At 64.0% G+C, this 54876-nt stretch carries 59 protein-coding genes and 1 other annotated feature (1 of these 60 only partly in view); of the genes, 25 read left to right on the top strand and 34 right to left on the bottom strand.

Going from position 1 to position 54876, the window contains the following annotated elements; all coding sequences use genetic code 11:
• Window positions 1-771 carry the 3' portion of a murein biosynthesis integral membrane protein MurJ gene (murJ, locus tag ACLHHB_RS07135; protein ID WP_410217583.1) on the top strand. Its footprint begins 759 nt before the window's first position, so only the last 771 of its 1530 coding nucleotides appear in the window; its start codon lies off the left edge, out of view; it ends in the stop codon at window positions 769-771.
• Here murJ and ACLHHB_RS07130 read toward each other — a convergent pair.
• Window positions 768-1469: a rhomboid family intramembrane serine protease gene (locus ACLHHB_RS07130; RefSeq protein ID WP_410217582.1), complete on the bottom strand. Its 702-nt coding sequence runs from the start codon at window positions 1467-1469 to the stop codon at window positions 768-770. The genes murJ and ACLHHB_RS07130 overlap by 4 nt on opposite strands.
• Before the next feature lie 88 nt (window positions 1470-1557).
• On the opposite strand from ACLHHB_RS07130, the gene trpS reads away from it, so the two are divergent.
• From trpS to ACLHHB_RS07115, 3 genes are all read left to right on the top strand, one after another.
• Entirely contained in the window at window positions 1558-2592 is a 1035-nt protein-coding gene (gene trpS / locus ACLHHB_RS07125) for a tryptophan--tRNA ligase (RefSeq protein ID WP_410217581.1), read from the top strand.
• Between the two features lie 94 nt (window positions 2593-2686).
• Window positions 2687-2742: a sequence feature (sul1 is cis-regulatory element that is thought to sense ions involved in sulfur or methionine metabolism; They are found in Alphaproteobacteria), on the top strand.
• 66 nt (window positions 2743-2808) lie between these two features.
• The gene (locus ACLHHB_RS07120; RefSeq protein ID WP_410217580.1) at window positions 2809-4305 is read left to right on the top strand and encodes a SulP family inorganic anion transporter; all 1497 of its coding nucleotides are present in this window, start codon (window positions 2809-2811) and stop codon (window positions 4303-4305) included.
• Window positions 4306-4315: 10 nt separating this feature from the next.
• Entirely contained in the window at window positions 4316-5182 is an 867-nt protein-coding gene (locus ACLHHB_RS07115; protein ID WP_410217579.1) for a universal stress protein, read from the top strand.
• A gap of 99 nt (window positions 5183-5281) precedes the next feature.
• Here ACLHHB_RS07115 and ACLHHB_RS07110 read toward each other — a convergent pair whose 3' ends face one another.
• From ACLHHB_RS07110 to ACLHHB_RS07100, 3 genes are read right to left on the bottom strand one after another with little or no spacing between them, the layout of a single operon-like run.
• Window positions 5282-6262, bottom strand: coding sequence for a GGDEF domain-containing protein (locus tag ACLHHB_RS07110; protein ID WP_410217578.1), 981 nt, complete (start codon window positions 6260-6262; stop codon window positions 5282-5284).
• On the bottom strand, window positions 6259-6828 hold the full coding sequence (locus ACLHHB_RS07105) for a heme NO-binding domain-containing protein (RefSeq protein WP_410217577.1): 570 nt from the start codon (window positions 6826-6828) through the stop codon (window positions 6259-6261). The genes ACLHHB_RS07110 and ACLHHB_RS07105 overlap by 4 nt, the downstream gene beginning before the upstream one ends.
• A gap of 57 nt (window positions 6829-6885) precedes the next feature.
• Window positions 6886-7176, bottom strand: a complete 291-nt coding sequence (locus ACLHHB_RS07100) for a DUF3572 domain-containing protein (RefSeq protein WP_410217576.1) — start codon at window positions 7174-7176, stop codon at window positions 6886-6888.
• A 109-nt stretch (window positions 7177-7285) separates the two neighbouring features.
• On the opposite strand from ACLHHB_RS07100, the gene ACLHHB_RS07095 reads away from it, so the two are divergent.
• From ACLHHB_RS07095 to ACLHHB_RS07085, 3 genes are all read left to right on the top strand, one after another.
• Window positions 7286-8677 carry a diguanylate cyclase domain-containing protein gene (locus tag ACLHHB_RS07095; protein ID WP_410217575.1) on the top strand — a complete coding sequence of 464 codons (1392 nt, stop codon included), beginning with the start codon at window positions 7286-7288 and terminating at the stop codon, window positions 8675-8677.
• An 84-nt stretch (window positions 8678-8761) separates the two neighbouring features.
• Window positions 8762-9178, top strand: a complete 417-nt coding sequence (locus ACLHHB_RS07090; protein ID WP_410217574.1) for a DUF983 domain-containing protein — start codon at window positions 8762-8764, stop codon at window positions 9176-9178.
• Window positions 9175-9876: an NUDIX domain-containing protein gene (locus ACLHHB_RS07085; protein ID WP_410217573.1), complete on the top strand. Its 702-nt coding sequence runs from the start codon at window positions 9175-9177 to the stop codon at window positions 9874-9876. Before ACLHHB_RS07090 ends, ACLHHB_RS07085 begins: the two co-directional genes overlap by 4 nt.
• Here the strand turns inward: ACLHHB_RS07085 and ACLHHB_RS07080 are convergent, their stop codons facing one another.
• The 8 genes from ACLHHB_RS07080 to ACLHHB_RS07045 form a co-directional block, all read right to left on the bottom strand.
• A complete protein-coding gene (locus ACLHHB_RS07080) occupies window positions 9877-10647 on the bottom strand; it encodes an enoyl-CoA hydratase-related protein (protein ID WP_410217572.1) in 771 nt (256 codons plus the stop codon).
• A gap of 62 nt (window positions 10648-10709) precedes the next feature.
• Window positions 10710-11180, bottom strand: a complete 471-nt coding sequence (locus ACLHHB_RS07075) for a cytochrome c-type biogenesis protein (protein WP_410217571.1) — start codon at window positions 11178-11180, stop codon at window positions 10710-10712.
• Window positions 11177-13141 (bottom strand): heme lyase CcmF/NrfE family subunit, encoded by a 1965-nt coding sequence (locus ACLHHB_RS07070; protein ID WP_410217570.1) that lies wholly within the window; start codon window positions 13139-13141, stop codon window positions 11177-11179. The genes ACLHHB_RS07075 and ACLHHB_RS07070 overlap by 4 nt, the downstream gene beginning before the upstream one ends.
• Before the next feature lie 99 nt (window positions 13142-13240).
• Complete coding sequence (locus ACLHHB_RS07065) at window positions 13241-13774, bottom strand: holin family protein (RefSeq protein WP_410217569.1); 534 nt, start codon at window positions 13772-13774, stop codon at window positions 13241-13243.
• Entirely contained in the window at window positions 13765-14376 is a 612-nt protein-coding gene (locus ACLHHB_RS07060; protein WP_410217568.1) for a holin-associated N-acetylmuramidase, read from the bottom strand. The genes ACLHHB_RS07065 and ACLHHB_RS07060 overlap by 10 nt, the downstream gene beginning before the upstream one ends.
• Window positions 14377-14469: 93 nt before the next feature.
• Entirely contained in the window at window positions 14470-14919 is a 450-nt protein-coding gene (ccmE, locus tag ACLHHB_RS07055) for a cytochrome c maturation protein CcmE (protein ID WP_410217609.1), read from the bottom strand.
• 22 nt (window positions 14920-14941) lie between these two features.
• Window positions 14942-15754 (bottom strand): glutamate racemase, encoded by an 813-nt coding sequence (locus ACLHHB_RS07050; RefSeq protein ID WP_410217567.1) that lies wholly within the window; start codon window positions 15752-15754, stop codon window positions 14942-14944.
• Between the two features lie 66 nt (window positions 15755-15820).
• Window positions 15821-19213, bottom strand: a complete 3393-nt coding sequence (locus ACLHHB_RS07045) for an indolepyruvate ferredoxin oxidoreductase family protein (protein ID WP_410217566.1) — start codon at window positions 19211-19213, stop codon at window positions 15821-15823.
• A 160-nt stretch (window positions 19214-19373) separates the two neighbouring features.
• On the opposite strand from ACLHHB_RS07045, the gene ACLHHB_RS07040 reads away from it, so the two are divergent.
• The 5 genes from ACLHHB_RS07040 to ACLHHB_RS07020 all read left to right on the top strand — a co-directional run bounded on the left by ACLHHB_RS07040 (window position 19374) and on the right by ACLHHB_RS07020 (window position 24878).
• Window positions 19374-20279, top strand: coding sequence for a LysR family transcriptional regulator (locus ACLHHB_RS07040; protein ID WP_410217565.1), 906 nt, complete (start codon window positions 19374-19376; stop codon window positions 20277-20279).
• A gap of 311 nt (window positions 20280-20590) precedes the next feature.
• Window positions 20591-22771, top strand: coding sequence for a phosphoribosylformylglycinamidine synthase subunit PurL (gene purL, locus ACLHHB_RS07035; protein WP_410217564.1), 2181 nt, complete (start codon window positions 20591-20593; stop codon window positions 22769-22771).
• A complete protein-coding gene (locus ACLHHB_RS07030) occupies window positions 22768-23913 on the top strand; it encodes a bifunctional 2-C-methyl-D-erythritol 4-phosphate cytidylyltransferase/2-C-methyl-D-erythritol 2,4-cyclodiphosphate synthase (RefSeq protein ID WP_410217563.1) in 1146 nt (381 codons plus the stop codon). The genes purL and ACLHHB_RS07030 overlap by 4 nt, the downstream gene beginning before the upstream one ends.
• Window positions 23914-23916: 3 nt before the next feature.
• The gene (locus ACLHHB_RS07025) at window positions 23917-24411 is read left to right on the top strand and encodes a phosphatidylglycerophosphatase A (protein ID WP_410217562.1); all 495 of its coding nucleotides are present in this window, start codon (window positions 23917-23919) and stop codon (window positions 24409-24411) included.
• The gene (locus ACLHHB_RS07020; protein WP_410217561.1) at window positions 24408-24878 is read left to right on the top strand and encodes a CinA family protein; all 471 of its coding nucleotides are present in this window, start codon (window positions 24408-24410) and stop codon (window positions 24876-24878) included. The genes ACLHHB_RS07025 and ACLHHB_RS07020 overlap by 4 nt, the downstream gene beginning before the upstream one ends.
• On the opposite strand, the gene ACLHHB_RS07015 is transcribed toward ACLHHB_RS07020, so the two are convergent.
• From ACLHHB_RS07015 to ACLHHB_RS06965, 11 genes are all read right to left on the bottom strand, one after another.
• Complete coding sequence (locus ACLHHB_RS07015; protein WP_410217560.1) at window positions 24875-25915, bottom strand: threonine aldolase family protein; 1041 nt, start codon at window positions 25913-25915, stop codon at window positions 24875-24877. The two genes, ACLHHB_RS07020 and ACLHHB_RS07015, sit on opposite strands and share 4 nt — an antisense overlap.
• Complete coding sequence (locus ACLHHB_RS07010) at window positions 25912-26352, bottom strand: YcgN family cysteine cluster protein (protein ID WP_410217559.1); 441 nt, start codon at window positions 26350-26352, stop codon at window positions 25912-25914. Before ACLHHB_RS07010 ends, ACLHHB_RS07015 begins: the two co-directional genes overlap by 4 nt.
• Window positions 26352-27281, bottom strand: a complete 930-nt coding sequence (locus ACLHHB_RS07005; protein WP_410217608.1) for a bifunctional riboflavin kinase/FAD synthetase — start codon at window positions 27279-27281, stop codon at window positions 26352-26354. The genes ACLHHB_RS07010 and ACLHHB_RS07005 overlap by 1 nt, the downstream gene beginning before the upstream one ends.
• Before the next feature lie 32 nt (window positions 27282-27313).
• Entirely contained in the window at window positions 27314-27757 is a 444-nt protein-coding gene (locus ACLHHB_RS07000; RefSeq protein WP_410217607.1) for a MaoC family dehydratase, read from the bottom strand.
• Window positions 27758-27907: 150 nt separating this feature from the next.
• Complete coding sequence (locus ACLHHB_RS06995; RefSeq protein WP_410217558.1) at window positions 27908-28777, bottom strand: TIGR01459 family HAD-type hydrolase; 870 nt, start codon at window positions 28775-28777, stop codon at window positions 27908-27910.
• Complete coding sequence (locus ACLHHB_RS06990) at window positions 28777-29694, bottom strand: manganese-dependent inorganic pyrophosphatase (RefSeq protein ID WP_410217557.1); 918 nt, start codon at window positions 29692-29694, stop codon at window positions 28777-28779. The genes ACLHHB_RS06995 and ACLHHB_RS06990 overlap by 1 nt, the downstream gene beginning before the upstream one ends.
• Window positions 29695-29830: 136 nt before the next feature.
• Entirely contained in the window at window positions 29831-30340 is a 510-nt protein-coding gene (locus ACLHHB_RS06985; protein WP_410217556.1) for a CarD family transcriptional regulator, read from the bottom strand.
• Window positions 30341-30648: 308 nt separating this feature from the next.
• Window positions 30649-30987 carry a ferredoxin FdxA gene (fdxA, locus tag ACLHHB_RS06980; RefSeq protein WP_410217555.1) on the bottom strand — a complete coding sequence of 113 codons (339 nt, stop codon included), beginning with the start codon at window positions 30985-30987 and terminating at the stop codon, window positions 30649-30651.
• Between the two features lie 30 nt (window positions 30988-31017).
• On the bottom strand, window positions 31018-31320 hold the full coding sequence (locus tag ACLHHB_RS06975) for an RNA-binding S4 domain-containing protein (RefSeq protein WP_410217554.1): 303 nt from the start codon (window positions 31318-31320) through the stop codon (window positions 31018-31020).
• A 1-nt stretch (window position 31321) separates the two neighbouring features.
• On the bottom strand, window positions 31322-34255 hold the full coding sequence (locus ACLHHB_RS06970) for a helicase-related protein (protein ID WP_410217553.1): 2934 nt from the start codon (window positions 34253-34255) through the stop codon (window positions 31322-31324).
• 10 nt (window positions 34256-34265) lie between these two features.
• Window positions 34266-34760 carry a tetratricopeptide repeat protein gene (locus tag ACLHHB_RS06965; protein WP_410217552.1) on the bottom strand — a complete coding sequence of 165 codons (495 nt, stop codon included), beginning with the start codon at window positions 34758-34760 and terminating at the stop codon, window positions 34266-34268.
• A 148-nt stretch (window positions 34761-34908) separates the two neighbouring features.
• Between ACLHHB_RS06965 and ACLHHB_RS06960 the strand changes: the two genes are divergently transcribed.
• Together ACLHHB_RS06960 and ACLHHB_RS06955 are read left to right on the top strand one after the other, a co-directional pair.
• Entirely contained in the window at window positions 34909-35193 is a 285-nt protein-coding gene (locus ACLHHB_RS06960; RefSeq protein ID WP_410217551.1) for an SCP2 sterol-binding domain-containing protein, read from the top strand.
• 5 nt (window positions 35194-35198) lie between these two features.
• Window positions 35199-36143 carry an alpha/beta hydrolase gene (locus tag ACLHHB_RS06955; RefSeq protein ID WP_410217550.1) on the top strand — a complete coding sequence of 315 codons (945 nt, stop codon included), beginning with the start codon at window positions 35199-35201 and terminating at the stop codon, window positions 36141-36143.
• A 4-nt stretch (window positions 36144-36147) separates the two neighbouring features.
• On the opposite strand, the gene ACLHHB_RS06950 is transcribed toward ACLHHB_RS06955, so the two are convergent.
• The 7 genes from ACLHHB_RS06950 to alr are packed head-to-tail and all read right to left on the bottom strand — an operon-like array spanning window position 36148 to window position 41263.
• Complete coding sequence (locus tag ACLHHB_RS06950) at window positions 36148-37062, bottom strand: CBS domain-containing protein (protein WP_410217549.1); 915 nt, start codon at window positions 37060-37062, stop codon at window positions 36148-36150.
• A complete protein-coding gene (ybeY, locus tag ACLHHB_RS06945) occupies window positions 37059-37556 on the bottom strand; it encodes an rRNA maturation RNase YbeY (RefSeq protein ID WP_410217548.1) in 498 nt (165 codons plus the stop codon). The genes ACLHHB_RS06950 and ybeY overlap by 4 nt, the downstream gene beginning before the upstream one ends.
• On the bottom strand, window positions 37549-38625 hold the full coding sequence (locus ACLHHB_RS06940; RefSeq protein ID WP_410217547.1) for a PhoH family protein: 1077 nt from the start codon (window positions 38623-38625) through the stop codon (window positions 37549-37551). Before ACLHHB_RS06940 ends, ybeY begins: the two co-directional genes overlap by 8 nt.
• 13 nt (window positions 38626-38638) lie before the next feature.
• Window positions 38639-38776, bottom strand: coding sequence for a hypothetical protein (locus ACLHHB_RS06935; RefSeq protein ID WP_410217546.1), 138 nt, complete (start codon window positions 38774-38776; stop codon window positions 38639-38641).
• A complete protein-coding gene (locus ACLHHB_RS06930; RefSeq protein WP_410217545.1) occupies window positions 38773-39489 on the bottom strand; it encodes an ABC transporter ATP-binding protein in 717 nt (238 codons plus the stop codon). The genes ACLHHB_RS06935 and ACLHHB_RS06930 overlap by 4 nt, the downstream gene beginning before the upstream one ends.
• Complete coding sequence (locus ACLHHB_RS06925) at window positions 39486-40190, bottom strand: MlaE family ABC transporter permease (RefSeq protein ID WP_410217606.1); 705 nt, start codon at window positions 40188-40190, stop codon at window positions 39486-39488. Before ACLHHB_RS06925 ends, ACLHHB_RS06930 begins: the two co-directional genes overlap by 4 nt.
• Before the next feature lie 56 nt (window positions 40191-40246).
• Complete coding sequence (gene alr / locus ACLHHB_RS06920; protein ID WP_410217605.1) at window positions 40247-41263, bottom strand: alanine racemase; 1017 nt, start codon at window positions 41261-41263, stop codon at window positions 40247-40249.
• 173 nt (window positions 41264-41436) lie between these two features.
• On the opposite strand from alr, the gene ACLHHB_RS06915 reads away from it, so the two are divergent.
• From ACLHHB_RS06915 to ACLHHB_RS06885, 7 genes are all read left to right on the top strand, one after another.
• Window positions 41437-42969 (top strand): acyl-CoA carboxylase subunit beta, encoded by a 1533-nt coding sequence (locus ACLHHB_RS06915; RefSeq protein ID WP_410217544.1) that lies wholly within the window; start codon window positions 41437-41439, stop codon window positions 42967-42969.
• A gap of 205 nt (window positions 42970-43174) precedes the next feature.
• The gene (locus ACLHHB_RS06910; protein WP_410217543.1) at window positions 43175-43330 is read left to right on the top strand and encodes a hypothetical protein; all 156 of its coding nucleotides are present in this window, start codon (window positions 43175-43177) and stop codon (window positions 43328-43330) included.
• An 87-nt stretch (window positions 43331-43417) separates the two neighbouring features.
• Window positions 43418-43846, top strand: a complete 429-nt coding sequence (locus tag ACLHHB_RS06905) for a hypothetical protein (protein ID WP_410217542.1) — start codon at window positions 43418-43420, stop codon at window positions 43844-43846.
• A 127-nt stretch (window positions 43847-43973) separates the two neighbouring features.
• Window positions 43974-44216 carry a hypothetical protein gene (locus ACLHHB_RS06900; protein ID WP_410217541.1) on the top strand — a complete coding sequence of 81 codons (243 nt, stop codon included), beginning with the start codon at window positions 43974-43976 and terminating at the stop codon, window positions 44214-44216.
• Between the two features lie 75 nt (window positions 44217-44291).
• Window positions 44292-44504, top strand: coding sequence for a hypothetical protein (locus ACLHHB_RS06895; protein WP_410217540.1), 213 nt, complete (start codon window positions 44292-44294; stop codon window positions 44502-44504).
• Between the two features lie 115 nt (window positions 44505-44619).
• Complete coding sequence (locus tag ACLHHB_RS06890; protein ID WP_410217539.1) at window positions 44620-46665, top strand: biotin carboxylase N-terminal domain-containing protein; 2046 nt, start codon at window positions 44620-44622, stop codon at window positions 46663-46665.
• The gene (locus tag ACLHHB_RS06885; protein WP_410217538.1) at window positions 46662-47027 is read left to right on the top strand and encodes a hypothetical protein; all 366 of its coding nucleotides are present in this window, start codon (window positions 46662-46664) and stop codon (window positions 47025-47027) included. The genes ACLHHB_RS06890 and ACLHHB_RS06885 overlap by 4 nt, the downstream gene beginning before the upstream one ends.
• Before the next feature lie 7 nt (window positions 47028-47034).
• Here the strand turns inward: ACLHHB_RS06885 and ACLHHB_RS06880 are convergent, their stop codons facing one another.
• Window positions 47035-47448, bottom strand: coding sequence for a DUF4174 domain-containing protein (locus tag ACLHHB_RS06880; protein ID WP_410217537.1), 414 nt, complete (start codon window positions 47446-47448; stop codon window positions 47035-47037).
• A gap of 71 nt (window positions 47449-47519) precedes the next feature.
• Between ACLHHB_RS06880 and ACLHHB_RS06875 the strand changes: the two genes are divergently transcribed.
• The gene (locus ACLHHB_RS06875; RefSeq protein WP_410217536.1) at window positions 47520-48200 is read left to right on the top strand and encodes a hypothetical protein; all 681 of its coding nucleotides are present in this window, start codon (window positions 47520-47522) and stop codon (window positions 48198-48200) included.
• Here the strand turns inward: ACLHHB_RS06875 and ACLHHB_RS06870 are convergent.
• Together ACLHHB_RS06870 and ACLHHB_RS06865 are read right to left on the bottom strand one after the other, a co-directional pair.
• Entirely contained in the window at window positions 48166-48357 is a 192-nt protein-coding gene (locus ACLHHB_RS06870) for a hypothetical protein (protein WP_410217535.1), read from the bottom strand. The genes ACLHHB_RS06875 and ACLHHB_RS06870 overlap by 35 nt on opposite strands.
• A 96-nt stretch (window positions 48358-48453) precedes the next feature.
• Window positions 48454-49002 (bottom strand): DUF4174 domain-containing protein, encoded by a 549-nt coding sequence (locus ACLHHB_RS06865; RefSeq protein WP_410217534.1) that lies wholly within the window; start codon window positions 49000-49002, stop codon window positions 48454-48456.
• A 57-nt stretch (window positions 49003-49059) separates the two neighbouring features.
• On the opposite strand from ACLHHB_RS06865, the gene scpA reads away from it, so the two are divergent.
• The 3 genes from scpA to ACLHHB_RS06850 all read left to right on the top strand — a co-directional run bounded on the left by scpA (window position 49060) and on the right by ACLHHB_RS06850 (window position 53497).
• Window positions 49060-51192 carry a methylmalonyl-CoA mutase gene (gene scpA, locus ACLHHB_RS06860; RefSeq protein WP_410217533.1) on the top strand — a complete coding sequence of 711 codons (2133 nt, stop codon included), beginning with the start codon at window positions 49060-49062 and terminating at the stop codon, window positions 51190-51192.
• 101 nt (window positions 51193-51293) lie between these two features.
• Window positions 51294-52118, top strand: coding sequence for a glycosyl transferase (locus tag ACLHHB_RS06855; RefSeq protein ID WP_410217532.1), 825 nt, complete (start codon window positions 51294-51296; stop codon window positions 52116-52118).
• Window positions 52119-52207: 89 nt separating this feature from the next.
• Complete coding sequence (locus ACLHHB_RS06850) at window positions 52208-53497, top strand: homoserine dehydrogenase (RefSeq protein WP_410217531.1); 1290 nt, start codon at window positions 52208-52210, stop codon at window positions 53495-53497.
• 49 nt (window positions 53498-53546) lie between these two features.
• Here the strand turns inward: ACLHHB_RS06850 and ACLHHB_RS06845 are convergent, their stop codons facing one another.
• Entirely contained in the window at window positions 53547-54722 is a 1176-nt protein-coding gene (locus tag ACLHHB_RS06845) for an NAD(P)/FAD-dependent oxidoreductase (RefSeq protein WP_410217530.1), read from the bottom strand.
• Window positions 54723-54876: the final 154 nt, after the last annotated feature.

Here is a 54876-nt window from a genome sequence, read left to right as displayed (position 1 = left end):
TCACGCTTCGAAGGTGCGATCGCCTGGTTGTCCTATTCCGACCGGCTGTACCAACTGCCGCTCGGGGTGGTCGGTGCCGCGGTGGCCGTGGTGCTGCTGCCCGAACTGGCGCGCCGCATCCGGGCCGAGGATCACGCGGGCGGCCAGTCCGCCTATTCCCGCGCGACCGAATTCGGTCTGTTCCTGACCCTGCCGGCCGCCTTCGCGATCGCCGTCATCGCCGAGCCCATGGTTTCGACCCTGTTCCAGCGCGGGGCCTTCACGGCGTTCGACACGCAGCAAACCTCGGCGGCGCTGGTCGTTTATGCGCTCGGGCTGCCGGCCTTCGTGCTGCAGAAGATCCTGCAGCCCTTGTACTTCGCGCGCGAGGATACGCGGACGCCCTTCCGCTTTGCGTTGTTCTCGATGGTCGTCAATGCCGTCGCGGCCTTTGGCCTGATGCCGGTCTTCGGCTTTCTGGCGGCGGCGCTCGGCACCACCATCGCGGCCTGGGTCATGGTCGTGCAGCTCTGGTGGGGCACCCGTGCGATGGGACAAGCGGCCCGTGCAGATGCGCGGCTTCGGCGCGCCTTTCCGCGCATCCTTGCAGCGTCGATTCTGATGGCCGTTGTCCTGTGGTTCATGCGCGATTGGCTGGAGGCCTCCAGCCTGGGCCGCGGCGCCGGTCTTGCGATCCTGGTCTTCGGCGGCGCCGCGATCTATTTCGCCCTGGCCTATCTGATCGCGGGCTATCGTCCGTCGGAACTGAGGGCGGCGGTTCGGCGCGGTTAACGCTGTCGGATCTGCGCCAGGACACGGGCGATCCCTCCGCGGACCAGCAGGAAGGACAGCGCAAATCCGGTGGCAAAGCCCGCAATCTCGGCGATCCAGCCCTGACCCGCACCGCCGAACAGCAGCCCGAAGACCAACTGGAAGGCCAGCAGCACGCCGATCAGGGCAAAGGCCCGCAGGCGATTGGCGTTCTCGGCCGCGAGCCTTGTCCACAGCAGGAAGGTAAAGGCGCCAACCAGCCCATAGACGGCGGGATAACCCCCGATCAGGGGGGCGGCCCGCGCTCCGATCAGCGGCAGCACGGCGGAATAGACGATCGCCCCCCCGATGGCCGATCCCAGAAACAGCGCGACCACCGCAACGGGCCGGAACTGCTGCGCCACCATGTTGCCAAGCGCCAGCGTGAAGACCACCACGAACAGCGCATGCGTCAGTGAAACATGCACGAAGCTGAAGCTGAGGATGCGGTAGAGCTGGCTGAAATCGACCGCCCCAAGGGTCCAGACCCGTTGCGCCAGTTCCGGCGGAAAGGCGGTCATCCGGATCGCCGACAGGCGCAGGCCCACGCCTTCGGCCCCGCCGATCAGGCCGGTGGTGCCCAGGGCAAACACGGCCTCGGAGGCGATGACAGGCAGGGTCAGCAGCCAGATCACGGGGGGCAGCGGGTTCAGCGGAGATACGGGGGGGCCGGAGCGCATGGGCATTCCTGTTCAGGTTCGGAGAAGGTTGCGGAAGCTGGCCTCAACCGCTAAGCCAACGGCCAGCAAATTCCAAGGCAGGCCGGTCATGTCCGAACCCAACAACAGCCAATTCCGTCCTCGCATCTTTTCGGGCATCCAGCCTTCGGGCGGGCTGACGCTTGGCAACTATCTCGGCGCGCTCAAGCGTTTCGCGGCGCTGCAGGGGGGCGAGGCCGAGACGATCTATTGCATCGTGGACCTGCATGCGATCACGGTGTGGCAGGACCCCGAGGTGCTGCGGGCCCGCATCCGCGAAGCGGCGGCGGCCTTCATGGCCGCGGGCGTGGACCCTGCGCAATCGATCCTGTTCAACCAGTCGCAGGTCAGCGCCCATGCGGAAATGGCCTGGCTCTTCAACACCGTGGCGCGCGTCGGCTGGATGTACCGGATGACGCAGTTCAAGGACAAGGCCGGCAAGAACACCGAAAATGTCAGCTTGGGCCTGCTGGCCTATCCGGCGCTGATGGCGGCCGACATCCTGACCTATCAGGCGACCGCCGTCCCCGTAGGCGAGGACCAGAAGCAGCATCTGGAACTGACCCGCGACATTGCCGCCAAGTTCAACCATGACTACGGCGTCGAGCATTTCCCGATCACCGAACCGCTGATCGAAGGCGTGGCCACCCGCGTCATGTCCCTGCGGGACGGGTCGAAGAAGATGTCGAAATCCGACCCTTCGGACGCCAGCCGGATCAATCTGACGGACGATGCCGACACGATCGCGCAAAAGATCCGCAAGGCGCGCACTGATGCAGACCCCCTGCCCGGCCAGATGGACGGGTTGAAGGATCGCCCCGAGGCCCGCAACCTGGTCAACATCTATGCCGCCTTGGCGGACGAAACGCCGGATCAGGTTCTGGCCCGCTTCGAGGGTCAGGGCTTCGGCGCCTTCAAGCCTGCCTTGGCCGAAGTCGCGGTCGAGGTCTTGTCACCCATCACCCGCCGCATGGCAGAGTTCATGGCCGATCCGGCGCAGATCGACCGGGTGCTGGCCGAAGGCTCGGACCGCGCGGCGGCGGTGGCCACCCCGATCCTCGAGCGGACGAAAGACATCATGGGCCTGTTGCGCACCCGCGCCTGAACCATTGAAACACTGTACCGCCCCAGAAAGGGGCGGCTTTTTTCGCGCGGGACTTGCCCTTGGTCACCCGCTGCGGCTATCAGCGCCGCAAGCGCATGGACCCGGTGAGAACCCGGGTGGCTCTTCCGGCCGCCGATCCGCCGGACAATTCGAACCTTTTCAGACATTTTGCTGGACCCCGGCCGCACGCGCCGCCTGGTCAGGAACGGATGATTCATGTTTTCACTTGCACGCTACCGGAACGAATGGCTGGGCAATGTCCGGCCTGACCTTTTGTCAGGGCTGGTCGTCGCCCTGGCGTTGATCCCCGAAGCCATCGCCTTTTCCATCATCGCCGGTGTCGATCCCAAGGTCGGCCTTTATGCCAGCTTTTCCATCGCCGTCATCACGGCCATTGCCGGTGGGCGGCCGGGCATGATCTCGGCCGCGACGGCGGCAACGGCGGTCCTGATGGTCACGCTGGTGCGCGACCACGGGTTGGAATACCTGCTGGCCGCAACCGTGCTGGCCGGCCTGATCCAGATCGGCTGCGGGCTGCTGAAGCTGGGCTTCGTGATGCGCTATGTGTCGAAATCGGTGATGACCGGCTTTGTGAACGCCCTGGCGATCCTGATCTTCATGGCACAACTGCCTGAACTGGACCTGCGCATGCCGGGCGTGACCTGGTTCACCTATGCCCTGGTCGGTGTCTCGCTGGCGATCATCTATCTGTTCCCGCGGATCACCAAGGCGATCCCGTCGCCCCTGGTGACGATTGTCGTGTTGACGGCCGCCTCGATGGCCTTGGGCTGGGACGTGCGGACGGTCGGCGACATGGGCGCGCTGCCTGACACGCTGCCCGTCTTTCTGCTGCCGGACGTGCCGCTGAACCTGCAGACGCTGCAGATCATCCTGCCCTATTCCTTTGCCGTCGCCATTGTGGGCCTTTTGGAAAGCCTGATGACCCAGAACCTCGTGGACGAGCTGACCGACACCCGCAGCAGCCGCAATCAGGAATGCATCGGGCAGGGACTGGCCAACACCGCAACCGGGTTCATCGGCGGGATGGCAGGCTGCGCGATGATCGGGCAGTCGATGATCAACGTCAAATCCGGGGGGCGGGGCCGGCTGTCGTCGCTCGTGGCGGGCACGTTTCTGCTGATCCTGGTCGTGGGGCTGGGCGATCTGGTCAGCCAGATTCCGATGCCTGCACTGGTTGCCATCATGATCATGGTCTCGGTGGGCACGTTCAGCTGGTCGTCGATCGGCAACCTGCGCAGGCATCCCCGCTCGTCCTCGGTGGTGATGCTGGCCACGGTGGCGACGGTCGTCTGGACCCACAACCTGGCATTCGGCGTACTGGTCGGCGTCCTGCTGTCGGGCATCTTCTTCGCGGCCAAGATTGCCCAACTGTTCCGCGTGACGACGACCCTGTCGCCCGACGGGCGCGAACGGACCTATCTTGTGGAAGGACAGATGTTTTACGGTTCGGTCGAGGACCTTATGGCAGCCTTTGACTTTTCCGAAGCGGTGGAACGGGTTACTATCGACGTCAGCCGCGCTCATCTTTGGGACATCAGTTCGGTTCAGGCGCTGGACATGGCCATCCTCAAGTTCCGGCGCGACGGGGCCAAGGTTCAGGTGGTGGGGCTGAACGCGGCATCGGAAACATTGCTGGACCGGCTTGCCGTGCATGACAAGCCGGGCGCAATGGATAAACTGGTCTCGCATTGAGGGGTGCACCATGACGGACAAGATCATCGCGCTGGTCGACGACTCGGTTTATGCGGCTTCGGTGTGCGAACATGCAGGTTGGCTGTCGCAGCGGTCCGGCATGCCTGTCGAGCTGCTGCATGTTCTTGGCCGTCGCGATCCGTCAGGGCCGCAGGATCTGTCGGGCACGATCCGCCTTGGCGCGCGCAGTGCCCTTCTGGACGAACTGGCGACACTGGATGAACAGCGCGCGCGGGTTGCCATTGCGCAGGGACGCGCCTTGCTGGAGGATGCGCATGCTCTGACGATCAAGGCCGGTGCGACCGAGGTGACCACCCGGCTGGAGCAGGGTGACCTGATCGAACGCGCCACGGGACGCGATGCGACCCCTTCGGTGATCGTCATCGGCAAGCGGGGGGCGGCGGCGAACTTTGCGCAGGGCCACCTTGGCTCCAATCTTGAACGTATCGTCCGTGCGGCCCGTGTTCCTGTTCTGGTGGCCTCAAGGGCCTGGCGTCCCATCACCAAAATCCTTGTCGCATTTGACGGTGGAGCCTCGGCAATGAAGGCCGTGGATCACATCGCGGGCAATCCGGTCTTCCGCAAGATGCACATCGATGTCTGCATGGTCGGCAGCGGGCCACGCGACGCCCAGGAGCAACTGGACGAAGCCCTGCTGCGCCTGCGCGCAGCTGGCCTGCAGGCTGACGCCCGGCGCCTGGAAGGCACGCCCGAGACAGCATTGATTGTTCATATCGAAGCCGGTGGACACGACCTGCTGGTGATGGGCGCCTATGGCCACAGCCGCATCCGCAGGCTCTTCATCGGCTCGACCACCACGCAGATGCTGATCGATGCAAAGCTGTCGGTCCTCTTGTTCCGTCACGGCGCGGCCTGAGAACCAGCCGCAGAGCTGCGGCTGGTTCTCAGGCATGGCCGTTGAGGTGCTGCAAGTGCAGTGCCTTGAGTCACGAGTGCCGTCCGCCACCTTCCGCCATCAGACGATCGTGGCGCAGCCCCTGCCCTGCCGTTTCGAGGCGTAAAGCGCTTCATCCGCCATCGCGGACAAGCTGTCAGCGCATGTCGTCCGACCAGAACGCCAGACCACGATGCCGAGGCTGGCCGACACCTTGAGATCGCCAAGTTCGGGCGGAGACAAGCTCTTGATGGCGCTGATGATACGAGCGGCAAGCTCCTGCAGGGCACTTTGCGAATCGACATCGAGAAGGATCAGCACGAATTCATCGCCACCGATACGGGCTGCCGTATCGGCCTTGCGGATCTGCTCTCGCAGGATCCTGCCGACGTCGCGGAGCAGGTCGTCGCCTGCCTTGTGGCCCAAGCGGTCGTTCACCTGCTTGAAATGATCCAGATCCATGTGGATCAGCGCGAAAGGGGCGCCTGCACCTTCCGCCACGGTCCGCAACGTCGCCGCCAAGGCAATTTCCAACCCACGGCGATTCGCCAGACCCGTCAGGGGATCGGTCTGCGCCTGCAGCAGAGCCATCTTTCGCGACTGCTCCAACTGATCGTTGAAGCGTGTCAGTTCGTTCAAGATGCCCCGCTTGGCCTCGTGCAGGAAGAGAAACTCCATGGCCAGTTCCGATGGGGCAAAGTCGTAATCCGTCAGATTCGCCTTGCGAATGGCGCGGTGCAGCCCGATTCCGAAGCCAAGATTGACAAGAACGCCACCGTCACCGACCTCGACCCCGTGGCCACGCAGCACGAGGTCCGGCGCATGGGAAACACGCAGGAACAGGCGCTTGTCCCGCTCGACCGCCAAGCGGATCGCCTCGGTCGCCTTGCCGCCTCCGCGCGCCTTGGTTAGCCTGCCTTCAAGCCCTTCAGGCAGTCCCGGCACGACCTTTGCCAATGTCGGCCCCACCGAGAGGACCCGGTCATGCCTGCCCAGCCACAGATGCATGGGCAGCAGACGGATCAGCGAGTCCATCGGCATGTGATGCCCGGACAGTGTCATGCGGACGCCGCCCCTGTCAGTGTCAGGCCCTGCAAGGTGAACGTCCGGCCCTCAGAAAACTGGGAATCCCAGATATCGATCCGCAACCCGACCTCTTCAACCGCGATCAGACACAATGCGCCGTAATCATCCGCCATCCCCCTGATCAGGCCCACCAGCAGGAACTGCCAGCCGTTGCTGGGTTCGAGCATTAGGAGGCGGACACTGTGATCATCCAGTTCGATCTGCAGCCGCGGCAGACGGAGCGTGGGCAGGACAAGGTCGACGCGTCCCGGAAGCTCGTCCAGCCGCAACAGGAAATCCCTGAAATCCCGGCCCGAAAAACGCAGCAGCCGCCGGATCGACTCGACACGCGTCATCCATGCGCCCAGATCCTCGTACATCTCGGATTGAGGCTTTCCCAGCCGCAGCGCGGCCTGTCCCAGTGCCGCTTCCCCGAAGTCCGCATACATCGGCAAAGAAGGGTCGGATGAAACCGCGGCCTCGTCCGCCACGGCCTGAATGAGCCCCTCCCCGTAGGTGGAGCGCAGGAATTCCTCAATGGCGCGATTGATGAGACCGTACATGCCCTTACCTCGATTCGTTTCGAGACTAGGGCCAAGAGGTAAAGATTGGGAAAACGGCTAGTCGACCGTCCATCCAAAGCTGCCCGGGCCGGACAAGGCCGTGCGCGCCGCCATGACGTCCTGCGGACGCAGATTCAGGGCTTGGGCAAAGGCAAGAAGCCTTTCATCGTCTTCCACCAGAAAATCCAGCAGGAACACCGCGATCTCGGGCCGGTTCGACAGTTCCCGCAGATCGGAAACCTGCAGCCCTGCCGTTTCCATAAAACGCACCAGTTCCTCGGGCTGTTCGGCCAGTGCCAGAAGAATGTCCTGCGCAAGCTCCTGCGCGCGTTCGATCGTGATTGCCATAGGATGATCCTTGTCCCGCACGTCAACGACGCCGGTAAAATGGGAAACAATTTATTAAACATTTTCCTTCATCTTCGATCCCAGGTGTCAAGACTCGCTGGATGTACAAATGACGGCACGTATCTTAGTGGCTGATGGCATCTCGACTGCCAGGGTCATGGTCAAGGCCCGTCTCAGCGCGGTCTGCTATGACGTGGTTGCCGTCGGCACGGCCCAGGAACTTCATCAGCAATTGCAGCTCGCCCGGCCGGACCTGATCATCCTGGGACATGACGTTGCGGATGGCTCCTCCATGGCGCTTTGCGCGCGACTGGCCGGTGATCCGGATCATGCGGGCATCCCGATCCTCATGATGGTCAATGCCTCGGCGCGTCTCGAGGCGCTGGAGGCCGGCGCAACGGCAATCCTGGATCCCCGGGTGGAGACGCAGATGCTGATGGCCCGTGTGCGGGGCCTGTTGCGGGACGTGGCACAGCCACAGGACACCGGGATGGGGCTGGCCGAAGAGGCGACACCTTTCCACCACGACCGGCGCCCGCTAGTGGCCTTGGTGGCAGACACGATGGGTCGTGCCGTCTGCTGGCGCCAGTCGCTCGAACACCGGATGAACTGCCGTTTCGAGATCCGTGATCCGGACACGGCCCTCGGCTCGGCCACGGCTGGCCGTACTGCCGATCTTTACGTCATTTCGGCCGATATCCGCGGCAAGGGCGACGGCCTGCGCCTGATGTCGGAACTGCGGTCGCGCCAAGGCTCGCGGGACGCGGGATTCGTCGTCGCCCTTGCACCGGAACGGGGCGATCTGTCACCGATGGCCCTGGACCTCGGAGCGGGAGACGTGATGTCGGACACCTTGGCCACGCCCGAGGATGCGCAGGCTGCAGCCATGTCGCTGCAAACGCTTCTGTCACGCAAATCGCAAAGCGACCAGCGCCGCGCCGAGATTCAGCGCCACATGCTGTGGTCGATGACCGACCCTCTGACCGGGCTTTACAACCGCCGCTATGCCCTGCCCAAGCTGGACGACATTGCTCAGGATGCGCTGGGGGCCGGCCAGAGCTTCGCGGTCTTCGCGATCGACCTCGATCACTTCAAGGCCATCAACGACTGTCACGGGCACAGCGCCGGCGACATGGTCCTGGCCGAGGTTGCACAGCGGCTTCGCTCTGCCCTTGGGTCGGAGGGAATGGTGGCGCGCATGGGCGGAGAAGAGTTCCTGGCTGTCCTGTTCCGCTGCACGGATGCCATGGCCCGCAAGACTGCCGAAACGTTGCGCAAGTCCATCGAAGCCCGCCCGGTCGCCTTGGGCAGCATGCCGGGCGGCCAGAGCCTGAGCGTCACCGCTTCGGTCGGGGCGGCGTTGGTCACTCCGTCCCGGGGTTGCACCGAGATCGAACAGGTGACGCGCGCTGCGCTGGAGCGCGCAGATCAGGCCTTGTTGGCCGCCAAGGTTGCAGGACGCAACTGCGTCATGTGCAGCCCCTCCAATCAGGCCGCCTGAGTAGCACTTTCAAAGTGCGCATCGATTGCCTAGATTGGACGCGTCGAGGCGCGGCAGTCGCCTCTTTCGGCAAGGAGCATCCGGATGACGCAACTGCAAGGCACATTGGCGGACGACGCAACGGAACGTCCCACCGGTCAGGCCATGATGCGCGGCGCGCGCGGGCGATGCCCGGCCTGCGGTGAAGGGCGGCTGTTCTCGAGCTTTCTGAAGGTGGCGGACCATTGCCCCCATTGCAACGAGGCGCTGCATCATCAGCAGGCCGACGATGGGCCTGCCTATCTGACGATCCTGATCGTCTCGCACTTGGGCGCCCCCTTGCTGCTGGCGTGCTTTGTCGCCTGGCGGCCCAGTGCCATGACGATGCTGCTGAGCTTCGGGATCGGATCGATCATCCTGTCGCTGGCGATGCTGCCCGCGATCAAGGGCGCCATGGTCGGCTTCCAGTGGGCCCGGCGGATGCACGGGTTCGACGACCGCCGTGGCAGCGCTGGCGCATGAACGTGGAAGACCGGTCCCCGCTTGCGATCCGTGACGCGGCCTCTGTTCTTGTGCTGCGCCGCCAAGGGGGGACCGCTTCCGTGCTTATGGGAATGCGCGGGGCCGCGGCTGCCTTTATGCCATCAAAGTTCGTGTTCCCCGGCGGCGCAATCGATCCGGGAGATACGGGTGCTGCCTTGGCCCGCCCCTTGCGCCGAACCTGCCACCAGCGCCTGATGGCTGAACCCCGCGCAGACATGCCTGTCGATCCCGATGCCATCGCAGCCGCAGCCTTGCGTGAACTGGCCGAGGAGACCGGCCTTCTTGTGGGGCGAAAGGATGGACCGCCTTGCGAATGGCCCGGCTACCACGAGGAGGGACTGTCTCCTGATGCCGGTGCCCTGACCTATCTGTTTCGGGCCATCACGCCTCCGGGACGGCCGAGGCGTTTCGACGCCCATTTCTTTGTGCTGGACGCATGCGACATCAGCGGCGACCCGGACGATTTTGGCCGTGCCTGCGACGAGCTTTCGCATCTGCATTGGGTTCCGCTTTCCGAGGCCCGTGATCTCGACCTGCCGTTCATCACCGAAGTTGTTCTCGCCGAACTTCAGCAGCTGGTTGCCGGACTGGAACCGGAAGAACCCTTGCCGGCGCCGGCAACGGTTCCTTTCTTTGACAATCGTGGCCCGGCACCCCGCTTTTGCCAGATCGCCTGATCAACGTCCGGTAAACACCGGAGGCCGCTTCTGCAGGAAAGCATTGACCCCTTCCACGAAGTCGCCACTGCGTCCGGCCCGCCCTTGCAACCGTGCCTCCAGCGCCAGTTGTGCCTCCAGCCCGTTTGCGGACGACGCCGCGACCGCTTCGCGGATGGCCAGAAAGGCTCCTGTCGGACCCGCCGCCAGTCTCCGCGCCGTTTCAGCGACCCCGTTGCCGAAATCGGCATCCGGCAGGGTTTGCCAGATCAGGCCCCAGTCGGCCGCCTGTCGCGCACCGACAGTGTCCGCCAGCAGCATCATGCCCATGGCACGGGCCGTTCCCGTCAGGCGCGGAATGATCCATGTGCCCCCTGCGTCGGGGATCAGCCCGATACGGGCAAAGGCCTGGATGAAGCTGGCGCTTTCGGTCGCAATGACGATGTCGGCCGCCAGGGCCAAGTTTGCCCCTGCCCCTGCAGCGACCCCGTTCACGGCCGCGATGACAGGCGCCGGGCATTTCTTGATGGCGCGCAGCATCGGCTCGTATTCATCCCGCAGCGTCGCCTCCAGATCGATCGCCGCACTGGCATCCGCCAGATCCTGACCCGAACAGAATCCCCGTCCCTCGCCGGTCAGGACGACGCAGCGGACATCACCGGACAGCGTCGTCAGTGCTTCCGTGATCTCGGCCCGCATGCGGCTGTTCAACGCGTTCATGACGGCAGGCCGGTTCAGGGTCAGCGTGGCAACGCCTGCGGCAGTCTCGAAGCGGATGGTGTCGAAGCTCATGGGTCCCCTCCTGTTTCAGGGATCATGCCTCATATCCGTCACGGGGAAAGCACGACCCTGCGTCAGGGGCCGCGCATGATCTCGTCAAGGCGCTTCTGTTCATCGGCATCCAGGTCATCGACCGGCACAGCGCTTGTGTTACGCGAACGCAAGAAGCGCATGGCAACAATGGCCGCAATCAGCGCCATCAAGGGCCCGGCCAGCCAGAGGATCAGGTTGCTTCCGGTGGCACGGGGGTCGAACAGCACGAATTCGCCATAACGCTCCACGACCGCATCGATCACTTCGGCATTGCTGTCGCCATCGACCAGCCTTTCGCGCACATAAAGACGCAGGTCGCGGCTGATGGGGGCGTTCGATTCATCGATGTTCTCGCCTTGACAGACGGGGCAGCGCAGGCGCTGAGAAATCTCTCTTGCCCGCGCCTCCAGTGCGCCGTCAGCCAGCACCTCGTCCGGCTGCACGGCCATTGCAGCCATTGGCGCAACGGCAAGCGCCGCGACAAGAGCAGCCCTCTGAAGCGCGGCCTTCATTCGGCCGGGACCGCGTCGGAGCGGCCCTGACGCGCCGCGCCTGCTGCCACGCGATAACGCCTGTCAGTCAGGCTGATCAGCCCTCCAAGAGCCATCAGGATCGACCCGCCCCAGATCCAGTTTGCAAAAGGCTTGATATAGGTTCGCACCGCCCAACCCCCGTTCGGCTGCTGATCCCCCAGCACCACGTAAACATCGCGCCAGAACCCATAGTCGATGGCTGCTTCGGTGGTGGGCATGCCCTGTACCGGATAGACACGCTTTTCCGGCATCAGCGTGGCCACCGGGCTGCCGTCGCGCTGAACATCAACGACAGCCTGCTGGGCCAGATAGTTCGGCCCGTCCGCCCGCCGCACCTCGCGCAGGGTCAGTTCATAGGCGCCCACGCTGAAAGGTTGATCAATCTCGGCCACGCGCACATCCTCGATCTGCCAGGCTTGGATCAGGGCCACCGCGATGAAGGTGATCCCCAGGCCGCCATGGGCCACGGCCTTGCCCCAATCCGCACGGGGCAGCCGCAGCAGGCGCGCAGCGCCGGAACTGCCGGTTCTCAGCCACAGTTCGGCCAGTGCGCCAAAGACCAGCCATGCCCCCAGCCCTGCACCGATGACGGCCAGAGCGGAACGCCCCGTCGATACGGCATAAACAAGCACCATCACTGCCGCCGTCAGGACCAGCGCGCCTCGCAGCGGCCGCATTGCCGCCTTCAGACGCGCGCGCTTCCAGGGCATGAGGGAACCCAGCGGCAACGCCAGCGCCAAGGCGATCATGAAGGGCGTGAAGGCCTGGTTGAAGAACGGGGGGCCAACGGACAGAACCCGGCCCCAGACCATTTCGGCCACCAGTGGCCAGATGGTGCCGATGAACACCACAAAGGCCGCGACAGCCAGAAGAACATTGTTCAGCACCAGCGCCCCTTCGCGAGACAAGGGCGCGAAGACCCCCTTGGCCGTCATCTCTGCCGCACGGAAGGCATAGAGCGTCAGGGCACCGCCGACAAAGATTGCAAGGATCGCGAGGATGAAGATCCCGCGCTCGGGATCATTGGCAAAGCTGTGAACCGAGGTGATGACGCCCGAGCGGACGATGAAGGTGCCGATGAGCGAAAAACCGAAAGCCATGATCGCCAGAAGGATGGTCCAGCTTTTCAGTGCTTCACGCTTTTCGACAACAATGGCGGAATGCAGCAGCGCAGCAGCCAGAAGCCAAGGCATGAAGCTGGCATTCTCGACCGGATCCCAGAACCAGAACCCGCCCCAACCCAATTCATAATAAGCCCACCAAGAGCCGAGCGCGATGCCGATCGTCAGGAACACCCAGGCCGCCAGCGTCCAGGGACGCACCCAGCGGGCCCAAGCCGCATCCACCCGCCCCTCGATCAGCGCGGCGACGGCAAAGCTGAAGGCCATCGAAAGGCCTACATAGCCGAGATAAAGGAACGGCGGGTGGAACGCCAAGCCGGGGTCCTGCAGCAGCGGGTTCAGGTCGCGTCCGTCGAAGGGCGGGTTTCCCATGCGCCAGAACGGGTTCGACGTGAAGATGATGAAGGCATAAAAAGCCACGCTGATCGAGGCCTGTACCCCCAGGACACGCGCCCGCAGGCTGGGCGGCAGGTTCGTGCCGAAGAGGGCCGCTGCCGCGCCAAAGGCCGCCAGGATCAGGACCCACAACAGCATCGAGCCCTCGTGATTGCCCCAAACGCCGCTGATCTTGTAGATCATCGGCTTGGCCGTGTGCGAATGCTCGTAAACCAGCCGGACCGAGAAATCCGAGGTCACGAAGGCAATGGTCAGCGCCCCGAAGCTGATCACCATCAGCACCAACTGGGCCAATGCGGCAGGCCGCGCGCTGTCCATCCAGCCGTGCCAGCCCCTGGCGGCCCCCACCATCGGCACGCTCATCTGGTAAAGCGCGACAGCAAAGGCCAGGATCAGGGCAAAATGGCCGAGTTCTGCAATCATCAGGGGCAATCCTCCGTTACCGCAGCATAAGGACAGGACGGCGGGGGGAAAAGTCCTCCCGTCGTCCTATCACGTCAGTTTCGCGTGTCCGGCTGCGGCCTAATCGCGCAGCGTCGTCAGCCAGTCCCAAAGGGCGGCATTGTCGGCGAAGTCATCCGCCGGCTTGGCCACGACCGTGGTGGCCGCTTCCGAAACCAAGCCCGTCGTCGTTTCCGTGACCTCGCGCGCGGGCCAGACGCGATGGCGAAAATAATGCGCCTCGCGCGCGCCAAAGTAGAAGCCGACAATTGCGCCCAACAACCACCACAGCGGCTCGGGAACCCTTTGCAGTCCATCCATCCGAACGCTGAAGCCCGCAGGCTCGACCATGGCATAGATGAACAGGCCCATCGTGCCCAAGGCCAGCAAGGGGCGCGGCAGACGGTTCAGCCCGTTGACAAAGCCGTCGAACCATCCTTCATGCGGTCCGGCGAATTCCTGACCATGCTGAGAGATCGCGTGGCCATAGGCTTCCTCGTCCAGTTCCATCCGACGGGTGGCGTTTCGGGTAAACACTCCGGCGACGCCAGTGGCGGCACTGCCAAGGGCGGTGACGGTCGGGGCAACCCCGATGAAACGGTCGATCAGGCCCATTTGGCGGTCCTTTTGCGGTGCTCAGCCTCGGACAGGTGATAGCGCGGTGTGATGAATTCCTCGGCGCGGGTGATCCAGCCGCCCTTCCCGCCTGTCTTGCTGCGGGCGAACTTGCGGCTGGCAGGCCGTTGATCCGCCAAAGAATAATAATAATTGCGCCGGGCGATCCCATAGGCATCAGCCAAGTGCAGGGGCGCCGCTTGAACCGCCTCTTGCGCAGAGGCAATGGTCAGAGGACCGACAACCCCGTCGGCCGTCGCGCGAAAGCCCATCCGCGTGATCAACTTCTGCAAAATCTTGACCGCATTCGCCCCCGCATTGACATACATGTCAAAAATGCTGGCCTGCAGGGGCTCCGGCAGTTCGGCCAGCTTGGGCTTGCGAAAGTAATGCTCAATGAAAACCTGTTCGGCCTGCGCGCGTGTTAGTGCACGGACATCCGCAACATCAATGCGCCCGTCCTTGTTCACGTCCATCCCGAGGGCCCGCAGGGTGCCAATGGTCACGCCGTGGTTGGTCGCCCCACCGGGATCGTCGGGATCGTTGACGAACCCTCCTTCGCGCGCAACGATGTCGCGCGCTATCTCTTCCACGCTTTTCATGAGAACCCCCGCCTGCCACGGCCTGCCATCGGCCGCATGGGGAACAAGCTGACGCGCAGCAGTTAACGTCCTGTTAATCCTGCGTGCGTTGCATCAACTGCCAGGCTGCTGGTACACGCCGGTCTGCTTCAGCGTTTCAACCACCTCGCGTGGCATATAGGTCTCGTCATGCTTGGCCAGCAGGTCGCGTGCCTCGAAACGTCCGTTGCGATACCAGCCCTTGGCGATGGTGCCCTGCCCCTCGGTAAACAGATCCGGACGTGGATCGCCGCCGACATAAGACACCGGGATCTCGGCGGCACCGTCGGTGATGACAAAGTCGAAGGCGACACCGTCACCATTGACGATGGACCCTTCCTTGACCAGCCCGCCCAGCTGGAAGAACTCTTCCGGCTCGGGCGCCACCTCGGTGACCTGAGTAGGTGAACGGTAAAGGTTGATTCCGTCGCTGAAGCCATAGCCAATCAGCCCAACAGCAGCCATCAAGGCAACCGTGGCCGCCGCAAGAACCTGAATACGGCGCTGCTTTTTCAGCGATTTCATGCCGGCCATGTGTCAACCTCCCTCAGGCAGCCTCGAAGCGGATCGAGCGTCGCAGGAACTGCGTCGCCTTGCCGGACACCCGCTCCGGGTCGCCAGTTGTCAGATATTTCGCTTCCGTTCCGGCACCAATGAACTCGGGCCTGCGCGTCAGATAATCCGCCAGACTTTCCGCAACCAGCCCTGCCTGGCTGTAAACGGCAACCTTGGGGCCAAGCGCGCGCTTGAAGGCGTCTTCGACCAACGGATAATGCGTGCAGCCAAGCACCGCAGCCTCGGGATAAGGCATCCGGCGCAACAAGGCCTCCACATGGCTGCCGACCAGCGCCTCGGCCAGAATTTCATCACCCATTTCAATGGCATCGACAACGCCACCGCATGGCTGTGCCTCGACATCGACACCGACGGCGCGGAATGCCAGTTCGCGCTGGAACGCGCGGCTGGCCACGGTTGCCGGGGTGGCGAACAGCGCCACGTTGTTCACCGCCACGCGGCGGGGCGGCGAATTGTCACCCCAGGCACGCTCGGTCAACGCTTCGATCATCGGGACAAAAACACCCAGAACCCGCTTGCCCTCGGGCAGCCACGTTTCCTGCATGCGCCGCAACGCCGCCGCACTGGCTGTGTTGCAGGCCAGGATCACCAGGTCGCAGCCCTCGGCCCAAAGCCTCTCGACCCCGGCGCAGGTCAGCGCATAGATATCGTCGGCAGTGCGAACCCCATAAGGCGCATGGGCATTGTCCCCCAGATAGACCAGCGGAAGATCAGGCAAACGTGCGGCGATGGCCTGATGCACCGTCAAACCACCCAGCCCTGAATCGAAAACGCCCACTGCCATCCGTCATCTCCTGCACCGCGTGCCGCCCTTCATAGGGCGACACGCGCGCTTTGAAAATGATTCAGATCATTCAGCGGCTTCACGGATGGGTGCCTGTCCGGCGCGGAACTGCGCCAGCAACTCCGCGCGGCGTTCCTCCGCGCGGTCCGCCGCCTCGTCCTTGACCGGGCCATAGCCGCGCACCGTCAGCGGCAGTCCGGCCAGTTCGATCGCCACGGGCATGGTCGCATCTGTGACATGGGCAAAGATTTCGCCCATGTCACTCTCGAACTGCCGGATCATGGCACGCTCGCGCTTGCGCTCGGCGCCATAGCCAAAGGGATCGAAAAGGGTGCCGCGCAGCCCTTTCATGCCTGCCAGAATGTAAAAGCTGCGCAGCATCCATGGGCCGAACTCACGCTTCTTCGGCCGTCCGTTCGCGTCCTTACCGCCCAAGACTGGAGGGGCCATGTGCAGGGACAGCCTTACATCCCCCTCCCATTGCGCCGCCACCTGCTCAGCCGTCAACAGATGCAGCCGCGCCACCTCATATTCGTCCTTGTAAGCCAACAACTTGTAATAGCTTCTTGCAACGCTTTCGCGCAGCGGCGCAGGTGCGGCATCGACAAGCTTGCGATAGCGCCTCGACAACCGCCTGCCTTGATAGCCGACCAGCCGGGCCGCACGATATTCGACCGGATCAATAGGCAGCGGCGTCACGTCCGCAGGCTTGCGCGCCTGATCAGGATGCACCATCGCCCACCGGCCGATCTGGAAGGCGCGCTGGTTCTCAGCCACCTTGGCACCGTTCAGGCGGATCGCCTCCATGATCGCGGCTTCAGACAGCGGAATCAGGCCCCGCTGCCAGCACGCGCCCAACACCAGCATGTTGGCATAAATGGAGTCCCCCAACATGCGCAGCGCCAGTTCGCTGGCGTCGAGGAACACGACCTTTTCCTTCAGCCGCGCTTCCAGCGACAAGCGCAGCCGGTCGGACGGAACCTGAAAATCACGAAAGCGGGTAAAATCGCCGGTAATGATCTCGTGGTCGTTGACCACGGCGCCAGTGCGCCCTTGCGTCATCAGGCCGACGGTCTTGGCCCCCGCCGTCACCACCAGATCGCCGCCGATCACGCAATCCGCCTCGCCCGTCGCCACGCGGATGGCACTGATATCTTCGGGACGGTTGGCCAGCCGCAGGTGGATATGCACCGCGCCGCCCTTTTGTGCCAAGCCCGCCATTTCCATCATGCCGGCCCCCTTCCCGTCAATATGGGCGGCCTGCGCCAGCACGGCACCGATGGTCACCACGCCCGTTCCGCCCACGCCGGTCATGACAACGTTATGCGTGCCGTTGATCGCCGGCAGTTCAGGGGCGGGCAAGGGCGGCAGCTCGAAGGCCTCGGCCCTGGGTTTGCGCAGAGTCCCGCCCCGAACCGAAACAAAGCTGGGGCAGAAGCCCTGCACGCAGCTGTAGTCCTTGTTGCAGCTGGACTGGTCGATCTGTCGCTTGCGCCCCAGCTCCGTGTCCAACGGCACGATCGACACGCAGTTCGACTGAACGGAACAGTCACCGCAGCCCTCGCAGACCTCCGGATTGATCCAGATGCGGCGATCCGGGTCGGGAAACTGTCCCTTCTTGCGCCGCCGCCGTTTTTCCGCTGCGCAGGTCTGGACATACAGGATGGCGCTGACCCCCGAAACCTGCTCGAGGTCGCGCTGCACGGCCATCATCTCGGCCCGCTCCTCGAAACGCAGGCCCTTGGGGAACAGGGACGGATCGACCTCTTCCTTCTGGTCATGCACGACCACGACCGGATCGACACCCATGGCCACCAGTTCCCGCGCGATCTGAGGCGCAGTCAGGCCTCCTTCATTGGGCTGCCCGCCTGTCATGGCCACGGCATCGTTATAAAGGATCTTGTAGGTGATGTTGGTGCTGGCAGCCAAAGCCGCGCGGATCGCCAAGACCCCCGAATGGTTATAGGTTCCGTCACCAAGATTTTGAAAGATATGGCTTCTTTTGCTGAACGGCGCTTCGCCGATCCAGTTCGCTCCTTCGCCACCCATCTGGGTGAAGCCTTCGGTGTCGCGCCCCATCCACTGGACCATGTAATGACAGCCTATCCCCGCATAGGCCCGGCTTCCTTCGGGCAGACGGGTTGAACTGTTGTGCGGGCATCCAGAACAAAACCATGGGGTTCTGGTCGCAATCTCAGGGGCGTTGTCATTGCGGCGCACTTCGTTCAGGCGCTGCAGCCCCGCACGGATATGTTCGGTGCCGCGCCCTTCCTCGATCAGGATGCCACCGATCTTCTGCGCCACCATCACCGGGTCAAGCGCATAGCGCGTCGGGAACAGTTCCTCCCCCGTCCGGTCATGCTTCCAGCCGTGAACGCGGCGACCCCGGCGATTGTCAAAGATGGCTTCCTTCAGCTGCACCTCGATCAGCTTGCGCTTTTCCTCGATGCAGACGATCACCTCCAGGTTCTCGGACCATTCCTGGATGGACTTCATGTCCATGGGCCAGGTCTGCCCAACCTTGTAGGTCGTCAGTCCGAGGCGCTCCGCCTCCGCCTCGGTGATGCCCAGCAGTGACAGGGCGTGCACCAAATCCAGCCAGTTCTTGCCTGCGGCCACGAAGCCGATCTTGGCAGCGGGCTTGCCCCAGACGCGGTGGTCAATGCGATTGGCACGGCTGAAGGCTTCGGCTGCCCATCGCTTGTGATCGATCATCCGCGCCTCTTGCGCGACCGGAGTATCTCCAAGGCGGATGTTCAGCCCACCCTCCGGCATCGGAAAATCGCGGGGCATCGTGAACGTCAGGCGCTGAGGATCGCCGTTCACCACCGATGTGGCCTCGACCGTATCCTTCATGGTCTTCAACCCGGTCCAGACGCCTGCATAGCGGGACAACGCAAAACCATAAAGTCCATAATCCAGAATTTCCTGCACACCGGCAGGCGACAGGACGGGAATGTAGGCGTCGATCATCGCCCAATCCGACTGGTGCAGAACGGTGGAACTTTCGCCCGTGTGATCGTCACCCATGGCCATCACGACGCCGCCGTGACGCGACGATCCGGCCATGTTCGCATGTCGCATCACATCGCCCGTGCGGTCCACGCCCGGCCCCTTGCCGTACCACAAGGCAAAGACGCCGTCATGGCGGCCTTCGCCCCGCAGTTCCGCCTGCTGGCTGCCCCAGATCGCGGTGGCGGCAAGATCCTCGTTCAGGCCGGGCTGAAAGCGGACCTGCGCATCGGCCAGACGCTTGGCCTCGCGCATCATCTGCAGGTCGACCCCGCCCAAGGGCGATCCGCGATACCCCGTCACCAGCCCCGCCGTATCGAGCCCGGCGGCTTTGTCGCGTGCCGATTGCATGAGCATCAGCCGGACCAATGCCTGCGTTCCGTTCAACAACACGTGTGATTTCGACAGATCAAATCGATCGGCCAACGAGAATTCCTGCTTGCTCATGTTGACTCTCCTCCTGTACCTGACGGCTCCCCCGGCCAGTATAGGTCAGAATGGCTGACCGAAGAACATAAAAATCTGTTCTTGACGTGGCTGTGCAGGGGTCGCAGGTGAAGACAGGTCTGCAAATTTCGCATGGCTGATATGACAGGATTGTAAAGGAATGGACTGGGACAAGCTCAGAATCTTTCACGCGGTGGCCGATGCGGGAAGCCTGACCCATGCAGGGGACACCCTACACCTGTCGCAGTCTGCCGTCAGCCGGCAGATCCGCGCGCTGGAAGAGTCGTTGGGAACCACGCTTTTCCACCGTCACGCCCGCGGACTGATTCTGACCGAACAGGGCGAACTTCTGTTCGAGGCCACCTCGGCCATGGCGCGCAAGCTGGACAGCGCCTCGGCCCGGATCCGTGACAGCGAAGAGAACGTCTTCGGCGAATTGAAGGTCACGGCCACCGTGGGGTTCGGAACGCTGTGGCTGGCCCCGCGCCTGGTCAAGCTTTATGAGAAATTTCCCGATCTGCGCATCGACCTCATGTTGGAAGAACGCGTGCTGGACCTGCCGATGCGTGAAGCCGACGTGGCGATCCGCATGAAGGAGCCCAGCCAGTCGGACCTGATCCGGCGCCGGCTGCTGAACATCCGGATGCGGCTCTATGCCAGTCCCAGTTACCTGGCCGCCCATGGCGTTCCCGAGACACTGGCTGATCTGAGCAAGCATCGCCTGATTTGCCAAAAGCCCGACCTGCCGCAGGTGGCGGCGGGCGCGCGTCTTGTTCAGGAACTGATGGCCCAGAATGTCGGTTCGACGCTGACCGTCAACAATTACTTCGGCGTGCTGCAGGCGGTTCTGGCCAATCTGGGCATTGGCGTTCTGCCCGACTACCTGACGGCCGATCATGCGGATCTGACCCGCGTCTTCCCCGATGTCGAGTCCGGCGAAGTGCCGGTATTCCTGGCCTATCCCGAGGAACTGCGCCAAACACGCCGCGTGGCCGTTTTCCGCGATTTCGTGCTGGAGGAAATCCAAGCCTATCGCCGCATCCAGAGCGAGTCTGGCATGATCTGAAAAGGGCTCGGGCTCCTGCAGCTACGGCATTGCTGGCCGTCGATTCCACTGGAACGTGTAGCCATTACGCCACTGCATGACGGCTATGCGAGTTTCGCACCCTCTAATCTCTTGAAGCGTTCACAGACTGCACATAAATCAGTCGAAGAAGGCGGTGGTCAGCGCAAGCATTCATCACCTTCTACCTCCCTGTTGGACTTAGGCCGGGCCTTGTGCCCGGCTTTTTTTTTGCCGCTGTGCCGGGCTGCCTTTCCATGGCGCCTGACAGGTTCTAAAAGGCGCGTGATTTCACGCGCAGGAAGGGCCGTAGCATGCAGGAACCGTCGATCACACCCGAACTGATCGCCGCGCACGGGCTCAAGCCCGACGAATACGACCGCATCCTGCAAATCATCGGCCGGGAACCCAGCTTTACCGAACTGGGCATCTTCAGCGCGATGTGGAACGAGCATTGTTCCTACAAGTCGTCGAAGAAATGGCTGCGGACCTTGCCCACTGAAGGGCCGCAGGTCATCTGCGGACCCGGCGAAAACGCAGGCGTGGTGGATATCGGCGACGGTCAGGCGGTGGTCTTCAAGATGGAAAGCCACAACCACCCCAGCTATATCGAGCCGCATCAGGGCGCGGCCACGGGCGTGGGCGGTATCCTGCGCGATGTCTTCACCATGGGCGCCCGCCCCATCGCCGCCATGGATGCACTGTCCTTCGGCATGCCGGATCATCCCAAGACCGCGCATCTGGTCAAAGGGGTGGTCGAAGGGATCGGCGCCTATGGCAATGCCTTTGGTGTCCCGAACGTGGGCGGAGAGGTCCGTTTTCACCCCAGCTACAATGGCAACTGCCTAGTGAACGCCTTCGCGGCGGGATTGGCCGATGCTGACAAGATCTTCTATTCCGCCGCCTCGGGTGTTGGCATGCCGGTGGTCTATCTGGGCGCCAAGACCGGCCGCGACGGCGTCGGCGGGGCCACCATGGCCAGCGCCGAATTCGACGACACGATCGAGGACAAGCGTCCCACCGTGCAGGTGGGCGACCCTTTCACCGAAAAGTGCCTGCTCGAGGCCTGCCTCGAACTCATGGCCTCGGGCAGCGTGATCTCGATTCAGGACATGGGGGCCGCAGGCCTCACCTGCTCGGCTGTCGAGATGGGCGACAAGGGAGGCCTTGGCATCAAGCTGGTCCTGGACCACGTGCCGCAACGCGAAACCGCCATGACCGCCTACGAGATGATGCTGTCGGAATCCCAGGAACGGATGCTGATGGTGCTGAAGCCCGAAAAAGAGGCAGAAGCACGCGCCATCTTTGAAAAATGGGACCTCGACTTCGCCATCGTAGGCGAGACGATCCCCGAGGACCGTTTCCTGATCCTGCACGGCAATGAAGTCATGGCTGACCTGCCGCTGTCCAGGCTGTCCTCCAGCGCGCCGGAATATGACCGTCCCTGGGTGGAAACGCCCGCTGCCCAGCCCGCCCCTGCCTTGCCTGCCATTACCCCGATCACCGCGCTGCAGGCACTGATCGGCAGCCCGAACCACGCCCACAAGGCTTGGGTGTGGGAGCAGTATGACACGCAGGTCGGTGCCGACACGATCCGCCGCCCCGGCATGGGCGCGGGCGTCGTGCGCGTTCACGGCACGCGCAAGGCCTTGGCCTTCACCAGCGACGTGACCCCGCGCTACGTCAAGGCGAACCCCTTCGAAGGCGGCAAGCAGGCGGTGGCCGAGGCATACCGCAACCTGACCGCCGTGGGTGCGCAGCCCTTGGCCACGACCGACAACCTGAACTTCGGCAACCCGGAAAAGCCCGAGATCATGGGCCAGCTGGTTGGCGCCATCAAGGGTATCGGCGAAGCGTGCAAGGCACTCGACTTTCCGATCGTGTCGGGCAACGTGTCGCTTTACAACGAAACCGACGGCAAGGGCATCCTGCCAACCCCCACGATCGGTGGCGTCGGCCTGATCCCCGATCTGGACGACATGATTGCGGGCCGGGCCGCCGAAGGGGATCTGGCACTGGTCATCGGGGAAACCAAGGGCCATCTGGAGCAATCGGCCCTTGCCTTCGAAGCCTTCGGCATCGAGGCAGGCGACGCGCCCTTCGTCGATCTGGAAGCCGAGCGCAAGCACGGCGAGTTCCTGCGCGCCCAACGCACCCATCTGCGGGCCGCATCCGACCTGTCTGATGGAGGCCTTGCCCTTGCAGCCTTCGAGATGGCCGCCGCCGCAGACCTTGGCGTCGCCTTGGACCAAGGCGACATTGCGCAATTGTTCGGGGAAGATCAGGCCCGTTATCTGATCGCCTGCTCACCCGAAGCCGCCGACGCACTGGTTGGCGCCGCGGCCGAGGCGGGCGTTCCCGTGTCCGTCGTGGGACGGTTCGGCGGCGACAGCGTGACCTTGGGCAGTGATGTCGCGCCCTTGGCCTCGCTCGTGCAGGTGTACCGTACGGCGTTCAGCCGGGCGATCCACGGCGACACGCTGGACCACGCATGAGCTTTGCCGCACCTGCGGGTTATGCGGCAGTGATCACTGCCGCAGGGCGGGGCACGCGCGCAGGCGACGGCCCGCCCAAGCAATGGCGCATGCTGGGTGAACGGACCGTGCTCGATCACGCCATTGCCGCTTTTGCCGGGTTCGAGCGGATCGTGCTGGTCGTTCACCCCGACGACATGGCCGAAGCGATCGCCCGTCATGCCGGTCCCCTGACCGTGGTGACGGGGGGCGAGACCCGCTCTGCCAGCGTGCTGGCGGGGCTTCTGGCGTTGGAGGGGCAGGCCAGCCATGTGCTGATCCATGACGGTGCGCGTCCCTTGGTGTCGCCTGATGTCATAAGGGGCGTCGTTGCCGCATTGGAGGCTGGCGCCACCGCCGCCGCACCCGCGCTGCCCGTCTCGGACGCACTGTGGCGCGCGGATAGGGGACAGGTGACCGGCACCGCCTCACGCGACGGATTGTTTCGGGCGCAGACGCCGCAGGGTTTTCGTCTGGAGGCCATTACGAACGCTCACCGTGCCCATCCGGAGGGCGCCGCCGATGATGTCGAACTGGCGCTTCGCGCCGGCCATGCGGTCGACATCACACCGGGAAGCGACGACAATCTGAAGATCACCTATCCCGCCGACTTTGCGCGGGCCGAACGCATTCTGGGAGGGGACATGGATATCCGCCTTGGCAATGGTTACGACGTTCATGCCTTTGGTCCGGGCAACCATGTCTGGCTTTGCGGGGTACAGATCCCGCATGACGCTGGGCTGGTCGGCCATTCCGACGCCGATGTCGGGATGCACGCCCTGACCGATGCCCTTTACGGCGCCTTGGCCGAGGGTGACATCGGTCGGCACTTTCCTCCGTCCGACCCACAATGGAAGGGCGCCGACAGCAGCCTCTTTCTGGACCACGCGGCACGGTTGGCACGCGACCGGGGCTTTCGCTTGGGCAATGCCGATGTCACGCTGATCTGCGAGGCACCCAAGATCGGTCCTCATGCACAGGCCATGCAGGACCGCCTAACCGCGATCCTCGGCTGTGAGGCGGGCCGAGTCAGCGTCAAGGCCACCACCTCCGAGCGTCTGGGCTTTACCGGCCGACGCGAGGGCATTGCCGCGATCGCGACCGTCACCCTGATCAAGGACTAGGCCATGGAACGTCTTCTCTGCATCTGGTTCGGCGCGGGGTTGCTGCGCCCCGGCCCGGGAACCTGGGGTTCGGCGGTCGCAGTCGCGCTCGGGCTTCTGCTGCACCGCATCGGGCATTTCCCGCTGCTGGCATTGGCAACGGGGCTGGTGATCATTCTGGGGTTCTGGGCCATCGCGCGGCATACTGCCGGCATGGCCGATCCCGACCGCAGCGAAATCGTGATCGACGAGGTGGCGGGCCAGTGGCTGGCCCTGATGTTCCCGTCCTTCGGCTTCTGGATGATGGACCTGCCCGTCGATCGCTTTCCTTATCCGGGCTGGGTCGCGGCATTCCTGTTTTTCCGTTTGTTCGATATCTGGAAACCCGGCATCATCGGTCGGGCAGACCGGCGCCATGACGCCAAAGGCGTCATGCTGGATGATTTGTGGGCCGGCTTGTTCGCGGGCATTGCGACGATGATCGCGGCGGCGGCCTTTCATATTCCGATGATGCTATGACACTGGCAGCCGAGGTTCTGGACGCCGCGCGCGGCCGCGGTGTCATGATCGCCACCGCCGAAAGCTGCACGGGCGGTCTGATCGTCGGCGCCCTCACCGAGGTTCCCGGATCGTCCGATGCCGTGGATCGCGGTTTTGTCACCTATTCCAACAATGCCAAGATGCAGATGCTGGGTGTTCGGTCGGAAACCCTGCAAACCCACGGCGCTGTCAGCGAAGCGGTTGCAGCCGAGATGGCCGCTGGCGCCCTGCGCCATTCCGATGCGGGCATCGTTGTCGCCGTGACGGGCATTGCCGGTCCGGGCGGGTCCGAACAAAAGCCCGAGGGGCGAGTATGCTTCGGGGTTGCCCAACCCTATGGCACCCGGACGGAAACAATCGAATTTGGGGCAATCGGACGTCAGCGCGTCCGCCAGGCCACGGTCGAGCATGCCTTGCAACTGCTGCTGGATGCGCTGCGGCCCTAGCCGCGCAGGATGCCTGCCAAGGTATCGACATCCTGCTGCGGCGTGTCCCATGCGCAGACCAGACGCAGGGGAACAGGGTCCATTCCTTCAGCCGATTTGTCGGGCCACAGGTGATAGATCGCGCCTGCCGCCCGCGCGCGGGCATGCGTTTCGGCAGGAATGGTGGCGAAAACGGCATTCGACTGCACCGGGACCAGCAGTTGCCCGCCGCCTGCAACCACAGCCTCGCCCAGGATCATGGCCTTGGCATTGGCCGTTGCCGCCAGTTCCTTCCACAAGCCATCCGTCGCCAGTGCCAGCATCTGCGCCGCCAGAAAGCGGTTTTTGGAGAACACATGCCCCGACTGCTTGCGGCGATAGTCCAGCCCCTGCGCTTGGGCGGGATCAAAGAACACCACCGCCTCGGCTGCCATGGCGCCATTCTTGGTCCCGCCCAGACACAAGGCATCGACCCCTGCCCTCCAGGTCAGGTCCGCCGCCGAACAACCAAGCGAGGCCACGGCATTGGCAAAGCGCGCGCCGTCCATGTGGAGGGGCAAGCCGCCCTCATGGGCAACGGCGGTCAAGGCAGCCACTTCGGCCGGAGAATAGACGGTTCCCCATTCGGTCGCGTTGGTCAGTGAGACCAAGGCGTTCAGCCCGCCATTCAGCCCGGCACCTGCGCCTGCGCGAACTGCGGGGGCCAAGGTTTCCGGTGTCAGCTTGCCCGCCATTCCCGGCAGCGTGATCAGCTTGGCGCCGTGGGAAAAGAACTCGGGCGCGCCGCATTCGCTTGTCTCGATATGGGCATCGTCATGGCAATAGATGCGACCATGGGGTGGCGACAACTGCGCGCAGACCAAGGCATTCGCCGCCGTGCCTGTTGCCACGAAACGGACAACGGCCTCGGGCGCTTCGAGCAGTTCGCGGATCGCAATTTCGGCCTGGGCGGTGACGGGATCCGCGCCATAGCCCATCATGGCACCCGCGTTCGCCTCTGTCAGGGCCGCCAGAACGGCAGGATGGGCGGCATAAGCGTTGTCGGAGGCGAAATTCACGACAGATCCTCGATGATGTGGTCTTCCCAGTCGTCCTCGGTGACGGTCAGTTCGCTGACGGTCCAGCCGCGCACGCTGACGCCGGCCTTGTGCACGCTGTCCTTGTCACCCGAGATCAGGTGATGCCAGTCGTAAAGCGGCTTGCCCTCGTGACGCAGACGGTAAGCGCAGGTGGAGGGCAGCCACCAGGCGATTTCCTTGATCTTGCGGGGGGTCAGGACAACGCAATCGGGCACGAAATCATGACGGTTCCCATAGCTGCTGCAGCGGCAGGCCTCGCCATCCAGCAGCTTGCAGGCGACGCGCGTGAAGGCCAGCTCGTTCGTGTCCTCGAACTCGATCTTGTTCAGACAGCATTTGCCGCAACCGTCGCACAGCGCCTCCCACTCTTCGCCCGTCAGCTTGGGCAGGGGCAATTCCCAGAACCGGTCGCGCATCACCGCCCCGCCAGCAGGCGCCGCGCGTCCTGCGCGTCCTGCGCGATCTGGTCGATCAGCGCTTCGACATTGTCAAAGCGCGCTTCGTCCCGCAGGAAATCGATCAGCGCGACAGACAGATGCTGGCCGTAAAGGTCCCCCGAGAAATCGAACAGGTGCACTTCAAGATTGGGCTTGTTTTCCCCGAACATCGGACGCACCCCCAGTGAAGCGACACCTTGGCAGGACAGCCGCTCGGGCCCGGTCAGGACGTCGACCAGCACCGCATAAACCCCCAGGCGCGGCAGGTGCAGGTCCTCCATCCGCATGTTGGCGGTCGGCCAGCCAAAGTCGCGGCCGCGCTTGTCGCCGTGAACCACCTCTCCCTCGATCCGATGCCAATGGCCCAGCATACGCTCGGCGTCATGGGTGCGGCCTTGCGACAAGGCACGGCGGATCGCGGTCGAGCTGAACTCGCCCTCTTCGGCACCCACCAGCGGCACGATCGTGACGCCAAAGCCGAACTCACGCCCCAGATCCTGCAAAACCTGTGCCGTTCCCGCCCGGTTCTTGCCAAAGCAGAAATCGGCTCCGACCGTGACATGATCGACACCCAGCCCCTGAACCAGCACCTCGCGCGCAAAGGCTTCGGGCGTCAGCCCGGCCAACAGGGCGCCGAACGGCAACTGATACAAATGCTGAACACCCAGCCGGGCCAGCCGGTTTGCCCGCGCCTCGGCGTTCATCAGGCGAAAGGGCGGCGCGTCGGGTGCAAAATACTGCCGGGGATGAGGCTCAAAGGTCAGGATGCCCAAGGGCGCCTCGGAGGCCGCACGCGCGGCATCGATCACCGCGCGGTGACCCTTGTGGACACCGTCGAAGTTGCCCATGGCAACCGAAGCGCCCCGCGCCTCGGTCGGAAGTCCAGTCCAGTCGCGATGGATCTGCAATGCGCCCCCAATGGGACGCCACACGCGCCCCGTCAGTCGAACTTGCGGCTTGGGGCCAGCACGACCGCCTCGCCTTTCAGCACGAGCGTATCGCCCACGAGGCAGCGGGTTGCAAGCGTGACCCGCCGTTTTGCGTGGTCGATTGTCTCGACCACGACTTCCGCGCGAACGGTGTCACCCGGACGGACAGGGGCCATGAACTTCAGGGTCTGCCCCAGATAGACCGTGCCATGACCCGGCAACTGTTCTCCGATCACGGCGGAAACAAGGCCGGCGGTCAGCATTCCATGCGCGATGCGGCCTTCGAAGATCGTGTCTTGGGCATAGTCATCATCCAGATGCACCGGGTTGCGGTCGGTGGAAATCTCGGCAAACAACTCGATGTCACGGTCCGTCACCTGCTTTTGCAGGTAACGCATCATCCCGACCTCCAGGTCCTCGATGACGATCGTCCCGCGCGGAAGGTTGTCCAGCATCATGATGTTTATTTGTCCTGCCCAGCATCCTTTGACCGACTTATCAGCCAAGACACCGTCAGGCAACAAATATGTCTTCAACCCTCGCGCCTGCGACATATTATTGCCGACAGGATAAAACGCCCGCGATATTCCGCAGGCGCTTGCTGATTATCTGAGACGGCTGATTGCATAGGTGGGGCCGCGCTGCTGCAGCGTCAGCCAGTCCACCAACAGCGACGGGTCGGGGTTCATCACGTCCGGCCCGAAGGCATCCGCAAACAGCCCGCTGGTCACGAAGGCCGAGTCGATGCCCTGATGCTCGGCACCAAGGATGTCGGTCGCGATGCCGTCGCCCACGGCCAGACACCGTGCCTGCGGACTGAGGCCCATCAGTCGGCGCGCGCGATCATAAATGGGCGTATGGGGCTTGCCGAAATACAGGGCCTTGCCACCGATGCTTTCGTAGAACTCGGCCAGCGCACCTGCGCAATAGATGCGGGTTTCCCCCAAGTCCACCACGACATCGGGATTCGCGCAAAGCATCGGCAGCCCGCGATCGCGTGCGGCCTCCAGACGAGCGCGGTAATCCTCGGGCGTTTCGGTCAGTTCCTCGAAAGGACCAGTGGCGACGATCCCCTCGGCCTCTTCCAGAGGAACAAGCTGGATCGGTGCGGCATCGGCATATTCCTCAGGAATATCGCTGAAGAAGCCCAGATCCTTTTCCGTACCGATATGCCACAGCTTGCGGCCCACAAGGCCTGCGAACATCGCGTCCTGCGCGGCATCGCCCGAACTGACGACAAGATCCCAGGCGTCCCGTGGCACGCCCATGCGGTCCAGTTGCGCGATCACATAAGGGCTGGGCCGCGGCGCGTTGGTCATCAAGCAAACGCTGCCGCTCTGCGCCCGAAAGGCCTGCAGCGCGGCAACAGCCGCCGGATAGGCCTGCTTGCCGTTGTGGAGGCATCCCCACAGGTCGCAGAACAGTGCGTCATAGCCGGCCGATATTTCGGCCAGCGAGGCGATGATGCGGGTCATCAGACGGCCAGGACCGGGATGATCTGCTTCTTGCGGCTCATCACGCCCGGCAGAACGACCGTGTCGCCCGTCACCGTCACGCCAAAGCTGCGCTCCGCCACCGTTCTGACGTAATCGTTCGGGACCAGAAGGGTCGCCTCCTCGCGCAGGATGTCAATGATGAACAGCAGGACCTCATCCGCGCCATCCTCGGCCGCAACGCCCGGCATGGCCGCCACAAGAGCATCCTTGCGGTTCAGCAGAACCTGAGGCGCAGTGGTTTCCAGAACCGAAACGCGCAGCTGTTTTCCGCCCAGTTCGTATTCCTTGCTGTCCATCCGCAGCAGGGCAGCCTCGCTGAAGGCGCTGACATCGGATTTCGCGGCAAACATCGCGGCAGCGAAATCGGGGATGTTCACGCCCAGATCGGCGGCCAGACTTTCGGCCACGGCCCGGTCATGGGGTGTGGTCGTGGGGCTGCGGAATTCCAGCGTGTCCGAGAGGATGCAGGTCAGCATGGCACCCTTGACCCCTTCGGGCGCACGGGACATGTCCTCGTCAATCAGGTCGTGCATGATCGTCGCGGTGCAGGCCAGCGGGCGGATGGTGATGTTGATCGGGTTGCGGGTCTTGATGCCGCCGGCCAGCAGGTGGTGGTCGATGATCTCGATCACCTCGGCCTCGGCCAGCGAAGCAGGCAGTTCCGCGGGGTTGTTCGTGTCGACGATGACGCATTTGTCGCCCGCCACCACGTCATCGATGATCTGCGGCTTGGCCAGGTTCCAGCGGTTCAGCATCCACAAGGCTTCGGTGTTCGGCTCGCCCTGCAGGATGGGCTCGGCCGGCGTCTTGCGAACCTCGGACAGATACCAGGCCCAGATGATGGGAGAACCGGTCGAGTCCGTGTCGGGGGAAGTGTGGCCGAAAACCTTGATCATGCTGCGCCTCAAGCGTTCTAAATGAATTCGGAGGCGTTATAGGCGGCAGGCAGGGCGTTGTCCACGCCGGGAACAACGGGCACTTCATGCAAAAGGGCGCCCGGAAAGGACGCCCTTGCGAAACAGGATAACAGGATCAGGCGGCGCGAGAGGTCAGGACGTCCTCGACCCGCTTTTGCGCGCCACCTTCGTCCAGACCCGCGACAGCGGCCACTTCGCGCGTCAGGCGGTCCAGGGCGGCTTCGTACAGCTGGCGCTCGGAATAGGATTGTTCGCGCTGGTCGTCGGCACGGTGAAGGTCGCGCACGACCTCGGCAATCGACATCAGATCGCCCGAGTTGATCTTCTGTTCGTATTCCTGCGCACGACGCGACCACATCGCGCGCTTGACACGGGCCTTGCCCTTCAGCGTTTCGAGCGCACGGTCAATCAGATCCGGCGTCGACAGGCTGCGCATGCCGATCTCCGAGGCACGCGCGGTCGGGACGCGCAAGGTCATCTTGTCCTTGTCGAACGAGATCACGAACATCTCGAGCCGCAGGCCGGCGACTTCCTGCTCTTCGATAGACACGATCCGGCCCACGCCATGGGCGGGATAAACGACGAACTCGTCAGGACGGAATTCGCTCTTCTTCGCTTTGGACATCTGGCTTCCTTTGAACGTGCCATGTTACCGGCACAAAAGGCCGGAGGAGGCGGATGCCACCTTCGGTCAGTTTTCGTTTTGTCTTGGCCTCATGTTCGGCGGAGAACAGGAGGGACGGCAGCTTTGGCTCGAAACCAAAAGTGCCCCTGACTGACGTCAGAGGCGCGTCTGCATTTAATATAACACAAAAATGACGGCAAAAAAAGCACAAGCACCACAAGTGCCGTGACGGACAGGGACGTCCTTTTGTCTGCCACGACAGGGTGTTGCACGACCGGCATCACCCCGCATGGCAGAAGGGCTGCGAATCAGTCGCCTTCGCCCGGCTTTTCCGAAAAGTACTGCTCCAGCTTACCGGACTGTCCGTCCATCTCGGCCGCCGTCGGCAGCGGGTCCTTCTTGCGCGTGATCACCGGCCATTGTTCCGAGTACTTGCGGTTGAACTCGACCCACTGCTCCATCGCTGGCTCGGTATCCGGCCGGATGGCGTCCGCGGGGCATTCCGGTTCGCAGACACCGCAGTCGATGCATTCCTCGGGGTTGATGACCAGCGTGTTCTCGCCCTCGTAGAAACAGTCCACGGGGCATACTTCAACGCAGTCGGTATACTTGCACATGATGCAGTTGTCGGTCACGACATAGGTCATCGGGGCGCTCTTGTCTTGATCTTCGGGCTGTCACCTAGTCGCTTCGGGCGGATCAATCAACCCGTCACGGTCTTCCATGTACAGCGCCTGTGCTTCGGGTGCGGGTCCGCGGCGGTCGGCAAGGCCGGCAATCGTCAGGCTGCGCACCCGCCCATGGGCCGATACCGTCAGCCGGTCGCCCGGCCTGACGGCGCGGCCGGGCTTGCGGCAGGGCTGGCCGTTCACCCGAATGCCGCCGCCTTCGATGCGATCGGCAGCCAAGCCACGCGTCTTGAAGATGCGCGCATAGAACAGCCACTTGTCCAGCCGCAGGCCTTCGGCCGCTTCGCTCACGTCAGGTCTTGTCCTTCAACGAAGCCAGGATCGCGAACGGGCTGTCTGGATCGGCCTTCTTCTCGGGACGCGAGGAGAAGGTCTTGGGTCCCTGAGGCGCAGGCTTGCCGCCTTTCTTGGGGCCCCCGAACTTGCCGCCGGGCTTGTTCTGCCGATCACGGCGCTCGCCCTGTGGCGCATCACCGCGCGGGCGATCCTGTGCGCCGCCTTCCTTTGCAGCTGCGTCACGGCGCGGACCCCGGCGCCCCTCGCCCTGCGGACGCTCGCCCGGCTGCGCCTGAGGACGATCACCAGCCTGCCCGCCATGCTGCGGCCGGCGATTTCCACGCGGCCGCGGCGCCCATTTGAAGGTATAGAACACCTCCATCTCGGCCGGAGCCGCCTCGGCATCGGCAGGCGCCTCGCCTTCACCCTGGGCCTCGGCCTCTGCACGCCGCTTTTCGGCCTGCTCGGCTTCCCAACGGGCGCGGGTTTCAGCCGCAAGGACCGACTCCTCTTCGGTCAACGGCGCATCGGACACCGGTGCTTCGGGGGCGGCGGGAGCGGCCGGTGCTTCAACCGCCTTGACCTTGACACGCTCGGCTTTTTCGGCGGCATAGCCCAAACCCTGCATCAGGCCCGCAAACTGTTCCAGCGTCATGCCGGTGATCGACAGCATGTCCGGATTGGCTTCGAAACCGCCACGCGTGTCCTGGGCGCGTAACAGGTCGGCAAGACGCTCCAGCATGTCGATACGGATGGCACGCTCGCCCGCCGGGCGGTATCCCGACAGTGTATACACCTGGTCGGGCAGATCCGGCAGATGAGGGATCGTCACCAGCCCCGGAGGGGGGCTTTCCGGAAATTCGTCCAGACCCTGCGACAGCGACCACAGCACCAGACGCAGGCGCGTCGGTGCCGGTTTCAGCATGGCCGGCAGGAAGATCGTGAACTGGCCAAAGCGCACACCGTGCTTGCGCAGCGCGCCCCGGGCATCCTGGTCCAACTCCTTAACCTCATTGGCCACACCGTCGCGCGGCAGGACGCCAAGCGCCTCGATCAGGCGGAAGGCAAAGCCACGCGCCAGACCGGTCAGGGCCTCGTCTTTTTGCAGGGTCAGCAGCGGCTCGAACTGGGCCGCGACCTTGCGATCGATGAAATGCTGCAAGCGGCGGCGCACCTTTTCGGCGATCTCGGGGCCGGCTTCCTCGTCCACAAAGGCAGAAACACCCGGATGCAGCGGATCGGCACCCTTGATCAGCTTGCCGATCGCCTGGTTGTCCCACATGAGGCCGCCCTGCTCGGTATAGTCCATTTCAGTGTCTGGCGCGTTGTAGAAGCGGTCGGCGCGCAGATGAAATTCGGGCTTCAGCGCCTCGTAGCTGGCGCGGTTCAGCATCCGGGCCTCGTCCGCCGTCGCGGTCTGGTCGGGGCGAAAGCGGAAACCTTCCAGCCGACCGGCGAACTCGCCCTCGACCATCACTTCGCCCTTGTCGTTCACTTCGGCCACAAGGCTCTCCTTCTGCTTGAGCCGGCGCAGCAGCACCGAGGTGCGCCGGTCCACAAATCGTTGGGTCAGCGCCGTATGCAGCGCGTCTGACAGGCGGTCTTCTACAGCGCGCGTTTCCCCGCGCCAATGCTTTTCGTCGGCCACCCACCCGGTTCTTTGTGCCACATAGGTCCATGTGCGGATATAGGCCAGCCGTTTCGAGAGGGCGTCAATGTCGCCTTGGGTCTTGTCGATCCGCTTGATCGCCCGGTCCAGCCAATCGGCAGGGATGTGGCCGTCCTGCAGGAAACCGAAGATCCGGGCCAGCAGCGTCACGTGTTCCATCTGTGAAATGCCCCGGAAATCGGGCACGCGGCAGACTTCCCACAACAGGCGGACGTCCTTGCCGTTCTGGACGCGGTCACGGATTTCCGGCATCTCGCGCAGCAGCTTGAGGGCGGCCAAGTCGTCGGCCTCCCGCCCCCGGCCCAGCAGTTCGCTGCCCGAAGGTGCCTCCAGGCTGGTCACCAGCCGGTCCATCGTTCCGAACTCGAGACTCGCATTTCTCCAGGTCAGCCGCTGGATCGGTGCGAAACGGTGGTTCTCCAGCGCATCGATCAGACCGTCATCCAGGATCTGCGCCTCTCCAGTGACGCCAAAGGTGCCGGATTCGGTGTGGCGCCCGGCCCGGCCCGCGATTTGGCCCATCTCGTGAGGGAACAACGGCCGGACGCGGCGCCCGTCGAACTTGTGCGTGGCGCTGAAGGCGACGTGGCGGATATCGAGGTTCAGGCCCATGCCGATGGCGTCGGTGGCGACAAGGTAATCGACCTCGCCATTCTGATACATCTCGACCTGCGCGTTGCGGGTGCGAGGGCTCAGGGCGCCCATGACAACGGCGCACCCGCCCTTCTGGCGGCGCAGCAACTCGGCCATTGCGTAAACGTCGTCGACGGAAAAACCCACGATGGCGCTGCGGGCAGGCATGCGCGACAGCTTCTTCGAACCGGCCCAGCTGAGGCTGGAAAACCGTTCGCGACGCACGAATTCGACATCGGGAACAAGGGCCGCAATGGCGGGGCGCATCGTATCGCTGCCCAGGAACAGCGTCTCGTGCAGGCCGCGCATGTTCAGCAGGCGGTCGGTGAAGACATGGCCGCGCTCGGGGTCGGCACACAGCTGTATCTCGTCGATCGCAACGAAGTCGGCGCCGATCTCGGGCATCGCCTCGGTTGTGGCGACCCAATACTGCACCCGGTCGGGAACGATCCGTTCCTCACCCGTCACAAGCGCCACCACCGATGGCCCCCGTGCCTTGACGATGCGGTCATAAACCTCCCGCGCCAGAAGGCGCAGCGGCAGGCCGATGACCCCCGTCCGGTGTCCCAGCATCCGCGTGATCGCGTGATGCGTCTTGCCCGTGTTCGTCGGGCCCAATATGGCGGTGACCCGCCCGCGCGTCATCATGTTCATGGCCTCAGATATCGGTGCCGATGCGCTTGCGTTCCAGACGTGTCACGCCATCAATTGCTTCTTGCTGGTGGGGATGGATCTTCAGACTCTCTCGATAGGCCGCCAAGGCACGCTCGTCCTCGCCCATTTCCTCCAGCATCGCACCCAGTTGCGTCAGCGCCGCAAAGTGCCGGGGCTCCAGTTCCAGCGTGCGGGCCAAGTCGGCCATTGCGGGACCGTACTGACCGATCGCGGCAAAGGCGGCAGCGCGGGTCTGGAAACCGGCGGCAAAATCCGGCGCGTGATCCGTCAGCGCCGTCAGATGGCCGATGGCTGTCTGCGCGTCACCCTGATCCAGCGCCTGTTCGGCACGCTGCAGCAACAGGTCCATGGCAGGTGATCCCGACCGGGACCATGCGCGCAGGATGTCGCTTTCGGCGATGCGCCAACCCTCGCCCTGCGGCTCGGCCAGCTGCGCAAAGGCACTGTCCAGCACGTTTGCCACAACCTGCGATGGCATCGCACTTGCCAAAACAAGGAAAATCGTCAGAACTCGGTGACGCAGTGCCGCGACGGCATTGTGGAATAAACGACGGTCCGGGCTCATAAGCCCGGTGTAACCCAGCCCGCAGGTCGGGCGCCAGCCAAAGCGCACCAAGAGGATCAAAATGAGCGATGTTGTGAATGCCGCCGTCGAAAAGCTCAGCCAGAAGATCGACAGCTTCGATTCGACCGCGAAATTCGTCATCAAGGACGAAGGCGCCATCATGATCGATGAAAGCGGCGTCCGTGCCGGTGACGAAGAGGCCGATGTGACCCTGATCGCCAGCCGCGAGACCTTTGAAGGGATCATGAACGGCGACGTGAACCCGGCCACCGCCTTCATGACCGGCAAGCTGAAGATCGACGGCTCCATGGCCGTGGCGATGCAACTGGGACAAAAGCTGTCCTGACCTTGATGGAGGCGGCGCCCTTCCACCAACTCCCCGACGAGGCATCCGTCCCCGCCCATGCCTTTTTCATGAAGGCCGAGGACGGGGTCCGGCTGCGTCTGGGGTGGTGGGGGGCTGATCAGGACGCGTCCCGGGGCAGCATCCTCCTGTTTCCGGGGCGGACCGAATATATCGAGAAGTACGCGCCTGTCGCCCGCCGCCTCAATGCCCATGGCTACCATGTCCTTGCCATCGACTGGCGCGGGCAAGGCTTGTCCGACCGGCTGCAGGCCGACCCCCGCCCCGGCCATATCGGGCAGTTTCAGGATTATCAGCGCGACGTGGTCGAGATGGTCGTGGCGGCGCGGCATTTGTCCCTGCCGCAACCGTGGCATCTGCTGGCCCATTCGATGGGCGGCTGCATCGGGCTTGCGGCGCTGGATGCCGAACTGCCCGTGCAGAGCGCGGTGTTTTCGGCCCCCATGTGGGGGATCAACCTGCACCGCCTCCGCCATGGCGTCGCCATGGGCATCGCCTATCTTGCAGGGCGCGTCGGACGGGGTGGTTTCACCGCGCCCGGCAGCGGCGGTTCGGAAACAACCTATGTGCTGGACGAAAGCTTCACTGCCAATCTGCTCAGCGGCAACGCCGACGAATGGGCACGCCTGGTGCGCGAGGCCGCCTGCTGGCCCGATCTTACCATCGGCGGCGCCAGCTTCGATTGGGTCGGCAAGGCCCTGAACGAATGCGCGCGCCTGTCGCGCATCCCCTCACCTGCCCTTCCCATGCTGGTGTCGCTGGGATCCGAGGAAAAAGTCGTGTCGCCTGCCGCGATCCGGGATCGTGCCAGCCGCTGGTCGGGCGCGGAGCTTCTGGAGGTTCAAGGCGCCCGCCACGAGGTGATGATGGAGATTCCAGCCCTGCGGGAGACCTTCTTCGAGGCGATGCTGGCCCGTTTCGAGGCCAGCTGACGCCTCAGGCTTGGGCCGCGATCGGACCTGTTGAGGCAGCGGCGCTGGGCAGGCGCAACCGGATTCGCTTCAGCCGGCGGGGATCGGCATCGACCACCTCGAATTCCGCACCCGATTCGTGGCCGATCACCTCACCGCGCAGCGGAACACGGCCGGTCAGCATGAAGATCAGGCCACCCAGAGTGTCCACCTCTTCGGTGTTGGACGGATCGATCAGCTGCAGGCCCGTCTCGGCCTCGACATCGCGCACATCGGCCCGTGCCTGGATCAGCCACTGGCCCGGCTTTTCACGCACCCACAGCCCGCCTTCATCCTCGTCATGCTCGTCCTCGATTTCCCCGATGACCTGCTCGATCAGGTCCTCGATCGTGACCAGCCCATCCACGCCGCCATATTCGTCGATGACCAGCGCCATGTGGATGCGCTTGGTCTGCATCTGCTGCAGCAGAACGCCGATGGGCATGGAGGGCGGAACATACAGCATCGGGCGCAACATCGGGCGCAGCGTGAACTTGCCGCCCGCGCCGAACCCGTGCTTCAGCGCCAGATCCTTGAGATGGATCAGTCCAAGCGGGCTGTCCAACGTGCCCCGAAATACCGGGATGCGAGAAAATCCGTGTTCGCGGAACATCGTCACCAGATCGTCAAGCGTGATGTTCAGCGGCGCGGCAATGATCTCGACCTTGGGAATGGCAACGTCATCGACCCGCATCCGCCGCAGGTTCACCAGACCGAGTCGCCCTTCCACGTGCCGCTCGGCCTCGTTACCGGCGCCATCGCCCGATTCGGAACCCGTGAGGGCGTGAAAAACCCTCCCGAAAAAGCCGCGCGAGCCGGTCGGTTCGCGATCAGGGTCATCGCTCGTGTCGAACAATGGCTCGTGTGCGGGCTGTTCGGGTAATCGGGTGTCGGAATTCATGGGTTTGGATCTCCGTAAGGGTCGGGAACGTCCAGCGTGGCCAGAATAACCCGCTCTGTCGCCTCCATGCATTCCGCATCGAGGTCGTTGTCATGGTCATAGCCCAGCAGATGCAGCGTGGCATGGATCAGCAGGTGCAGGACGTGGTGGTCCAAGGGTTTCCCCTGCGCCTGCGCCTCGGCCTCGCATGTTTCGAAGGCAATGGCGATGTCGCCCAGTTCCTCCTCGTCGGGAGGGGTGGGACGAACACCGGGCTCATGCGGCTCATGCTCGACGGAAGGCCATGACAGGACATTGGTCGCGCGTGGCTTGCCCCGGAAATCGGCGTTGAGGCTGGCGATCCGGGCGTCGTCGCAGCCCATCACCACGACCTCGCCGCCCATCTCATGCCAGCGTAACGTGGCCCCGACCGCCTTGGCCGCCAGATCCTCGAGACCGGCGGCCTGCCATCGGTCGTCCTCGATGACGCAATCTGCGCTTATCTCGTCAAGCATCGTTCCGAAACTGCCGGCGGGGCACGTACTGGCCGCGCGGCTCTCCTGTTTCGCCACGGGCAAGGGCCGCGACTTCCTCGGCGTCATAAGCCTTGATGATGCGGGCCACAAGCGGGTGGCGCACGACGTCGTCGGCGGTGAAATAGCTGAAGCTGATGCCCTTGACATCCTTGAGGATCTTTTCGGCATCCACCAGTCCCGACTGCATGCCACGCGGCAGGTCGATCTGCGTGCGGTCGCCGGTGATGACCATGCGCGAACCCTCCCCAAGACGGGTCAGGAACATCTTCATCTGCATCGAGCTTGCGTTCTGCGCCTCGTCCAGCACCACGAAGGCACGCGATAGGGTGCGGCCGCGCATGAAGGCCAGTGGCGCGATCTCGATGCGCTTTTCCTCCACCAGCTTCTGCATCTGCTTGCCGGGCAGGAAATCGTTCAGCGCGTCATAGAGCGGCTGCATGTAGGGATCGACCTTTTCCTTCATGTCCCCCGGCAGAAAGCCCAAACGCTCGCCCGCTTCGACGGCGGGACGCGACAGGATGATCTTGTCCACATGGCCGCCAATCAGCATGGTCACGCCCACGGCCACCGCCAGATAGGTCTTGCCCGTGCCCGCCGGACCAATGCCGAAGGCCAACTCGTTCTGGAACAGCGACTGGACATAGGCCTTCTGCGCGTCGGTCCGCGGCTCGACCGACTTCTTCCGGGTGCGCAGTTCGTAATTTCCCTGCGCGAACATCTCCAGTTGCTGGTCAGGCGTCACCTCGCCTGCGGGTTCGATCCCCATGCGCAATGCGGCCTCGATCTCGGGCAGGCCGACAGGACGGTGCTGTTCCAGCCGGGCGTAAAGGCCCTGCAGCAATTGCGCGGCCTCGGCCTGCGCTTCGGGGGTACCGACAACGGCAAGCTGGTTGCCGCGGCGGAGGATGTGGACGCCAAGCGCTTCCTCGATTCGGGCCAGGTGCCGGTCATTGGCACCGCACAGGTCGATCAACAGCCGATTGTCGGGAAATTCCAAAAGGGTTTCAGCCGAGGGGGTCGCAACGGGGGGCGTCGGGGTTAGGCCCAAATTCTTCTCCTGCTCAGGCGTCTGAAATCATGGTGGCAAGGGGCGCAGATTCGCACAAGGCCATGGGGTGAAGGATGGCGGGTTTCTTGCCGCCTTGCGGCAAAACAGGTTCAGGGGCGAAAAGTTGCATGGGATTGGCAAAAAAGATCACGGTTTGCCTTTGGCCAGGCCCAGAAAAGCGCCCAGTTCGGGTGCCTTGTCCATGTCCTGCACGGGCCCATCGTGCCTGATGCGACCGTCCTGCAACAGTGCGACGCGGTCACCGATGGCCCGCACTGACTCCATGTCATGGGTGATGGTGACGGCGATGGCCCCTGTCTCGGTCACGATGCCGCGGATCAGGGCATCGATGGCGCGGGCACGGATGGGGTCCAGGCCGGTCGTTGGTTCATCAAAGAAGATCACCTGTGGGTCATCGGCAATGGCCCGGGCCAGCCCTACGCGTTTCGCCATTCCGCCCGACAATTCCGCAGGCATCAGGTTCGCCGTTTCGGGACCAAGCCCGACCCGCTCCAGCTTGTCCAGGGCTAAGACCCGCGCCTTGGCGTCCGGCATCCGCTGGCGCAGCCGAAAGGCGACGTTCTGCCAGACGGACAGGCTGTCGAACAGTGCCGCACCTTGGAACAACATGCCGAAACGCGACATGAAGCGGGTGCGGGATGCGCAGTCCAGCGGGCGCCCTTGCCACAGAACCTGCCCTGCCTCGGGTTCCGCCAATCCAAGGATGCATTTCAGCAGGACCGACTTGCCGGTTCCCGATTGGCCGATGACGCAAAGGCTTTCGCCCTGCCCCACTGCAAGGTCGACGCCATCCAGAACGCTCTTGGCGCCGAATGATTTGGTCAGGCCCCGCACCTCGATCATCGAAAGAACAGCCCCGTCAGGACAAAGTTCGATGCAAGAATACCGACCGCCGCCACCACCACCGCCGAGGTCGTGGCCCTGCCGACCCCTGCCGCGCCACGGCCGGAGCGCATGCCGAACCAGCAGCCGGACAGCGCCACCACCAGCCCGAAGACGGCGCCCTTGATCAGGCCGGAGCCGACATCCCAAACCTCGAGATAGGCCCAGCTGTTGTCGATGTAGGTCACCGAGTTGAAGCCAAGGGACAGTGTGCCGACCAGCCAGCCGCCCATGATACCGATGATGTCGCCCACTGCCACCAGCGCCGGCAGGGCCAGCACCGCGGCCCACAGGCGCGGCGTCACCAGCCAACGGACAGGGTCGGTGGACAGGGTCACCAGCGCGTCGATCTGCTCGGTCACGCGCATGGTTCCGATCTCGGCCGCGATGGAGCTGGCGACGCGGGCCGCCACCATCAGCCCTCCCAGAACCGGACCCAGTTCCCGCACCATCCCGATGGCCACGATGGCAGGGACCACGTCGCCAGCCTGAAACCGTTCGCCGCCGGAATGGATCTGCAAGGCCAGCGCCGCGCCCGTGAACAGTGCCGTCAACCCCACCACGGGCAGCGACAGCCAGCCGATCTGGATCAGCTGTCTCAGGATCGCGGGCCCCGGGAAGGGGTGCAATGCGATCATGCCCCGCCACGCGAATAGCGTCACCGCGCCGATGCTTCGGGTCAATCGCAAGGCAGGACGGCCAATCGCCCGGATGAACGTCACTGATAGGTCCGCTGATAGCGCAGCCCCAAGGACGTAAGGATCTCGTATCCGATCGTACCCGCAAGGTCCGCCAGCTGGTCGATAGGCTGTTGGGGACAGATCAGGTCCAGCATATCAGGCACACTGTCCAGATCCGTGATATCGACGGTGATCAGGTCCATCGAGACACGCCCGACGATCGGACAGGCCACATCCCCGGCATAAAGCCTGGCGCCACTGCCGGAAAAGGCACGCAGGATGCCATCAGCATAGCCTGCATCGACGGTGGCGATGCGGCTGTCGCGACTGGCATGCCAGGACGCGCCATAGCCCACCATCTCGCCCGCCTTGACGGCCCGTGTCTGGATGACCCGCAGCGACAGTTGCGCCACGGGCCGCGCCTCGGCAAAGGGCATTCCGCCATAAAGTCCGATACCCGGCCGTATCAGGTCGAAATGATAGTCCGGACCCAGCAGGATGCCGCCCGTCGCGGCCAGCGAACGCGGCACGCCGCAATCGTCGGTCATGGCCCGGAACGCCGCAAGCTGCGCCGCATTTGCCGGGTGATCGGGTTCATCGGCGCAGGCCAGATGTGACATGACAAAGGACGGCCGCGCCGCCAGCGCTTCGTCGCGCAGGGCGGCCCATTCAGGCGCCTCCATGCCAAGGCGATTCATGCCGGTGTCCAGCTGGATCGCGAAAGGTTGATCGGGACGCATCGCCCGGTCGCGAAAGAATTGCCCGGGGCTGTTCAGGATCGGGATCAGGCCCGTCAGATCCTCGCCCTCCATATGGCCCGACAGCACGTTGATGCGTGCATCAGTGGGCAGATAAGGCCGGATCGCCCTACCTTCGGCCGCGAGGGCGACGAAAAAGTCGCGCACCCCGGCTGCATAAAGTGCCGGCGCCACCTGGGTCGCGCCCAGGCCATAGGCGTCGGCCTTGACAACCGCCGCTGCCTTGGCACCGGGGGCCTTGGCCGCCAGCGCCGCATGATTGGCCACAATGGCCGAAAGATCGATCTGCAAACCCATGGGCATGGCTTGCCTCTCCGTCCTGCCCGCGTCAAGAGCCTGCACATCATGGCGTTTGCAGCTTTTCAGTTTGCCGCCTTCCTTCATCAAAAGCTTTGCAAACTTCCTCGAATTTCCTTTGCTGCACCTGCATCCCGGTTTAGCGTTCCCCAAACACTGCCAGGAGGCCGGTCATGAAGGACATTCTGCAAGAGCTTGAACGGCGCCGCGACGAGGCTCGGCTGGGTGGCGGCCAGCGTCGCATCGATGCCCAGCATGCCCGCGGCAAGCTGACGGCCCGCGAACGGATCGAACTGCTGCTGGATGAGGAGAGCTTCGAGGAATTCGACATGTTCGTCGCCCATCGCTCCACCGATTTCGGAATGGAGGCGGACCGGCCTTATGGAGACGGGGTCGTGACAGGCTGGGGCACGATCAACGGGCGCATGGTTTACGTCTTTTCGCAGGATTTCACCGTCTTCGGCGGCAGCCTGTCGGAAACCCATGCCCAGAAGATCTGCAAGATCATGGACATGGCCATGCAGAACGGTGCCCCGGTCATCGGCCTCAATGATTCGGGCGGGGCGCGCATCCAGGAAGGCGTGGCCAGCCTTGCGGGTTATGCCGATGTGTTCCAGCGCAATGTCATGGCTTCGGGGGTGATCCCGCAGATCAGCGTCATCATGGGCCCCTGTGCCGGCGGCGCCGTCTATTCGCCTGCCATGACCGACTTCATCTTCATGGTGAAGGACACGTCCTACATGTTCGTGACCGGGCCCGACGTGGTCAAGACCGTCACGAACGAAGTGGTGACGGCCGAACAGCTGGGCGGTGCGTCCACCCATACCCGCAAATCGTCGGTGGCTGACGGCGCCTTCGAGGACGATGTCGAAGCGCTGAGCGAAATCAGGCGATTGTTCGACTTTCTTCCGCTGAACAACCGCGAAAAGGCACCGACGCGGCCGTTTTTCGACGACCCGGCCCGCATCGAGCCCAGCCTCGACACGCTGATCCCCGACAACCCCAATCAACCCTATGACATGAAGGAGCTGATCCGGAAGGTTTCCGATGAAGGGGATTTCTACGAGATCCAGAAGGATTTTGCCGGCAACATCATCATCGGGTTCGTTCGGATCGAAGGACAGACCGTGGGGGTCGTTGCAAACCAGCCGATGGTGCTGGCGGGCTGCCTGGACATCGACAGCAGCCGCAAGGCTGCCCGCTTTGTCCGCTTTTGCGACGCGTTCGAGATCCCGATCCTGACACTGGTGGACGTGCCGGGTTTCCTGCCCGGCACGGGGCAGGAATATGGCGGGGTGATCAAGCACGGGGCCAAACTGCTCTTTGCCTATGGCGAAGCAACGGTTCCGAAGGTCACCGTAATCACCCGCAAGGCTTATGGCGGGGCTTATGACGTCATGGCCTCCAAGCATCTGCGGGGCGATTTCAACTATGCCTGGCCCACGGCCGAGATTGCCGTCATGGGCGCCAAGGGCGCGGTCGAGATCCTGTATCGCAGCGAATTGGGTGATCCCGAGAAGATTGCCGCCCGGACGCGGGATTACGAGGAGCGGTTCGCCAATCCTTTCGTTGCCGCGGAAAAGGGTTTCATCGACGAGGTGATCCAGCCGCGCTCCACCCGCAAGCGAGTGGCGCGTGCCTTCGCCAGCTTGCGGCGCAAGCGCCTGTCGAACCCGTGGAAGAAGCACGACAACATTCCGCTGTGATAGACGAAGGGCCGCCTGCCATGCACAAACGCGTGAATGATGCAACAGCGCCACAGCCCATCATTGCTGTACCTGTTGGCCGCCTCCCCGCCTGTCTGCGGCGCGGGGCCGCGGTTATCATCGCCGCCAGGTCGGCCACCCAACAAGCCGTCCGCAACCCGAGCAGACGGGCGCAGCCGCGCCCGCTTTACAGGAGCGTATCCCCATGTCGAAGAAAATCATTCTGGGCCTCGTGCTGGTTTCCGCCTTTGCTGCCTGCCAGCGCCAGCAGCCTGCCGACGTTTATGTGCCGACCGCACCGGCAGCGCCCATGGGCAACCCGGTCACGACCGAGCCTGTTTATCAGGGCAAGTTCGGCTAAGACGAACCGTCCGACCATCGCGCGCGGGCGGTCAGCCTGCCCGTGCGCAGCAGCAGGCCCCGCGCGCCCCAGCACAAGGGCCATGCCATGCTGAAGCATCGCGGCTTTCCCGGGCGCCTGCCCGGCACAGACTTCCAGTTCACCATCCGGCGTGAGAATCGCAAGAAGGGCGCCACGCCCATCTCGCGGCGCGAGCGGTTCAAGGACCGCAAGCCTGCCGACAAGCGGGCCGATGCCGGCTTTCTGTCGGCGCTGATCAACCATTTCGGGGAAGAGCCCTTTCCCCGCGGCAATCTTGATGCCGGCCGCCTGTCTTGGCTGATCGGGCGCGAGGTCAAGCCTATCGGCGAATTCGACCCTGCCGATTACGACCAGTTGCTGCAGGTCGACATGGCCGCAGCCGAGGCTGCCTTCCCCGAGCTCTTCGTCCAGGACGCTCCGCCTGCCTTCGACTGGGACGACGAGGACGCATGGGATGACGAAGACGAGGATGATGAGGGCGGGGCACGCCGCTGATGCGCCATTTGACGCTGAACCCCTTGAAGTCACACGCATGTCAGTTTGACGCGGGGTACGGCTGTGCGATAACCGGTCCTGACCTACAACCGGCCTTCATCAGGCCCACCAAGACAGGCATACTATCATGCAGAAAACCTTCGCTCTTCGTCTCGCCGGCCTGGCGCTGGTCGCAGCCGGCCTTTCGGCCTGTGCGCCCGGCTATCAGGGCGGCGGCATCAGCCCGGACGCGCAGCGTGCCGCTGGCGGCGCCGTTGCCGGTGCCGTTGTCGCCAAGGCGCTCAACGAAGACATTGCGACCGGTGCGGCCATCGGCGCCGTGGGCGGCGCACTGTGCGATGACGCCGGCATCTGCCAGCGTCGCTACTGATCGACGCGACAGCCTTGAAACGATCCGGCAGGCGGCGCGTTGCGCTCCTGCCATTCAACGAACAGGATTGATATCATGCCCAAATTCTTTGCCATTGCCGCCCTGGTCGGTGCAACCGCCGTTGCCGGCTGCACCCAGGGCATCAACCCGACCGACACCGACCGCGCCCTTATCGGTGCCGGCGTCGGCGCGACAGCAGCATCGGTCAGCGGCGGCAACGTCGTTCGCGGTGCGGCCATCGGTGGCGCCGCAGGCGCGCTGTGCAACGACTTCCGTTTGTGCCAATGACCCGCTGACGGTTTTGTTCGGTCGCCCTTCCGGCGACCGGAAATCCGTCCATGCCGCCCGGGGTGCCTGTCGCACCCTTGGGCGGTTTTTTCATGCCTGAGGGCCGGGGGGACCCATGTTCAACAAGATCCTGATCGCCAACCGGGGCGAGATCGCCTGCCGCGTCATCAAGACGGCGCGCAAGATGGGCATCGCCACGGTCGCCGTTTATTCCGATGCCGACCGCAATGCCCTGCATGTGAAGATGGCCGACGAAGCCGTTCATATCGGTCCCCCGCCCGCCAACCAGTCCTATATCGTGATCGACAGGATCATGGACGCCATCCGCCAGACCGGCGCCGAGGCGGTCCATCCCGGCTATGGCTTCTTGTCCGAAAACATGAAATTCGCCGAGGCGCTGGAGGCCGAGGGCGTGATCTTCATCGGCCCGCCATCGGGGGCGATCGAGGCGATGGGCGACAAGATCACCTCGAAGAAGCTGGCGCAGCAGGCGGGTGTCAGCACGGTTCCGGGCCACATGGGGCTGATTGCGGATGCGGACGAAGCCGCACGCATCAGCGCCCAGATCGGCTATCCCGTCATGATCAAGGCCAGCGCAGGCGGTGGCGGCAAGGGCATGCGCATCGCTTGGAATGATGATGAAGCGCGCGAAGGCTTCCAGTCATCAAGGAGCGAGGCAGCCAACAGCTTCGGCGACGACCGCATCTTCATCGAAAAATTCGTCACGCAGCCCCGCCATATCGAGATCCAGGTCCTGGCCGACAGCCACGGCAACGCGGTCTATCTGCACGAGCGGGAATGCTCGATCCAGCGCCGCAACCAGAAGGTCATCGAGGAAGCACCCTCGCCCTTTCTTGACGAGGCGACGCGGGCCGCTATGGGACATCAGGCCGTCGCGTTGGCCAAGGCGGTCGGCTATACCAGCGCCGGCACGGTAGAATTCATCGTGGACGGCAGCCGCAACTTCTATTTCCTTGAAATGAACACCCGCCTGCAGGTCGAACATCCGGTGACCGAATTGATCACGGGCGTCGATCTGGTTGAACAGATGATCCGTGTGGCAGCCGGAGAACCGCTGCCCTTTGCCCAGTCGGACCTGACGATCAACGGCTGGGCCATGGAAAGCCGGCTGTATGCCGAGGATCCTTACCGCGGCTTTCTGCCGTCGATCGGCCGTTTGACCCGCTATCGCCCCCCGGTCGAGGTGGCGGCGGGGCCGATGCTGGCGCAGTCCAGGTGGCTGGCCCAAGGCACCCCCACCGGACCAACCGCCGTACGCAACGACACCGGCGTCTTTGAGGGCGGCGAGATCAGCATGTTCTATGACCCGATGATCGCCAAGCTGTGCACTTGGGCGCCATCACGGGGCGAAGCGATCGAAGCGATGCGGACGGCTCTTGATACATTCGAGGTCGAGGGGATCGGCCACAACCTGCCTTTCCTGTCCGCCGTCATGGATCACCCAAAGTTCGTGTCGGGCGACATCACCACGGCCTTCATTGCTGAAGAATATCCCGAAGGGTTCCAAGGCGCGACCCTGCCCGAGGACGACCTTGCGCATGTGGCTGCGGCAGCGGCCGCCATGCATCGCGTGGCCGAGATCCGGCGCGCGCGGATCAGCGGACGGCTCAGCAACCACGAACGCCATGTCGGCGAGGACTGGGTTGTCTTTGTTGCCGATCGCGAATGGCCGGTGCGGGTCGAGGCTGACCGCGACGGGGCGACGGTGCATCTGGGCGGGCGGGCGATGCGGGTGGAAAGCGATTGGCGGCCCGGCCAGTCGCTGGCCCGGCTGGAGGTGGACAACCAGCCGCTGGTCCTCAAGGTCGACAAGATCCCGGCCGGTCTGCGCCTGCGCACGCGCGGTGCCGATCTGCGGGTGCATGTGCGGCGGCCCCGGGCGGCGGAACTGGCGCGGCTGATGCCGGAAAAGCTGCCGCCGGATACATCGAGGTTCCTGCTGTGCCCGATGCCTGGCCTGGTCGTGCGGATCAACGTGGAAGCCGGAGACGAGGTGCAGGAAGGTCAGGCCTTGGCCACGGTCGAGGCGATGAAGATGGAGAATATCCTGCGCGCGGAGCGCCGTGGCGTTGTGCGGACGGTCAATGCCGCTCCGGGCGAAAGTCTGAAGGTCGATGACGTGATCCTGGAATTTGAATGATGCGCGCCCTGCCCGCCTTTGCCGTCGCCAGCCTTGTTGCCCTGTCGGGGGCGGCGGGCTTTGCGCGGCTGGTAGGCGGGGCGACCTTTGCCATGGGCCAGACGCAGGTGCCCGTGATCTATGTCGCTCCTCCGCTGATCGGGCTGGCGCTGTTCCAGCTGGTCTTCGGCCTGCTGTGCACGCGCTGGCGTGGCCTGCGGTTCTGGCTGACCGCCTTGCCAATGTCGACCATTCTTTGGGTCGGTGGGCTTTATCTTCTTCTGGAAGGGCGGATCGAGGGACGGGTCTTTCTGGGGGCCGAAGTGATGGTCCATCTGATGGCCGGCCTGATCGCCCTGCGCCTGACAAGGGTGCAGGCATGACCAAGGGTCACGAGGCCTGCTCCTTCCGCCGCATGGGCATGCTGTCGATCAGGTCCATCAGGCGGGTCGGGTCTACGGGATGGCGCTCGGACAACTTCACGGTTCCATCCTTGCCGATCAGCATGACAACGAACCCGTCCCCGACCCGGGCACGCAGAGGGGCGGCGCCCGGCCCGTCCGTCAACACGAACACGTCACGGTCTGCCAGTTCTGCGGCATGGGCCTGCAAGGCCGCCATCTGTTGGTCCACCACTTCGCCCTGGCCCAGCACCACGACCGGCCTTGCCCGCCAACGCAGATTGTCCAGCGTATCGGCCTGGATCGGCATGGGCGCCGGCATGCCGCTTCCGCCAGCACGCTCTGCCGTGGCCATAACGGGACCAAGGCCGATGATGAATGCGGTCAAAAGGGCGGGACGCATGGCAAGCCTTTCCTGGTTCCGGACTCGACGCGCAGGGTGCGGGGCAGGTTCCCGGTCTTCACGGAGATGCAATGCCGCCGCTTGACGATTATCTCAGCCCGCAACTGCAGCAGGCCGTTGTCACCGGCCTGTTCGTTGCCGTCGGCTGGATTGTCGTGGCAGGCCAGACCCGTGCACGCGACGCAGCCTTGCGCCGTGCGCGCGAGGCGGATCTTCAGCGCGCTCTGCTGGCCGAGATCAGGGCCCATGTCTTTGCGCTGGAACAGCAGGTGCCATCGCCCGAGGATACGGTGCAGCTGATCGCGCGGATCAGGTCGGGTGATTTTGTCCCGACCCTGCCCCAGCATGCAAATGACCGCATCTTTTCTGCCGTCATCGATGACATTCACATCCTGCCCGCCCCGATCATCGATCCGATCGTTCTGTATTACCGGCTGCTGTCGATCATGGGGGCGCTGGCGACCGACCTGCGCCAGATCGCCAAGGATGATGGCGAACGCGCGGCCCAGATGATGGCGGATTACCTGTCACTGATGGAGGAAACACGGGACAGCGGCATTCAGGCCATCCGCGTCATTACGGAATGCCTGCGCGGCGGTCCGGCGGCGGTGGATCGGATGCTGGATGATGATGAGGCAAGTGCCCTGGCACAGGTCGCGCAGCGCCTGCCGGGGGAACTGGCCGAAATGCGCGAAAGGCTGATCGCGCGGGGCGGCTCTAGTAGCCGATCTTGGGACCCGAAAGGCCGGTGATGGGACGCAGACCGATGGCACGCACGATCTCGTTGGCGCGGCTGATGGCGGCGGGTTTCGGTTTTGCCTCGGAGCGGCGTGGCGGTTTTGGCGGGGCCACGCTCTCGACCGTCGAAGAGAGCGATGCCGGGCGACGTTCAATACGCGAGATGGCCATGATCGAACCCTTTCAATGGGCCGGACCCTTGTCCGGATGTGCTCATGATATAGGGAACGCGCCACAAATCCACAAGTTTCCGGAACAGGACCGTTCTTACCGCAACAGGCTGCCGCGCCCGATCTCTTGTCGGCGCAGGGGCAACCGGTCGATGGCACGGCCAATTTCGCGCGCGTCCCAGGGCGATGGGCGACGGATCTTGACTTGCCCGTCCTTGTCGATCAGCACCAGGGAAAACCCGCGCGGGCGCAACTGCTGTCGCCAGGCGCTGTTGCTGTCGGGATTGCTGTCGGTCACGACCACCACATCGCGGGCTGCCAGCGCACGACCGTCGCGTCGCAGGGCCTCGATTTGTTCCAGAAAGGCCGGATCATCGGGCGTGTCGGCGAATACGACCACCGGACGGGCCGACCACAGGAACTGTGACGGCTCGACGTCTGCGGCGGACAGTACCGGGGGAGCCCCCTCCGCAAGGGGCGTCACGACCGGTTCGGTCGCATCGAGGCGCTGGGAGACCGGCGGCAGGCGGGCCGGGTTGCGCTGCGGCGTGCTGTCGCGGATGGTTTCGGGATCGGGCGGGGGCGCCTCGCGCGCCGGCCCCATGGCGGCCAGCGCCACTGCGAAAAACAGGAATTTCAAATGCATCGGCACCTCGTCATCCCTTGAATATAGGGCAGGATGGGCCGCGGGAAAGGATGGATCATGACAAAACCCACGCTTGAGGAATGGCGCGACCTGGCCCGGAGCGAGTTGAAGGGCCGCGAACCGGACAGCCTGATCTGGAACACGCTGGAAGGGATCGCGGTCAAGCCGCTTTATACCGAGGCCGATACGCAGGGTCTGGATCACCTGGGCGGCCTGCCGGGGATTGCACCCTTTACCCGCGGACCGCGCGCCACGATGTATGCCGGACGCCCCTGGACGATCCGGCAATATGCAGGCTTTTCCACGGCCGAGGAGTCAAACGCCTTTTACCGCCGCGCCCTTGCGGCGGGGCAGCAGGGTGTTTCGGTGGCCTTTGATCTGGCGACGCACCGCGGCTATGACAGCGACCACCCGCGCGTCGAGGGCGATGTGGGCAAGGCGGGCGTGGCCATCGACAGCGTCGAGGACATGAAGATCCTGTTCGACGGCATCCCCCTGGACAAGGTCAGCGTCAGCATGACCATGAACGGCGCCGTCATTCCGATCCTGGCGAACTTCATCGTGACCGGCGAAGAGCAGGGGCATTCCCGTGCCGTCCTGTCAGGAACGATCCAGAACGACATCCTGAAAGAGTTCATGGTGCGGAACACCTATATCTATCCGCCCGAGCCCTCGATGCGGATCATCGCCGACATCATCGAATATACCGCGGCCAAGATGCCGCGCTTCAACTCGATCTCGATCTCCGGCTATCACATGCAGGAGGCCGGCGCGAACCTGGTGCAGGAACTGGCCTATACCCTGGCCGACGGGCGGGAATACGTCCGCGCGGCCATCGCGGCGGGAATGGACGTGGACGCCTTTGCCGGGCGGCTGTCGTTCTTCTTTGCCATCGGCATGAACTTCTTCATGGAGATCGCCAAGCTGCGTGCGGCACGCCTCTTGTGGCACCGCATCATGTCCGAATTCGCGCCCAAGAAGCAGGGCAGCCTGATGCTGCGGACGCATTGCCAGACTTCGGGCGTCTCCTTGCAGGAACAGGATCCCTACAACAACGTCATCCGCACGGCCTATGAGGCGATGTCGGCGGCGCTGGGTGGTACGCAGTCGCTGCACACCAACGCGCTGGACGAGGCGATCGCCCTCCCCACCGACTTCAGCGCCCGCATCGCCCGCAACACGCAACTGATCCTGCAGGAAGAAACCGGCATCACCCATGTCGTCGATCCCTTGGCCGGCAGCTATTACATCGAAAGCCTGACCGCCCAACTGGCGGACGAGGCGTGGAAGCTGATCGCGGAGGTCGAGGAAATGGGCGGCATGACCAAGGCCGTGGCCAGCGGCATGCCCAAGTTGCGGATCGAAGATACCGCCGCCCGCCGCCAGGCGCTGATCGACCGGGGCGAGGACGTGATCGTCGGCGTCAACAAATACCGCAAGGACCGCGAAGACCCGATCGACATCCTGGACATCGACAACGTCAAGGTCCGCGACGGCCAGATTGCCCGGCTGGAACGCATCCGCGCCACCCGCGACGAAGCCGCCTGCACCGCCACCCTGGCCGAATTGACCCGCCGCGCCCACGAGGGCGGCAACCTGCTGGAGGCCGCGGTCGAAGCGGCCCGCGCCCGCGCAACCGTTGGAGAGATCAGCATGGCCATGGAAAAGGAATGGGGCCGCCATCGGGCCGAGGTCAGGACGCTGGCAGGCGTTTATGGCGCCGCCTATGAGGGCGACGAAGGCTTTGCAAAGATCCAGCGCGACGTCGAGGCCTTTGCCGAGGAGGAAGGCCGCCGGCCGCGAATGCTGGTCGTCAAGATGGGTCAGGATGGCCACGACCGCGGCGCCAAGGTCATTGCCACCGCCTTTGCGGATATCGGCTTTGACGTGGATGTCGGGCCGCTGTTCCAGACACCCGAGGAAGCCGCGCAGGACGCCATCGACAACGATGTGCATGTCGTCGGCATCTCCAGCCAGGCGGCGGGTCACAAGACGCTGGCGCCTAAGCTGATCGAGGCGCTGAAGGCGCAGGGTGCGGGCGACATCCTCGTCATCTGCGGCGGCGTGATCCCGCAGCAGGATTACGGTTTCCTGAAGGCCGCGGGCGTCAAGGCGATCTTTGGTCCGGGAACCAACATTCCTTCGGCCGCCGCCGACATCCTGCACCTGATCCGGCAGGCCCGGAGCTGAATGCCGTCCGTGGCAGGCGGATATACGGCCCGGCGCGAAAGCGCAGATTGCCTAAGGGACGGCAGTGTGAAACCCTTGCCGCGCACGAAGCGGGGGCAGGAATGAGCGACGGGCGCGACGGATCGGTCAAGCAGATCATCTGCATCAAATGGGGCACCAAGTTCGGCCCCGAATACGTCAACCGCCTGCACGGCATGGTGGCGCGCAACATCACGCCGCCGTTCCGGCTGTTCTGCTTTACCGATGACGGAACGGGCCTGCATCCGGACATCGCGGTGCGCCCCTTGCCGCGGTTCGACTATCAGGCGCCGGTGCGCACCATCGGCAAATGGCCCAAGTCGCGGCTGTGGGGGGACCTGGGCGATGTCACGGGTGTCGTGCTGTTCCTGGATCTGGACGTGATCGTGACGGGCGACCTGGACCCGTTCTTCACCTACGGTGATCCCGACGACACCATCCTGGGCCGCAACCCCAATACCCCGTTGGAGAAGATGGGCCAGACCTCGGTCTATCGGATGCGCGTCGGCAAGCTGGCGCCCCTGCAGGACATCTTTCGCGCCGATCCGCAGGGTGTGGCCGACACCTATCGGTTCGAACAACGCTTCGTGACCCGCAACGCGCCGGGCGGCGTCAGGTTCTGGCCGCGCGGCTGGCTGGCGCATTTCCGGTTCCACTGTGTCCCGTCCTTTCCGCTGAACTATGTGATGACGCCCCGCATCCCGCGCGGCACGCGGATCGTGATGTTTCCCGGCAGCCTGAACCCGCCTGACGCCATCCTGGGCCGCTGGGACGAGGCGGACCCGGCCCGCCCGCCCCTGGCGCATCTGCGGGCGGCCGTCACGGGCGACAGGCGCGAGCGGTTTTTCAAGCATCTGCGCCATTATGTGCGTCCGACACCATGGGTCGAGACGCTTTGGCGGGAATGAGACGACGAGGCGCCGCTGCGTCCGCATCGCGCGTTGCAACATGCCTGCAGGCAGGCTAACACCCGAAAACTCAAAGACGAGAGGAACTCATGTCGTCCCCCCTCCGCCTCGGCATCGCCGGGCTCGGCACCGTCGGGATCGGTGTCGTCAAGATCGTCCAGAAACATGCCGAACTGCTGGCCAAACGCTCCGGGCGCGAGGTCGTCGTCACGGCCGTCAGCGCACGAGACAGGATGAAGAACCGCGACGCGGACCTGTCTGCCTATCGTTGGGAATCCGATCCGATGGCCATTGCCACGGCGGAGGATGTCGATCTGTTCATCGAACTGGTTGGCGGCGACGGGGGCATCGCGCGCGACAGCATCGAGGCAGCGCTGCGCTCGGGCAAGGATGTCGTGACCGCGAACAAGGCCCTGCTGGCGATGCACGGGCAATCGCTGGCGACCTTGGCGGAAGGCCTAGGCCGCGTGATCCGCTTCGAGGCGGCGGTGGCCGGCGGCATTCCGGTCATCAAGTCGATGACGGAATCGCTGGCCGGCAACCGGATCACCCGCGTGATGGGCGTCATGAACGGCACCTGCAACTATATCCTGACACGGATGGAGAGCGCCGGCCTGCCCTATGAGGCCGTCTTCGAGGAAGCGCGGCAACTGGGCTATCTGGAGGCCGATCCGACGCTGGACGTGGGCGGGATCGACGCGGGTCACAAGCTGGCGATCCTGTCCTCGATCGCCTTCGGCACGCAGGTCAGCTTTGACGCCGTCGAGATCGAGGGGATCGAGCGGGTCAGCATCGACGACATCCGTCGCGCGGCGGACATGGGCTATCGCATCAAGCTGCTGGGCGTGGCCCAGATGACGGCACGCGGACTGGAACAGCGCATGTCGCCCTGTCTCGTGCCGGCGGACAGTCCTCTTGGCCAGCTTGTGGGCGGTACCAACATGGTGGTGATCGAGGGCGACAGCGTGGGCCAGATCGTCCTGCGCGGTGCTGGCGCGGGTGAAGGTCCCACGGCCAGTGCCGTCATGTCCGACATTGTCGAAATCGCACGCGGCGTCCGGCTGCCGGTCTTCGGGCAGCCTGCGGAGAGCCTGACGGCAGCGCAGCCGGCCCGGACTGCCGTGCCCGCAGCCTATTACATCCGCTTGGAACTTCAGGACAAGCCGGGTGCCTTGGCCAAGGTCGCGACCGTGCTGGGCGATGCGGGCATCTCGATCGACCGCATGCGCCAATACGGCCAGCACAGCCCGGCCAGCGTTCCCGTTCTTGTGGTGACACACAAGACCACGCCCGAGGCGATTGATTTCGCCATCGAGGCGCTGCCCCGCACAGGCGTACTGGTCAGCGACCCGGTCGAGCTGCGTATCGAAGAGGTCTGAACCGGGAACTTCCGTCATGACAGGCCTGTCATGACGGTTTCTCTCCGTCTCAGGCCACCCTGCCCGCCGCATCCGCCGACGCCCAGGCCCACTGAAAATTATAGCCGCCAAGCCAGCCGGTCACGTCCACGCATTCGCCGATAAAGGCAAGCCCCGGCATTCCACGCGCCTGCATCGTGCGGGCGTCCAGATCACGCGTGTCCACGCCGCCAAGGGTCACCTCGGCCGTCCGATAGCCTTCCGTGCCCACGGGCCGCAGCCGCCAGCGGTTCACCCGCGCACCAAGCGTATCCAGCCGCGCATTCGGCTGATCCGCCAGCCGGGCCTTGGTCAGCCCCGCCTCGGCGGCGACGGCCTGCGCCAGACGCTCTGGCATCAGTTGTGCCAAGGCCGTCGCCACGGCGACACGACCGTTGCTGCCCCGCGCCGACTTGAGCATGGACGCGATGTCCGTGTCGGGTGCCATGTCGATCTGCAATTCCTCGCCCGGCTGCCAAAAGCTGGAAATCTGCAGGATGACAGGCCCGCTGAGCCCTCGATGCGTGAACAGAAGCGCATCACGAAACGCCGCCCCTTTGTGGGCAATGCGCGCCTCCAGGGAAACGCCGGCCAAGGGGCGACAAAGCGCCAGGTCCTGTTCCGCAAACGTCAGGGGCACAAGTGCAGGACGAGGCTCGACCATGCGCAGCCCGAACTGCCGTGCGATATCATAGGCAAGGCCCGTCGCGCCGATCTTCGGGATCGACTTGCCACCCGTGGCGATCACCAGTTGCCCCGCACTGACGGGCCCTGCGGCAGTCTGGATCACGAAGCGGTCACCTTGGTGGGCAACAGAATCGATCGGAGTTTCCAGCCGCAGTTCCGCACCTTCCATGCGATCCAGCAGCATCTGGGTGATCTGGGTGGCCTTGCCGTCACAGAACAGCTGCCCTTGCGTCTTTTCGTGCCAAGCGATTCCCGCCCGATCCACCAGTTCCACAAAGGCGCCGGGGCTATATCGGGCCAATGCACTCGCCGCAAAGCGCGCATTGCCCGAGATGAAGCGGTCCGGTCCGGTGGCAAGGTTGGTGAAGTTGCACCGTCCTCCGCCGGAAATGCGAATCTTCTCGGCGGGTTTGGGCGCATGATCCAGCACGAGCACGCGCCTTCCCTGCGTCACGGCCGAACCTGCGCAGAACAGGCCGGCTGCTCCGGCCCCGATGATGACAATGTCCAAATGTTCCATGAGGCGGCCATATCTCCCCCGCAAAAAAGGGGCAAGATTTCTTCATTTTAAGTCTTGCACCCGTCTGCAGGCTTGGGTAATCACCCTCCACAGTTGGGGCGTGGCCAAGTGGTAAGGCATCGGTTTTTGGTACCGTGTACCGTAGGTTCGAATC

This window comes from Paracoccus sp. (in: a-proteobacteria) (assembly GCF_046462195.1).
Taxonomy (GTDB): domain Bacteria; phylum Pseudomonadota; class Alphaproteobacteria; order Rhodobacterales; family Rhodobacteraceae; genus Paracoccus.
Note: the sequence above shows the minus strand (reverse complement) of the source record. Positions and strands in the feature narration are given on the sequence as shown.

Coding starts and splice junctions, on each gene's coding strand:
- ACLHHB_RS07070 (WP_410217570.1), bottom strand. CDS start 13,141: ATGATTGCAGAACTCGGCCATTTTGCCCTGATCCTGGCCTTTGCTGTC.
- ACLHHB_RS07045 (WP_410217566.1), bottom strand. CDS start 19,213: ATGAGCAAGCAGGAATTCTCGTTGGCCGATCGATTTGATCTGTCGAAA.
- ACLHHB_RS07020 (WP_410217561.1), top strand. CDS start 24,408: ATGACACTGGCAGCCGAGGTTCTGGACGCCGCGCGCGGCCGCGGTGTC.
- ACLHHB_RS06930 (WP_410217545.1), bottom strand. CDS start 39,489: ATGATCGAGGTGCGGGGCCTGACCAAATCATTCGGCGCCAAGAGCGTT.
- fdxA (WP_410217555.1), bottom strand. CDS start 30,987: ATGACCTATGTCGTGACCGACAACTGCATCATGTGCAAGTATACCGAC.
- ACLHHB_RS07115 (WP_410217579.1), top strand. CDS start 4,316: ATGACGGACAAGATCATCGCGCTGGTCGACGACTCGGTTTATGCGGCT.
- alr (WP_410217605.1), bottom strand. CDS start 41,263: ATGGGTTTGCAGATCGATCTTTCGGCCATTGTGGCCAATCATGCGGCG.
- ACLHHB_RS06895 (WP_410217540.1), top strand. CDS start 44,292: ATGCCCAAATTCTTTGCCATTGCCGCCCTGGTCGGTGCAACCGCCGTT.
- ACLHHB_RS07050 (WP_410217567.1), bottom strand. CDS start 15,754: ATGGCAGTGGGCGTTTTCGATTCAGGGCTGGGTGGTTTGACGGTGCAT.
- ccmE (WP_410217609.1), bottom strand. CDS start 14,919: ATGAAATCGCTGAAAAAGCAGCGCCGTATTCAGGTTCTTGCGGCGGCC.
- ACLHHB_RS06870 (WP_410217535.1), bottom strand. CDS start 48,357: ATGGCCATCTCGCGTATTGAACGTCGCCCGGCATCGCTCTCTTCGACG.
- ACLHHB_RS06990 (WP_410217557.1), bottom strand. CDS start 29,694: ATGATCAAGGTTTTCGGCCACACTTCCCCCGACACGGACTCGACCGGT.
- ACLHHB_RS06900 (WP_410217541.1), top strand. CDS start 43,974: ATGCAGAAAACCTTCGCTCTTCGTCTCGCCGGCCTGGCGCTGGTCGCA.
- ACLHHB_RS07130 (WP_410217582.1), bottom strand. CDS start 1,469: ATGCGCTCCGGCCCCCCCGTATCTCCGCTGAACCCGCTGCCCCCCGTG.
- ACLHHB_RS06985 (WP_410217556.1), bottom strand. CDS start 30,340: ATGTCCAAAGCGAAGAAGAGCGAATTCCGTCCTGACGAGTTCGTCGTT.
- ACLHHB_RS07010 (WP_410217559.1), bottom strand. CDS start 26,352: ATGCGCGACCGGTTCTGGGAATTGCCCCTGCCCAAGCTGACGGGCGAA.
- ACLHHB_RS07030 (WP_410217563.1), top strand. CDS start 22,768: ATGAGCTTTGCCGCACCTGCGGGTTATGCGGCAGTGATCACTGCCGCA.
- ACLHHB_RS06915 (WP_410217544.1), top strand. CDS start 41,437: ATGAAGGACATTCTGCAAGAGCTTGAACGGCGCCGCGACGAGGCTCGG.
- ACLHHB_RS07100 (WP_410217576.1), bottom strand. CDS start 7,176: ATGGCAATCACGATCGAACGCGCGCAGGAGCTTGCGCAGGACATTCTT.
- ACLHHB_RS07060 (WP_410217568.1), bottom strand. CDS start 14,376: ATGAAAAGCGTGGAAGAGATAGCGCGCGACATCGTTGCGCGCGAAGGA.
- ACLHHB_RS07025 (WP_410217562.1), top strand. CDS start 23,917: ATGGAACGTCTTCTCTGCATCTGGTTCGGCGCGGGGTTGCTGCGCCCC.
- ACLHHB_RS07110 (WP_410217578.1), bottom strand. CDS start 6,262: ATGACACTGTCCGGGCATCACATGCCGATGGACTCGCTGATCCGTCTG.
- scpA (WP_410217533.1), top strand. CDS start 49,060: ATGACAAAACCCACGCTTGAGGAATGGCGCGACCTGGCCCGGAGCGAG.
- ACLHHB_RS06880 (WP_410217537.1), bottom strand. CDS start 47,448: ATGCGTCCCGCCCTTTTGACCGCATTCATCATCGGCCTTGGTCCCGTT.
- ACLHHB_RS07105 (WP_410217577.1), bottom strand. CDS start 6,828: ATGTACGGTCTCATCAATCGCGCCATTGAGGAATTCCTGCGCTCCACC.
- ACLHHB_RS07080 (WP_410217572.1), bottom strand. CDS start 10,647: ATGAGCTTCGACACCATCCGCTTCGAGACTGCCGCAGGCGTTGCCACG.
- ACLHHB_RS06875 (WP_410217536.1), top strand. CDS start 47,520: ATGCCGCCGCTTGACGATTATCTCAGCCCGCAACTGCAGCAGGCCGTT.
- ACLHHB_RS07090 (WP_410217574.1), top strand. CDS start 8,762: ATGACGCAACTGCAAGGCACATTGGCGGACGACGCAACGGAACGTCCC.
- ACLHHB_RS06995 (WP_410217558.1), bottom strand. CDS start 28,777: ATGACCCGCATCATCGCCTCGCTGGCCGAAATATCGGCCGGCTATGAC.
- ACLHHB_RS07040 (WP_410217565.1), top strand. CDS start 19,374: ATGGACTGGGACAAGCTCAGAATCTTTCACGCGGTGGCCGATGCGGGA.
- ACLHHB_RS06950 (WP_410217549.1), bottom strand. CDS start 37,062: ATGAATTCCGACACCCGATTACCCGAACAGCCCGCACACGAGCCATTG.
- ACLHHB_RS06890 (WP_410217539.1), top strand. CDS start 44,620: ATGTTCAACAAGATCCTGATCGCCAACCGGGGCGAGATCGCCTGCCGC.
- ACLHHB_RS06965 (WP_410217552.1), bottom strand. CDS start 34,760: ATGCCATCGCAGGTTGTGGCAAACGTGCTGGACAGTGCCTTTGCGCAG.
- ACLHHB_RS07065 (WP_410217569.1), bottom strand. CDS start 13,774: ATGGGCCTGATCGACCGTTTCATCGGGGTTGCCCCGACCGTCACCGCC.
- ACLHHB_RS07075 (WP_410217571.1), bottom strand. CDS start 11,180: ATGAAGGCCGCGCTTCAGAGGGCTGCTCTTGTCGCGGCGCTTGCCGTT.
- ACLHHB_RS07000 (WP_410217607.1), bottom strand. CDS start 27,757: ATGCTGGACAACCTTCCGCGCGGGACGATCGTCATCGAGGACCTGGAG.
- ACLHHB_RS06855 (WP_410217532.1), top strand. CDS start 51,294: ATGAGCGACGGGCGCGACGGATCGGTCAAGCAGATCATCTGCATCAAA.
- purL (WP_410217564.1), top strand. CDS start 20,591: ATGCAGGAACCGTCGATCACACCCGAACTGATCGCCGCGCACGGGCTC.
- ACLHHB_RS06955 (WP_410217550.1), top strand. CDS start 35,199: ATGGAGGCGGCGCCCTTCCACCAACTCCCCGACGAGGCATCCGTCCCC.
- ACLHHB_RS07085 (WP_410217573.1), top strand. CDS start 9,175: ATGAACGTGGAAGACCGGTCCCCGCTTGCGATCCGTGACGCGGCCTCT.
- ACLHHB_RS06910 (WP_410217543.1), top strand. CDS start 43,175: ATGTCGAAGAAAATCATTCTGGGCCTCGTGCTGGTTTCCGCCTTTGCT.
- ACLHHB_RS06885 (WP_410217538.1), top strand. CDS start 46,662: ATGATGCGCGCCCTGCCCGCCTTTGCCGTCGCCAGCCTTGTTGCCCTG.
- ACLHHB_RS06960 (WP_410217551.1), top strand. CDS start 34,909: ATGAGCGATGTTGTGAATGCCGCCGTCGAAAAGCTCAGCCAGAAGATC.
- ACLHHB_RS06850 (WP_410217531.1), top strand. CDS start 52,208: ATGTCGTCCCCCCTCCGCCTCGGCATCGCCGGGCTCGGCACCGTCGGG.
- ACLHHB_RS06970 (WP_410217553.1), bottom strand. CDS start 34,255: ATGATGACGCGCGGGCGGGTCACCGCCATATTGGGCCCGACGAACACG.
- ACLHHB_RS06845 (WP_410217530.1), bottom strand. CDS start 54,722: ATGGAACATTTGGACATTGTCATCATCGGGGCCGGAGCAGCCGGCCTG.
- trpS (WP_410217581.1), top strand. CDS start 1,558: ATGTCCGAACCCAACAACAGCCAATTCCGTCCTCGCATCTTTTCGGGC.
- ACLHHB_RS06905 (WP_410217542.1), top strand. CDS start 43,418: ATGCTGAAGCATCGCGGCTTTCCCGGGCGCCTGCCCGGCACAGACTTC.
- ybeY (WP_410217548.1), bottom strand. CDS start 37,556: ATGCTTGACGAGATAAGCGCAGATTGCGTCATCGAGGACGACCGATGG.
- ACLHHB_RS07120 (WP_410217580.1), top strand. CDS start 2,809: ATGTTTTCACTTGCACGCTACCGGAACGAATGGCTGGGCAATGTCCGG.
- ACLHHB_RS06865 (WP_410217534.1), bottom strand. CDS start 49,002: ATGCATTTGAAATTCCTGTTTTTCGCAGTGGCGCTGGCCGCCATGGGG.
- ACLHHB_RS07095 (WP_410217575.1), top strand. CDS start 7,286: ATGACGGCACGTATCTTAGTGGCTGATGGCATCTCGACTGCCAGGGTC.